Raw genomic sequence first — 52,928 nt, 5'->3', positions numbered from 1 at the left:
GTGAAAAAGAAAAAATGAGCCAACTGGTCGGCTCATTTACCAAAAACTATTTATTCTTTATTTTGTCTATAAAAAGAAGAGTTGAGGTAACAAGCGCACCAGATGCTACACCAAATACCCAAAAACCAAAATCATTTACGTTCTTATCAATATCCAACATCGCAACAAGCGGCAATACCACAAAACGAGTAGCAACTCCTGCAATCAAAGCATATATGTACTTCACTTTTCTTCCTTCCGAGCCACATTATCGCGCCCAAGGTTATGTACAATATCTCCCGATGTCTTTTCTAAGAGTGCCTCAAGGCTATCCCGGGAAAGATCTGAAAACCATTTATACTGAGTAGGCCTTGCACCTTCCAGAATTCCATAAGGGGGGGCGCCAAGTTTCACGGCTTCTATTCCTGTTTGCATTTTTTCTCCTTTATTCCAAATCTCCCACCCTTTGGTTCGGGATTGGCTGCAATCAACTGCGCCCGAAAATCTGAATCATCTACACTGGTGTCTTGCGCGGTTGAAGAAACTAGCTCTAATGCCGGTTCAAGCAAATTAGCCCTGTATATAGCTGAGCACACGCCACAACTGCCCACCATCAAATGGCCATCTATCAATTGTTTTGGATCTAAGCCAATAGAATACCCGATACGCAAAGCTTTGACCATATGCTCATTACAAGTTGGCGAGGTCGGACCTTGCCAGTGGGCAATCAAAAACCCGCCTTTTGGGAGTGGTGTCTTATCTTAAAATTCAAACTATAATAGATCTTTAAACTCTTGGTCTGTTAATCCTGCGTCGCGTATTATTGATTTTAAAGTATAAGGGTTTAAACAATTAGCGCGGGGGATAGTTATCTTGCGCATACCGTTGCTCATACCTACGTGTTTTGTGCTTCTTGTTTTTAAAATCCAAAAACCGGCCCTCTTAAAGGCCGATATCGCGCGTTTACCCGATACATCTGTAAAAAGCATATTTATGAAAGTTCAATATCTACCTCTTTCACTTTAGTATCCTTAAGTTCCCGCTTGGTTATTTCTAAATATGCCAAAATGGCATCTTTAATATTTTCTAATGCCTCTTTTTCGGTTTCACCCTGACTGTGGCAGCCCGGAAGTGCGGGCACATGCACATCATAGCCGTATTTTGATTTATGAACTAAGGTTAAATACTTCATATTGCTAATATACCATTTTATGCCCTGAAAATCAAATGTAGTGTAAATTAAAAACCCGCCTTTAAACAGAAGGGTAATATATGTGAGTTTGCTGAAATTTTGTGTCTCCCTGCGGGAGATCTACCGTAGGTACGACAATACAAGGCGTAGCCGAGCAGCAAAATAATACATGCAGAAATTTTCAGATTTCGTCGCGAAACAAGGCGTGCGCGAGCACCGGAATAAGGCGTACACCACCAACCGGTACGTCGTTGAGGAGCGCAGCGCACAACGCAGTAGCGCGGCGAAAGATAAATTTCTTTACCTTACATAGCTATGCCTAGGCACTGTGCCAATTGCGGCGTCAAAGTCCACCCGCATTCGCTACTCTCTTGTCTTTCGCATATAGCATCCTTATAGCACGCGTATTCTTCACGAAACTCACAAGTTGTTATAACTTCCTCATCAGCGCATATTTGTCCCGAGCATCCGGTGACAATGCAGTCGTTTTGAGCTATATTTTTATACTCAGCGCTTAAATCAAATTTAACGGGAATCATTAAAGCATCGTCATTTTCAGGCAAACCCGATGGGTTGTCTCTTTCCAAAACAAGAGTTCCTGTTGGAGTTGTGGGCTTTTCAAATTCAAGAGTAGTCTTAAACGGCACAAAATCCTCCGTCATCCACTCGCTCTGCGCCTGCGCTATACCAAGCGCTATTTCCACATTATTCGCGTCATAAAGGCGAACGGGAAAAGAGGCCTCAAAAAACCAGTAGCCCCTTGCCTGTCCCGAAACCATAATTGGGCTTGATATTATCTGGTTGGGCCGGGGGTTGTCTATGCGTATCAAATCTGTTTTTTCAAGCTCATTTCCTATGTCTTCAGTAAATGTCCTGCCGTCTTGGGCCCTGCACTGTCTGGGATAAGATTCCATTATAGCATTGCCCTGCTCAACACACTCTTCAAAGTTACTTACTATAACAACATCTTCTTCAGCGGGACCCATAAACATAAAAGCATAAACCCCAAGGCCCACAATAACTAACCCTAAAATTGTATAAAGTATAAATTTGTTCATGTTATTTAAAATTAAATCACTCTCCCAAATAGCTTACCCTATACACTACTCCCGCATGATCATCTGTAATATACATTACACCTCCGGGCTCTATGTGTATATCCACAGGCTTACCCAACGCGCTACCACCCTGTAGCCACCCTGAAACAAAATCCTCCCTTCCTTCAAAATTGCCTTCCGCGTCCAATTTTAGTCGCATTATTTTATAGCCTGTAGGCACGGTCCTGTTCCAGGAGCCGTGATAAGCCACAAGCAGGTCATACCACATACCCTCAGGCCAACCCTCTTCAGGAACAAAAGCTAGTCCCAGGGGCGCTGAGTGCGCCTGAAGGTCTATGTACGACGGGATAGTGTCTTCACATGGGTTGCGTACATACTGGTTTTTATCAAAGCTAGTATCGTGTATGCCCTTTCCATAACAAATTGGCCAGCCGTAGTTTGCACCCTCTTCAATTATGTTTATCTCATCAGGCGGAATATCATCTCCCAAGCGGTCGCGTCCCATTTCTGTAGCCCACATTCTGCCATCAACATAACTCCAATCAAAAAATACGGAATTGCGAAGACCGTCTGCGTGTTTTTTAAAATCACTTCCGTCTCTGTTCATAGAATATATGGCAGCGCGGCGCTCGTCATCCTCGTTGCAAACATTACAAGTTGAGCCAATGGAAACATACAAACGACCGTCAGGTCCAAAAGCTATTGTGCGGGTAAAATGTCCACCCCCCGCGGGCAGGTCAACGAGTTTCTCGGGAGAAGCTTCAGTGTAAAGCGGTACTCTATAGACCCCTCCTGTTTCCGCGTAATAGAGGGTTGTTCCGTTTTGCGGATCTATAGCAAGTCCGTGTGGACGGTCTAAATTACGGAATACAGCGTTTGAACCGGTTACTTTTCCGTCTTCAACTGTTAAAAGCGAGATTATCCCCTGCTTTGTCTGACTAACCCAAAAATTACCTTGTCCGTCACGAACAATGACACGCGCTCCGGGAAGGTTTTCTGCGAATACCTCAATTTTAAAATTATCGGGCAGGGTAAGTGGAAAATCTGTTGCGTTTTCCCCGGGTACGTTCTTATTGTTGTTTTCTATTATTTCAACAATATCACCTGAAGGCGACTTAATTGCCGGACCTACACCGCGTAAATTGTTCCACCAAAAAATACCGGCCCATACCAGTCCCGCAAGTACTAACAAGGAAACAATGCTTAGAATAATTTTTTTAGTTGTCATAATATACAAAGGTATTATATTTTATATTTTTATATAAACATATCAAAATTACGTGTACAAAATATTCTTAAAACATCGGCCAAAACTTAAGTATCAAAGGAACAGATATTACAAGAACTATTATATTAAGTGCCAATCCCATTCTCCAGTAATCCCCAAATTTATAACCCCCGGGGCGCATAATAAGAGCGTTGACCTGATGTCCTACCGGTGTCATAAAGGAACACGAAGTACCTACCGCAACTGCCATTAAAAACGGGTCGGGAGATGCCCCCAGTTCCTGTGCCAGCAGTATAGCTATCGGAGCCATCAGTACTGCCACACCCACATTATTTACAAGACTAGAAAGTGTTATACTTGCAACTACTAAAGTAATTAACATCACAACAGGCGTTATAAAACTAAGCTCCATAAAGCCAACTATTGAATCACTTATTACCTGTGCCGCGCCACTGCTTTCTGAAGCAAGGCCAAGCGGTATAACCGCGCCCAACAAAACAACTATCGGCCACTCAATACTCCCATATGCCTGTCTCAAAGAAATCAAACCTGTCATAATCATTGCCATAGCTGCCAATGCAAAAGCTATATCCACAGGAACTATTCCCGCGGTTGAAAGACCTATAGCTGCCATAAATATAGAGACTGCCGCAAAAACACGACGTGGCTGCCCAACAGGAAGTTCGCGTTCAGCAAGAGGTAAAAGTCCCAAACCGCTCAAAGCATTTTGTAAATGTTCGTTATGTCCTCTCAAAAGCAGTACATCACCCGCCTGAAACCTAACATCTTCTATTTCCTCAGAAATCTGTTCTCCCTTTCTGGAAACAGCAAGTAAATTAACATTGTATCCGCTTCTAAGCAACGTGTCCTTTGCTGTTTGTCCCAAAAGAGATGATTCGGGCACAACCACCCCCTCTACATCCTTCATTTCTTTATCCTCTTCCTCCACTGTCTGCTCTTGCGCTTTTTCGTCCAGTTCTTTACTCTCGTTAAATTCAAGTTTTGTAACAGCAACCAATTCCTGCAATATCTCGGGGCTGGCCTCTACTAAAAGCCGATCATTCTCGCGTATAATCTCGGTTATTTGAGGAGCCAGGCTTTTTTCATCGTCTCTGATTAAAGCCACAACGGTAAACGACTCTTTTGTCATTTTATAAAGATCATCAAGTGGTTTATCCACTAATTTTGACTTAGGTGTAACAAGTAATTCTGTTGTATAATTTTGCACCTCGGCCGGCTCTTCCTTTTTAAGGGCAGGCTCTTTGGTGTTGGGAATAAACCTCCAACCCAAAAAGGAAATAAATATTAACCCACCAAGAACAATCCAAAACCCCGCATAGGCAAAATCGAACATGCCGAAGGGTTCAAGACCCGCCTCTGTTCTGAAGGTAGAAACAATAATATTGGGGGCATTTCCTATCAGAGTAAGAAACCCTCCCAGGTGGGCACCAAAAGCCATCGGCATTAAAAACAGCCCTGGAGAGATGTTGCTTTTCCTTGCCAGGCGTATGGCTATAGGCATAAGTAGCGCGAGAGCGCCGATATTATAAATAAATGCGGACAAAAGCGCTGTTAAAGTTGTAAGGGAAAATACTTGAAATACCTTTCCCTTGCCATCCAGAGGCAGTTTAGTTGTTATAATGTCTACGGCCCCCGAATTTAAAAGACCTCTGCTTATTACCAAAACAGCTACAACTATAATAACCGCAGGGTGGCTAAAACCAACGAATGTCTCTTCAAATGGTATGACACCGGTTATTGAAATAATCAACAGGGCCAAAACCGCTACAACATCGTAGCGCCACTTGCCCCAAACCCAAAAAACAAGGGCAAAAACAACAGCGCCCAAAAGCACTAACTGCTGATAAACAGGTTCCAGTTCCAACATTATTATTATTGTAGCATAAAAACAATTATATGCTTTATATATTTACTTTTTTAGTATTTTATGTTATAATTTTACAAGTTCTAAACAAGTCGCTTACTAGAAAGGAAATAACTATGAAGCGCGCTACAAAGTGGATATTCACCGTACTAGCTTTTGGAATTCTCATATACAACATGAGTGTTCCCTGGATACGGGACTACTCCATAAGCATCTACAGGGCATTGCCGAACTCCGGCGCACTACTGATTGAAGCACTGCTAATTCAGATAGCCGCGATTGGAGTAGTTGCTTTTCTCCACAAACGACGTCCGCAACCTTATGCATGGAGTGCAAAGACGTGGATAAATACACGGCGAAAGAAAAAGGAGCTTAACTGCAGCCGGAAGGAAGCTTACAGGGCACTCAAGCCCGAAGAAAAATTCCCTGAGGTCAATGTGAATTTTGCAGCACTGGATATTCCGTATCTACGCATGCTGTTTATTCCATTACTCTTTATGAGCTTGCCCTTCTTGGCAACGATTGAAGAGCTGATTTTCAGGAATGGAAAGAATACTATTCTTTCTGTGTTGATCTTCAGTATGCTGTTTGCTCTCGCACATGTTCCGTCCGGATTCAGTGTTATTGATGCACTGCTCTCCTTCGGGGTTGGTATGCTGTTCGCAGCACACTACCTGATTGGAGGGATTGGGGAAGCCATACTTCTTCACACAGCAATCAACGTTTCAGGCGTTGCAATTCTTGTGTGGATGAAAGTTGTATGGCCGGATGTAAAGCCCTTCTTTGAACGTCTTTCGCTATACAAAACAGCAAACAACTCCCTGGAAAATGAACTCCGGGGAGCGCACCAATAAACAAATACCCCCGACTCAATTGAGTTGGGGGTATTTTAAAAATATTTATCTTTTTAACTATTATTAATACAGGGGGTACTCGTTTATCGGGTCAAAATATATATCTTTTACTTCAAAATCTTTTTTTAGTTCATCGTTAGTACCCTCATCTCCGCTAAGCAACATTACAAGTTCAGGCTTGGTAACAGGTGTTGGAAGCCCCAACGAACCCAGCATTGTGGCTATGCGCGCTATAAAAATAGGAATACGCACAATTGGCTTTACAGAGCCCATTTTTTCCCGAAGTCTTTCTGTCAACTCGCGCGCAGTTAAAAACTCGGGACCTACAACATTGTAAGTCTTATTGTTTCCCGCTCCGTTTGCGGCCTGCACTATAACATCTGCTACTGTATCTGCGGCTACCGGCTCCAGTTTAAATGTATTTTTTGAAATAACAGGAATAAAAGGTAAAATTCTCGCGTAAAACCTCAGTCTATTGGTAAAGTGGGCCCTCCATCCAAATATTATAGCGGGACGAAATATTGCATAGACAAGGCCTGAGTTTTTTATTATCTCCTCAGCCTGCGCTTTTGTCCTGTAGTATTCCGTAGAGCCGTTTAAATCGGCGCCTAACGCGCTTACATAAATAATTTTTTCATCAGGAATACCCGCTTTTTTTACAGCTTCTACTATGTTTTGAGTCCCCTCAACATGCAGCTTTTTATACGTCTTTTGCGGAGGCTTCTCACGCATAATCCCTACAAGATGAATAATTATATCGGGCCTAAACTCATTTATCACCCTCTCTATTGAAGCCGGCTTTGCTATATCCCCCGTAAAGGTTTTATAGCCGTCATAAGGAATAGATAAGTCATCCGTTTTATTATGCAACATTACCCCAAGTTCAAAACCACTCTCGCTAAAAGCGCGAATAACATGATATCCCAAAAAACCTGTACCGCCCAAAATTAAAACTTTTTTCTTATTTTCTTCCATATCTATATTGTATCACCAATTTAATACAATTTTAAATAATCAACTCCTAATTGACTCGCACTATGAGCCAATTATCAAAAAACGGCTCATTCAATGAGCCGTTTTAAAAATTAAGTAAGATCTACATAAAGAGCGTACTCATGCACCATGCCCGGAGAGTTCCACTGGCCATCTTCCATAAAAGTTCTAATCCCTTGTTCCCTGCAATATTCCCTTACTAACTCCAAGGTTCTTTCACTTATAGCTGTTCCAGTATAATCGCCACTACCGTATATAATATCGTACTTAAAAACGCATATTTGTTTCTTGCCTTCATCTACTGCGTCTTCCAGCGTCTGTGGCATTCTATCAATCCACCATTGAGCCAACTCCTGGGCCTTTTGCTCAATCTTTAACGCTTTTTCTTTTTCAGCTTTCTCTTTATCTTTTTCTATCTTCTTTTGCGCTTTGTCGGCTTTTTTCTTTAAATCATCCACATCTATATTCTTAGCCATTAAAATCCTTCCTCCTTCACTAAAGTTTAGGCAGACATGCCCTTTAAAGAGCTGACTATATACTAATACAAAAATTATTAAACTTCAACACAGTGAAATACTACTCAACAAGTTTATCAAAAGTGACAATCAATGTGCTCCATCCAAAATCTTCTATGCGCATCCCCTTGCCGGTAAAGGGGTTGTAAAACTCCCAATATCCCTCCTTTTGCGCCAACTCTAAAGAGCTATCCGCGATAACTTTTGCCACACTCGCCTGCCCGTGTCGCATAAGCGCGCGTATCATAAACCAATTAGTATTTATCCATGTCGGACCGCGCCATATGGGAAAAGGTTTATCCGGACAAAATTCAGAATCCGAAACAGATACTGAGGGTAGCGGATACGGCGTCCAAAAATGTTTAGGGTTTTTTACATCCTTTATTATGCTGTCGCGCATTTCTTCAGGAAGATCTTTTACCAACAAAGGAAGCAAGCTCCCGATAGAAAAGTGTTCTTTTAACATTCCGTGTCTCACACGCACAGAATAAAATCTCTTAGTTTCGCTGTCCCAGCAATTTTTTAAAAGGGCTTCAGTAGATATTTTTATTGCATCGTTAATATCAGGGAAAAGATATTCCATCTCCACGCTTTTTAAAAGTTTGCGCAAAGAATAAAGCCCGTCTATAAATATGCTGTGCCCGCCCGCGTCTTTAACATGAAAGGGTCCTTTTTTAGCCATACGCTCCTCATCCCATCCTAAAAGCATATTCCTAAAATCCACGACAAGAGTAAATACAGTATCTAAAAACCCGTTTACCTTACTAAAACGCTTCGGCGCCACAGGACGAAAAAAATCAAATATAGGGTCGGCGTCTCTTCCGCTTTCCCGGTGTGAAAAAATGGAAACCACATTATAAGCATCCCGGTGTTCTATAAAATACTTATAGAACCTTACCAAAGGCTCGGCAACCTCTCTTGTAAAAGCGTTGTCATCTATTGCCTCTACCGCCTGTGCTATAACCGGCTGTCCGACAAGAGAACTGCTCTCGGGCCTAAAGCCCTTGCCGTAAAGAGGTGTTTCAAAGTCACGCCATCTATAAAACCCGTGATATGTAAAATGGGGAATAAAGCCACGAAAATCCTGCGACTTAAAAAGCTGTCTTATCTCGTTTTTTGCCATATCCTCCAGCCCGAGTTCCGCGCACGTTATCGCGTGAAAAGAACTGTCCCAAACCCACTGATACCTGTAATGAGGCCATGCCGGAGTAATATACTTGCCTCCGGTAGCTTTAAAATTATTTATCATCACCTCACGGGCTTTTTCCCTGTAATCCATAGAATTTATTCTTACTTTACCTCTTCCCGCCTTTTTCTATATTCAATATCAACGGGATTATGTATTTCAAAAAATGATATCGCGGCGGCAGTAAAAGCAAGTATCGCGTTTATAGCCATAACCCACTTAAAGCCCTCCGCAAAAGATTCTTCTATGGCTGAGCGAATGTGTTTTTGTGAAAAAGAGTTAAACGACTCAGGTATGCTAATTCCGCCAAGTTTATCCCGCTGGTTTAAAATTATTTCCTTCTGCTCCGAAACAATAGGAAGACCCTCTACCCTGTCAGAAATATTACTGCCAAAAAAAGCAAGCATAACAGCTCCCAATACAGCTACGGCCATTAAAGACGCCACTCTTGAAACCGCATTATTTACGCCGGAAGCAACTCCGGAAAAATTCTCCTCAACCTCAAGCGCGCTTTTGGTAAGCGGGGCAATGGTAAATGCCATTCCGGCTCCAAACAGAACAAGACCCGGAAAAAAGTTGGTAAAATATGAAGCGTTCGTTCCTGAAAACGCAAGATACGTCATACCCATAGCTACGACAAGGGGACCCACTATCATCTGCATGCGCGGACCTATTCTATCAGCTAAAGACCCTGCCCATCCGGAAAAAAGCGCAATAATAGTAACAGGGGGTAAAAGTGCCAATCCTGTTTCAAAAGGAGAATAACCCTGTATTTGTTGCAAATTCAAAGCTAAAAATATAATGGTGCCGCTTAAAGCAAAATACAGCATAAATGTTGCGGCATTAGCTCCTAAAACCAGAGGGTTTTTAAATATACCAAGAGGCACAAGAGGTTCCGCTACTGTTTTTTCTACAAATATAAAAAATATAAGGGCAAGCAGAGCAGCTGTAAAACTAAGCACTATTCTCTGGTCTCCCCAGCCATGAACCGAGCCCTGTATAAGCGCGTATGAGAGAGACAAAAGCGAAACCGCAACCAATAAAGCCCCAAACCAGTCTATGTTGCGGGCTTCTGTATTATAGCTTTCAGGGGCATGGCGCTTGGCAATAAAAAATACCAAAAAACCAATGGGAACATTAAGCCAAAAAACACTTGGCCAACTAAAAACATCCAGAAGCCAGCCTGCAGCAAGAGGACCAATAGCAGCCATAGCACCCGAAACTCCCGCCCAAAGACCTATTGCTTTTCCGCGCTCCTTTTCTACAAAACAAACGTTGATTATCGCAAGAGAACCCGGAACCATCATTGCCGCCCCCACCCCTTGCAACGCCTGAAATGCAATCAACTGCTGCACGCTTTGGGCTAATGCCGAAAAAAGAGATCCCACAGTAAATACTGCGATACCATACAAAAATATCTTTTTTCTGCCAAAATGGTCGCCGAGAGAACCGCTTACAAGAATTAACACAGCTAAAGCCAAAACATACGAATTCAATATCCACTGTATATTATTGATAGACGCGTTAAAAGCGCTCTGTATTGCAGGCAGGGCTATGCTTACCGTGGTAGAGGCAAGAAAGCTCATACCACTTGCCAAAATCGTTGCCAAAAGTATCATTCTGCCCCTTTTTTCTTTTGTTTCTATATTAGACATAGTTTTGTGGCTAAGCCCCTTGGGCCGCCACCTCCCTAGGCTGTGCCGGGATGGCGACTTTACGTCTAGCCACCGGCCTTCGGCCTAGGGATTCGGCTCCGCCTCACAAAAAGTAAACAGTGAACAGTATTTTCTTTTTTGTTTTTTACTGCTTACTGTTGCTTGTTTTCTGTTCACTAAGCGAAGCGTAGCACGAGCTTATCCACTGGCACACTCATTAAATTCCCGAACTTGTAAGTTGTACTGGTCCGACAACTCTTTTGTTTCGTTCACCAAACCATTATACTCCTCCACCAGTTCGTTATACTCACGGACTTTCGCGTTATACAAAGGGCCTCGTTTGGGATTCATGGCATCAAGCTCCTGCCTCTTTTTTTCAATTTCGGATTCCAACTCCTTCATTCTTTCTTTGTTGGCATTAATTTTGGATAATATGTTTTCATCCGGTTCGGGACATTCGCTTCGGGGCCTTCCAAAGTGTTGCACCGCAACCCAAACCTCGTTGCCTTCAAATTCACCGCGACTCAATCCTACCCCTATCTGAGTATAGGAGCTTTTAACTATGTTCTCGCGATGTCCGGGACTATCCATCCATGCCTGTACAAGCGCCTCATCATTTATAAAATTACCGAGAGCCAAGTTTTCCCCAATAACTATATATTCATATCCCACAACCTTTGCCAGATCTCCCACACCCTCACCCGTCGGCGCTTCATGGGCAAAATATTGCCTGTCTAACATGTCCTGGGCTTTTAAGGCCGCGGCGGCACTCAATTTTTCACTTTCAGCAAAAGGGGGAAGACCCTCTCCAATTCTTTGCCTGTTTGTCCACTCAATTATACCGGAACGGGTAAGGGATGATGAGTTCTGTCCCAAGGGTCCGCGCAAGGGCTCAGGGGTTATAATTTTTTCATTCAAACTGTTTATAAAAAAGTCGCCAATGCGTCTTTCAAAATCTTTTATCTGCTCAGACGCGGGAGAAAACTGCTGCAACAAAAAAAGTATCACGGCAGCCGCGCCTATTACACTCCATAAAATTTTATGTTTCTTTTCCATATTTTTATTCCTAAACAGACGCGGGAGACTGTTCAGGTATTTTAACTTCCGGTGAAACGGGCTTTATTTTATCCAGACGGTTTTTAGACATTCTAACAATTATCGGACCTATAAGGGTGGTGATAAGACTAAGTATAATCATCGCGGTTACAAGCTCTTCTTTTAAAATACCTATGGCATACGCTGCAGTTACAACCGCCAAGGTGGTAGACAACTGGGGAATAGTTGCGCCTCCCACCAACATTCCCTCTGTGGGGCCGAATCCGTTTACACGAGCGCCTATCCATCCTGTCAAAAACTTAATGCCTATAGAGCTCAAAACAATAATAACGGTAAACATAAGCGCCTTATCTACTTCAGCGAAAACACCTATATTAGTAGATGCTCCGGTCACAACAAAAAATACAGGTATAAAGAATCCGTAACTTATAGCACGCAACTTTCCTTTAAGAGCATCGCTTTTAATAGATTCGGAAAGTACCAGTCCCGCAAAGAACCCGGCAATTATGGGGTGCAGTCCCAAAAATTGAAAAATTATAACAGTACCCAGTAAAATAACGAATATCTCCTGAAACTCCCACTCAAATATTCCCTTTTTCTGAGAGCTAAGAGAGTAAAAAAACCAGCGTATTTTAGGCAAAGCCCAACGCATAAAGACAAGGGTGCTAAAAAGCAACACATAAAGCACGGGTAAGGACAGAGATGTTACCGGATTTGTTGCCTGTAAAAATATAGAAAGAAGTATAAGGCTTAAAATATCTTCCACCATGGTTGAAGCAACAATGGTCTGTCCCAGTCTGGTCTCCATAAGACCCGCGGACTCCAAAGAAGGCACAACAACGGCGATAGAAGAGGAGATAAAAATAGTACCCAAAAGAAGAGACGGTAACATAGAAAAATCAAGAAGCAGTCCTATGCCAAAACCCACAAAGAAAGGGATTACCCCGTTAAAAAAAGACATCTTTGCAACATCCCACTTAATATCTTTAAGGGTAGAGAGGCGTATCTCCATCCCGGCCATGAACATCAAAAAAACAAGGCCCACCTCAGCAATAAAGCTCATGGTCACGTCAGGAGTAAATATATCCAAAACATACGGACCTATAATAATTCCTCCCACAACCAAAGCCACCACCCAAGGAAGGTGTAACCTGTAAAATATCTCTGAAAAAAACAGAGCAGCTAAAAGTATAACAAAAAATGGTAAAAATTGAGGCACATTCTTTCGCTTCGCTCAATCAAATTAAAAACTAAAAATTTAAAACGCAAAGCTATTAAGTAGTATTACTCTCTTTTATTTTAGCATAAATACATATTGAGTACGCATTTTATAAGTGTTATATATAAGATTTACTAACATTACACGTCTAAAACTATGAACAGGCATGGAAAAATACAACAAGACATACAGAAAGAAAAAATCTGCATATATACGAGAGGCAGATATTGAGTTCGCGTCCGAAAACACGACAAGTGAAATAAAAAGAAATGTAGATGTGGTAACGATGATAATGAAGATGATGAGGATGATGAAAATGAAACAGAGCTTGAAGCGGACGTACAACTAAATGTTTTTAATTCAAAAATAAGAACAAGGACAAACGTGTGGAGCCACTTCTAACTTAATTGAACCTAAACTAAAACCCCGTCTTCAGGCGGGGTTTTAGTTTATTAAATGTGCCGATTTCTTTATTCAAGGCCGTACTCTTTCATAAGCTCTTTTGCAAGATCAAACGCCTCCTGCGGAGTATCTACAAGATGGTAAAGAGATGTATTTTCACTATTAACAGTCGCGTATTTATCACGCAGTGTTTTGTCTATAAAATCCAAAAACGGCTCCCAGAAATCTCTATGCACTAAAATAATAGGTACAGGACTCATCTTACCTGTTTGCACAAGAGTTAGTATTTCAAAAAATTCATCCAACGTGCCAAAACCTCCGGGCAAATAAAAGTAAACCTCAGATGCGAATGCAAGCATAACCTTGCGAGAGAAAAAATAATGGAAAGACTCCCCCTCTTTAACATGTTTATTTCTGCGCTCTGTTGGGTGTTGCCCATCAAGCTCTATGTTTATACCAACAGACCTGCCGCCCGCTTCAACCGCGCCAAGATTTGCCGCCTCCATTATTCCCGGGCCCCCTCCTGTGATTACAGCAAAACCATCTTTCGCGAGAAGCTGTGCAAGCTTTCTTGCTTTTTGGTAATACTCCTCTTTTGATTCGCTCCGCGCCGAGCCAAAAATAGTTGCCGCCTTTTCGTAATTTCTTAAAAATTCAAAGCCTCTTTCAAATTCTTCTGTTATGCGTCCCACGCGCTCAGCTTCTTCGGTAAGAAGCTCGTTTATTCTGGGTCTTTTCATATTTTTTGTATTTTCTTCCATCATCCTTTTTTAAGATTAATATTATTTAGTATACACTCAGTATAACAAAAACCCCACGCTTTGTGATGTTTCTTGTTAAAAATTGTGCAGGGCGATGAATTGTTCTATCTTTTCAAAAATATCATCTCTTGCCTGGCGGTATTCCTCCGGTGTTTTGGAATCGGCGACAACCCATTCTTCAAACTTGTCTTTGGGAAACATTGAAGGCACTAAACATCCAAAAGATACAATGTAGTCCGCGCTCTCAAGCATTTCATCGGTAATCTTTTTTGGAGCATGCGGCTCAAAAGATATTCCGCGCTCGGCGAGAATCTCGCCAACCATTGGGTCAACAGAATTGGCCGGCGCCGTGCCCGCACTCTCGGCTTTTGAGTTCTTGGCAAGATGATTAAAAATCGCCTCAGCCATCTGGCTTCGCTTTTTGTTTTCTGTACAGGCAAAGAGAATTTTTTTCATATCCCCATTCTAACACAAAACCGCCTTCGGGCGGTTTTGTGGTCTATTTTTATGAGTTGGCGAGGTCGGACCTTGCCACTTTATTGTACTTCAATCAATTTTTTGCAATTCATACAATTCCTTATACACACCGTCTGGAATTTTTATAAGTTCCTCATGAGAACCGGTTTCTACTACTTCCCCCTCTTTAAGAACAATGATTTTATTTGCTCGGCGTACAGTGCTTAATCGATGAGCTATAATTATAGTTGTTCTGCCTTGCATTAATTTTTCAAGAGACTGTGTTAGCTGATATTCAGTTTTTGCATCTAACGCGCTGGTTGGCTCATCTAAAATTAAAATCTTGGGATCACGCAAAATAGCCCTAGCAATTGCTATTCTTTGTTTCTGCCCTACAGAAAGCTTGACCCCGCGTTCCCCAACCTTGCTTTGGTATTTTTTTGGAAACTTTTCTATAAATTCATGGGCTTTTGCTTCCTCTGCTGCATTTATAATTTCTTTCTTTGAAGCTATTGGATTTGCAAATTTAAGATTTTGCATGATTGTATCATTGAACAACAAGACCTCTTGAGGAACATAGGCTATCTGGCTGCGCAAAAACTCTAAATCTAACTTTTTAGTACTATTTCCATCTATTAATACCTCTCCCTTTACCGGGAAATAAAAACCACCCACAAGATCTACAAGTGTACTTTTACCCACGCCCGATTGCCCAACCAAGGCCACGACTTCACCTTTACTAATTTTGAAATTTATATTTTTAAGTAAAGTTTTTTCACCATTTTTATATGAAAAATTAACATTATCAAACTTTATATTTCCATCTATGGAACTTGCTTTTATACCATCCTTAGGTTTATATTGTTCCTGTGGCAAATGTAATATTTTTTCAGCATCCTGCAGGCCGACAATTCCATTTTGCATACTTTGCCAATTATATCCAAGCGTGGCAAAAGGCCCAAAAAACATAGACGCATAACCATTTAACGCAATTAAGTCTCCCAGAGTCATGTCCCCTTTTTGTATATAAATGATAGATATTATAAAAACTGAAAGTTGCGCGCCTATCACTATTAGGCTCTGAGAAAAACTTATCTTACTCCACAATTTATCTCTGCGAAACATTATACCGGAAACTTTGTCTAAAAATTGTTTTGATAAGCGCCACATACTAAACTTTTCAGCTGTAAATTTTTTAACAGCATCAATGTTTGTAAATATTTCATGCTGAATGCCATATCCTTTGCTGTTTTCCTTCCAGACCTGTTTTTGTAGTGCACCGGCAGAACTGTTTACGCGCGCGATAAAATAGATATAAAGCAATATCCCAAAAGCTAAAGGCAGTGTAGCTATTGGTTGGATATACAATATAAAGCCGAAACCTACAACAATACCTAAGAACTGTGGACCAAGATTAATTATTACACTATCTATTATTTGAGATAGCCATATACCTGCCTCTCGAATTTTAGAAGTAGATTCTCCGGTCTTTGTATCTTTGTGAAAAGATAGGGGCATGCGTATTAAACGTGCCGAGCTCTCTACCAGGTATGAATAAAAAATTTTGTTGGCAAATATATGTCGCCCTAAGCCAAGTCGCCAGTCTGCATAACTTGCAATAAATTGTACTAAAAACCAAATTGCTAATAAAAATAGCCAAAGAGGTACCATATAGCTAAAAAAGGATAGATCATTGTCGCTTAAAATTGAATCTAAAAAACGCCCTACCAAAAAAGGAACGGTACCATTTGCCAAAGCAGAGATTAACCCTAAAACAGAAAGAGCTATTATCTCACGCCTATAATTAAGTAAATATTTAAAAATGATTTTCCACCCGCCAATTTTTTTCATACCCTCATTATACCCCCCTCACTCTTATTAATAAAATGAGTCACAAGCAAAAAACCAGCCGTTGGGCTGGCTTAGACATTAGTTATTTACTGTTCACTGTTCACTGTTTACTGCTTCTCAAACTTTCCATCAATCCACTCTTCCGCATATTTCCTGGCCTTGTCGCTTGCTTCCCTAAGTGTTTTTCCCGAAGCATCCGGAGATTGGGCGCTGTCCCAATCTTTCCACAACACTTCACCCATAGGGTTTTTCATTACAACCGCTCTTGCGACATATGGCGCGAGTTCAGGGTCGTCTTTCACCTTTTGCCTCCTTCCTTGGATTGTAAATTGGTATCTGTTGTAAGCGTAGGTCATGTTTTAAATTATGTTATTTATAAATTTATATTTTGGCTAAATGGGAAAACCGGTTTTCCCATTTATTTTAAGTTTTATTTCAGGCTGCTCTTTGGGCTTTCGTTCAATTTTTCTGTGGCTTCCTCCACTGGGGGCATGCCCATTTCTTTTCTGCGCTCGTTTACTTTTTCTATGTCAGCGGTTTGCATGGGAGTCCACTTACCGTCTTTTAGCTCCTGTTGAGTACCATAAAGCTGATGCTTGTCCTGGCTAATTAATATCCTGTCTTCCAAATACGCAATATTTGATTTATCTACATCGCCCTCCTGCGCTTCTTTCATCAATTCCAGTGCCTGCTTCTGAAACCCTATATCTATATTTAAATTTTCATCTCTTGCATGTTGCACCAAAAGCCATGCGGCGTGCGATGCCTCCTCACCCACTTTAGAAATTACAGGCCAGCCTATCTCTCCTATAATCTCTTTCAAGCGCTTTGTATTGGTCGCATCCAGATTTCTGTATTCCTGGCGCCACTCAGCATCTTCGTTATCTTTTTCATTTCCTGAAAGACGCAGTTCCTGGTCTTTTTTCGCCATATCCAAAATCTCGATAGCAAGAGCATCAAATCGTTCTTTTTCTATTTTGCTGTATTCAAATCTTTTCATACCCCCATTCTAACACAAAACCGCCCGAAGGCGGTTTTGTTATCTTATAAAAAATTTTTAACTCTTCAGTTTTTGCTTTTTTCTTTTTTCAAAATCAACCACCAACTCTCTACCAAAAATATTAGCTATTCTTTCTAAATAATCCACTGTGATATTCTGGCTACCATGCTCTATTCTACTGACTACGCTCTGGGTTGTATTTATTTTTTCTGCGAACTCTTTTTGTGAGAGTTTTTCTTCTTTTCTTAACTGCATCACCTTGTGCGCAAACCTAAGGCGCCTGAGCTCTTCTTCATACGCTTTGCGAAACTCAGAGTCCCGCATTTGTTTTTCCAGATATTTATCGTAATTAGTTTTGGTTGTATTGTTCATCTTTTTTTATTTATAACTTTCAAGAGTAAATTTGGGATGAGTTTTATAGTCCTGAAAGTACTCCTCTGCCTTTTCTATTTCTCCAGAAGGAGTTTTTTGTGTAGTTTTCCTAAAAGCATGCAATAAAATAATCTTTTTTCCTTTTACAAGTACATATAGAACTCTATCATTCTTGGGTCTCAACTCCCTGATTCCATCTTTCAAATGTCTTGAATAGGGTTCTTCTAAGTATCCTTCGTTCTCTCGCAGTAACTGTATGTAAGAAGCTATTTTCGCCTGTTCACCTTTAGATAACTTTTCTAAATATTCTTTAACTGGAACTTTCTTGTTATTACTTTTTCTGTAAAAATATACTTTATATTCTGACATAAACAAATTATCGACCTTTTAAATTAATTATATACTTATAATATAGCATATATGCTATATTAATGTCAACACTGCTTTTAAAAACTACTTGTGAACTTTTTAGGTATCACTTGGAAAACTTTCATCCACAAACACACAGGAAAAGAGCCTTAAAATTAATTTAGTATACTATTTTTTATATATCCCCTTCAATAATCTTTAAAGTTTCTACAACAGATTTATTATCGCTTGGCAGATATTTTATTTTCTCAGCGCCATACATTTCTTTTAGCGCGCCGAAAAACTCATCCGCCCAAGAAGGACCAATTGAAATAATGTCGTCAAAATCTATTTCTACAATATCCGCGTCCGCATCAAGTAAGGGGCGTATTGCGGCAAAGGCCTCTTTGCCGGCCGGACGTGAAGTTAATATTTTTCCGAATTTTTTAAGCTCTATTTTCATATATTTAATATATACCATCAATACTCTATCTTTGTTAGCGTTCCTACAAGATTTCTCTGTGCAAGGTTAATTTTTAACTGTCCATTATTTTTAGCTATCTCAGCCACCGCTGTGCCTGATTGTAGCGCCACACCCATAGGATTTTCTGTTGCCACTTCGCGAACAAATTTAAGACCGTTTCCTCTTTGTTCAGGAGACCTGCCTGAAACACGCTCTGTAAACGCTATCGTCAGCGCTTCTATATCATTTTTTATTTCAGGGCGCACTCTTAAAAGGGTGGCACGAATTCCTTGCCCCCTGTCTGCAAGCACTATTATGCGCTTATCCATATTATAATCAAAGAAAATTCCCGGAACATCGGGCCAGTTGCCAAAATTGTGGTCAAAAGAATTATTTCCTATCTCACCAACCACAGCAATAATTAGCGGTATAATATCTTCTATGTCGCTATTCTGCTCAAGAGCCGACGCCATTCTACCAAGCCTGCCTGTAAATATATCATATGTTTGACAGTACTGTTCGTCTGGAATTTCAGAAGACGTGGAGCTTTCAGCCCATATGCGCGCAACCGCAAAAATATCCGCAACAAAACGCTCCAACTGTTCTTTTGGATAATAGCGATGCCCACCAACGCTTTTTTGGGCTTTTAGTTTGCCTGACTTATCCCAACGCCTTAAGGTATCAATAGAAACACCCAAAAAATCAGCTGCTTCTCCTATAGTTAAGTTGTTATTATTTTTCTTTATCATGCATAGATATTATAGCAAATCTATGCATATTTGTCTATATCTATGTAAAAAATAACAAATATACGCATTATTTTATAAAAAACCTTCTTCTCCAACAAAAAACGGCTTGTTGAACTGACCCCCAAAAAGTGGACACGAAAACGTCCACTTTTTTGAATTTGTGTAATCTTTTTGTCGTATTACTTAGAAAACTTTCCATCAATCCACTCTTCCGCATATTTCCTGGCCTTGTCGCTTGCTTCCCTAAGTGTTTTTCCCGAAGCATCCGGAGATTGGGCGCTGTCCCAATCTTTCCACAACACTTCACCCATAGGGTTTTTCATTACAACCGCTCTTGCGACATATGGCGCGAGTTCAGGGTCGTCTTTCACCTTTTGCCTCCTTCCTTGGATTGTAAATTGGTATCTGTTGTAAGCGTAGGTCATGTTTTAAATTATGTTATTTATAAATTTATATTTTGGCTAAATGGGAAAACCGGTTTTCCCATTTATTTTAAGTAAACAATTTACACCTTAAAAAACCACCTCTCGGGCGGTTTTTTAATTTAGTAAGAATGACTCTTCTGTATTCTGCCGTTTTTATCGTGAATATATAGGTCTGTACGATTTTTTTTGGAAACATTCTTTGCATAATTAACAGCATTAGTTTTTTTATCAAAAACCTTAGACGGTCTGGTAGCTCCGGCTCTTTTTACTGCCCAACCACTATCTGCGTGAATCACATGCTGGCTTTTTCTACCACGACGAAGAGCCGCTTCGTAAGAGCGAATCTGTAGTGTATCTTTTTTTGGTAATTTTTTCCACTTAACACTCATATTTTTGTTATTATCTCTATAATTTCATTCTTATTGTACTTGATATCTTCTAAATAATCAATTAACCCCTTTCTGCTCTTATAGGATAGTTCTTCAAACTCCATTTGATTTTTTTTGTTGGCACGACTTTGAATTATAGTAATTGGTATATTTTTATAATTTTTCACTATCTGCAACAAAGCAGTCCTGGAATTGCTGTGAGTTTCAAAAAAATACTTTTCATCATACTTACGCTCTCTTGCTAAAAAGGCGATAAAAGCCCTTTTTAGGTCGTCGGGTATAACAGAATGGATATAAACCTTTTTCTTCTTTTGTATAGCTTTTTTGTACTTTACCTTAAATCCTTCAAGAGTTGAAAGAGTTCCGTCAACAATTATTGCGTTTTCATCTGACAAATAAGCTGATAAATACTCAGTTTTACCGGAAGCCGAGCCACCTGATAATAAAATAACCTTTTTAATGTTCTCATTTTCTTTTAGCGCCTCTTCATATCTAATGTCTGCAATTTTTGCGGATTTTGTATGAAAATCACCACTCTTTTTGGGGTTATATCTAGGCAAGGTCTTCTTTATTTCATCGGCAGATATTATTATAGGTTTCATATTTTAACAACTTACCGTTAAAAATAAAGAGCAGCAAACGAAAATTTGTACTTTGGCTAAATGGGAAAACCGGTTTTCCCATTTATTTTACGCGGTATTTTACACTTCTTCCGGCGTCTCCAACTTGTTCCACCTTCCCTTCTTTTTCAAGTTCGTTGATGTAGTTTACAATAGATCTGCGCGAAATGCCTGTTGCTTCACGAATGTCGGAATTAGTCATCTCCCCCCTTTCAGAAAGCAGTTCCAATATCTTATTTTTCCTCTCTTCCTTTTTCCTGCTTTGCCCGAGCGCCGCCTTACATATGCCAATGGCCTTTTCCCTGCTTTTTGGAACAAGCAAAACAACCGCGAGGAGTATTATTATTGAGATGTAAATGTAGTTCATATGGTTTTATTATAACAAAAAAACCGCCATTGGCGGTTTTTTATTTTCTTGCCACTAAAAAACCGGTGCTTCTAAAACTGCTTAACTCTTCTTCCGTTAGAGCAAAGTCATCCTGCCACTTTTGTTTTAAAAAAGGTATCAGGTAAGAATCCTGCACCTGTAAATCCATCCCCAAAAAATCAAAGGCCTGTGCATACTGTTCAAAAGTTACCGGAACGTAATGCTCTTTAACTTCTCGCTCCCAGTTCTCTGTGTAAAAATATTTCAAAAGAAAATGGTTCAGGGAATAAATACTATCCAAAGGTCCGTGGTATTTTTCAAAATCTCCTATTCGCCCTGCTGTGTCTTTTTTATCCCTTACCTTTTTGACGACATCGCCCACCCGGAATTTTGTACTTTTTGTATATTCATTCAATATCATATCCCGGATTATTATCCTGCCTTCAGGTTTTAAAAGTTCATGCGCGTCTGCCAATGCTTTGAGAATAGATGATACTCCCTCCCCATAGCTGTAGAATTCATGCAGTACAGAAATAAACACCACAGAGTCAAAACGTTGACTGCGCGCCAAGAGATCGCGCAGATATACCTTTTCAAAATCCACATTTTTAAAACCCTCTTCCTTTGCCCTCTGTTTGGCTTTTTTTATAAAATCCTCTTCCAGATCTATGCCACAAAATTGAATCTTCGGAAACATCTGTGCCAAGGCAATGGTCACTGTACCGTCCGCACAGCCGACATCTAAAACAGCCTGAGCACTGTTGGGTATGTAGTGGGCTACGCGAAGCTTTTCCTGCAGGGGTTTACTCATGCGTTCCAGATATACTCCGGTGTCTGATATAGATGTTTGCATGTTCATTTGTTTAAGTATATCCCAACCACCTTTTCCCTGCTTTTTGGAACAAGCAAAACAACCGCGAGGAGTATTATTATTGAGATGTAAATGTAGTTCATGTTTTATGTTAAATTAGTTTATTTTTTCTTTTAGCGCCTCTTCATATCTAATGTCTGCAATTTTTGCGGATTTTGTATGAAAATCACCACTCTTTTTGGGGTTATATCTAGGCAAGGTCTTCTTTATTTCATCGGCAGATATTATTATAGGTTTCATATTTTAACAACTTACCGTTAAAAATAAAGAGCAGCAAACGAAAATTTGTACTTTGGCTAAATGGGAAAACCGGTTTTCCCATTTATTTTAAGTTTTATTTCAGGCTACTCTTTGCGCTTTCGTTCAATTTTTCTGTAGCTTCCTCCACTGGGGGCATGCCCATTTCTTTTCTGCGCTCGTTTACTTTCTCTATGTCAGCGGTTTGCATGGGAGTCCACTCGCCGTCTTTTAGCTCATGCTGAGTGCCGTAAAGCTGAGGCTTGTCCTGGCTAATTAATATCCTGTCTTCCAAATACGCAATATTTGCTTTATTTACATCGCCCTCCTGTACCTCTTTCATCAATTCCAGTGCCTGCTTCTGGAACTCTATATCTATATTTAAATTTTCATCCCTTGCATGCTGCACCAAAAGCCATGCCGCGTGTGATGCCTCCTCACCCACTTTAGAAATTACCGGCCAGCCAATCTCTCCTATAATTTCTTTTAAGCGCTTTGTATTGGCCATATCCAGATTTCTGTATTCCTGGCGCCACTCAGCATCTTCGTTATCTTTTTCATTTCCTGAAAGACGCAACTCCTGATCCTTTTTCGCCATATCCAAAATCTCGATAGCAAGAGCGTCAAATCGTTCTTTTTCTATTTTACTGTATTCAAATCTTTCCATACCCCCATTCTAACACAAAACCGCCCGAGAGGCGGTTTTGTTAAACATATTTTTTGTGGGTCTAAGTCTGGCGAGGTCCGACCTCGCCAGTGACTCAAATTCTCACTTTTACTATTTTCCACCTGCGCGCACCTCCTCGCGTACTTCCATCCACAACTTACCAAGATGGTTGGCGCCGCCTCTGTTTGGTCCCCAGCCCCAGTAATCGTCTCGCCATGAATTTTCAATAAGTTCTCTGTCGCCGGATTCAAGCAGTTTCTTTTTTACATACGGATGCTGTTCAACTTTAGCATGCAGTATTTCTTTCATAACACCTAATTTTATATCATCCCAATCTTTTCTATATTTATCTCTGTTTGCGTATGCCAACTTCATTGAATCATGAGCAGAACGAGCACTCTTTAATCCTTCCACGAGCTCGGGGTCATCAAATTTTTCTGAATGATAAGCATGCTCAGATGTCATCCAGTCATAACCTTTCCAGCTTAGCTTAAACGAAGAAAAATTTGAGAATACATAAAATTCTTGCTCGTAAAAAAGTATTTGTTTTTCGTTGTCTAATCCGTGCATAATTATTTTTTATACTCCCCACTAATGCTAATATTATAACAAAAATCGTCAAGTTCCGATATTGTCGTCTCTTACAAACATTCCAACATTCTCAAGAATGTTGGAATGTTTTTTGTGTGTTTATGTGTTTGTGTGAGAGGGGGATAGAGGGTGATGGCTCCACGCACCTGGGTCATTAGTTTACATAACAAAAAACCGCCTTTTTGGGGCGGTTTTTAAAAGAACTTTGTTAAACGCCTGTTAAAACAACGTCTGTTGTTTTGTCGTTTAACAAAGCAACGTTTAGTGCGATTAGAGAGTTGGGGTCAAAGACCCAATACATTATGTAATTCCTCTCAAAACCGCTACCAATCTTGTACTTAACACCTCTTTTTGCTTTTACACTTTCTACGGCTTCAACAGCCGTTGTAGAAATAGTCTGGAAGCGAAGCAATCCAGGCAGAAGGCCTTTTGCAGACACATATGCTACTCCGTCATCCGAAGTATTCTGCTCATCCTTTGGCCTGGCACTCAAATCTACATACGCTGCCTTTTTGAAAAGCTCTGGCGTCAGTTGCTCAAAAGAATCAAGGCGCAACATAACGGCGCTCTCCAAATTTTCCTCATAATCCTTTTCGTCTTCGGGCGAAAGAATTTTTGTCGTAAAAGAAGGAACTTTGTTATACAGAACTATTTCAAGTTCTGTGCCTGATTCCCATCTGCTACCTGTGATGTTGACAAAATCGCTTGCAAGTTCAACAAATTCTTTATGAGAAATTTTGCCAAACAGCCTTCTTTTGATAATACTTATTGGCTCATTCATCCTTATCTCCTCTCTATGGTTGGAACTGGTGTAAAAATAACATAAAACTACTATTTTGTCAAACTTAAAAGCCCCTTTTGGGGTACGGGGCAAACCGCCCATAAGGCGGTTTTTGGTTAGAGTAAGGGTATAACCAAAAAAGGTAACCAATGATAATACAGCAAAAGATGTTGTATACCACGAATACCCCGGCGACGACCACGACATAAGCGCCAACACGGGAACCGCTTGGCAAAGAAGCATAAACTTTTTTAAAGAACATTTGTAAAACTAAAAACCCCGCCTGAGGCGGGGTTTTTAGTTAAAATTGTTCTCAAGATATTTCTGTGTTTTTTTAAGTATCTTTTTAGAGTTTGGGTAAGTTAAAAGATTTATTGCCTCATTGAAGTCCGCCCACCTATAATCCTGCACCTCGTCGACCTCTAATTTGGGCTCTTGAGGATGCTTTAAAAAACCGGGGAAGAGCTTAACTGTTTTAAAAACCCACCCCCTCTTCTTTTTATTAAAATAGCGCATCTTTTTGTTAAAATAGCGCACTTTAAACTGAATGCCGTCTATTAACTCCACATTATTTAATCCTGTTTCTTCTCTAAACTCGCGCTTTGCGGTTTCTATTTCTGTTTCACCCACTTGCGGGTGGCCTTTTGGAAACGACCAATGTCCGGTATTTTGATGTACCAAAAGAAAGCGATATTCATCGCCTTCTTTTGTAAAAGGAATTATACCGAAAGATTTATCAAAAAACATTATCTTTTATTTAACACTTCCATGTGATACTGAGATATCATATCGCGAACCTTATGGGGGTGTTCTATCCGGGTTATCACTACCTCACGTTCTGCTCCCGCGGTTTGCACATGAATGTCGCCAAAGTCCATTAAAGAAGCAAGAAGTCCTACCACCTCCACTTTTACATCCTGTATCCGGCTTAGGTGCACCTCTGCCATATCACGGGCAAAAAGTCCTTTTTGTTCTATATCTATAAGGCGGTAATTTGTAACTACTAAAACATCCAGATAGTAGTTGGTCCAAACTACAAAAAATATCATCCAGACCATAAGCAGCCATACGGATGCCATAAACAGTATCAAGTTCCAATTTGCTGTCATTATCTCGCGCACAGCGGGTGAAGACATTCCCAGGAGTATCAAAAGAACAGGTACTAAAGCCATAAGGAATAAACCGGAACTTTCGGTTGCAAGCGCGTACCAGTGCCTCCTTTTTTGTAAAACTATTTTTTCGCCCTCAAGTAAATCAATCATAAGTTTAGGTGTTAGAACATAAACGAGATTAAGCTAATAAGCATTATACCGAACAATACTCCCGCGCCTGTAAAATATATCCTGCGCAACCTCTGTATCTGCTCTTTTGTAACACCGTGCTCTTTCCAGTGATGGTTTAAAACTACGCTCAATATAATAAATGCCGCAAACACAAGACCCGCGACAAACAACGCCATAGAACTTAACCCGCTTATTATGGTTTCGGGGTTAAAATCTAACCTGCTAATTTGCGCGTAATATTCTTTTGTCATAAAATTATTCAACCCCTTCGTGTTCTACAATTATAATTTCCAGATTACCGAACTGATATTCGGACCCGACTTTCACAAGAACTTCTTTTACTTTAGCGGGGTCTAAGCCACAATCTGAGCCAAGAAGCGGAGTGGCGATGCTGTCAAACTGGTTTGCCTTGCACCATGTTAGAGCGCGCCTCCACACTGCCTCCAGGTCTTCGTAGGAAATAGTTGTCCCCTCTTCCACATCTATTGTAGGAATATGATATACATTTTTTGCTTTAAGATTTCCGGCGCGCGTCATGCCGATTTCACCTAAAGGTATCTGTTTAAGTGCCTTGCTCTCTGCAACAAGCAAATACCCCGCCGCTTCGGCAATTACCTTAGAAATTCCGCCGTTAGAGTGGTTAAGTTTTGTATCTGCTGAGTTTACTATTATATCAGCATCTATTTTTGATATATCTCCGCGTATGTGTTTTATCATAGATTAGGAGTTAGCCGAGCTATGCGTACAGAGCAAAAACTATGCGCGCTATACTGAAGTAAATTAAAAGGTTTGTAATATCCCGCAACACTGTAGCAAAAGGACCACTGGCTATTGCGGGGTCAAAATTTCTCTTTTGCAAAGCAAGGGGCAGAGCTAAAGCTACCACCATCGCCACAATTACCGTCATAAACACGGAGGTTCCCACGATAATTGCAACCTGAGAAGAAAATGCCCAAAGGAACCCTGCCAGGGCAAAGCCAAAACCAAGAAAGACAGCTAAGATAGATACAACTTTAAGTTCTTTTAGGGCATAACGCTTAAAATCCAAATTGCGCTCAAGAGCTATGGTGCGTATAAAAAGCACCTGAGTTTGGTTTCCTGCCGCGTCCGCTATATAAACTATAGCGGGAATAAATGCGACCAGCGCTAATTCTGCCCTTATTGCCTCTTCAAAAAAACTTATTATCAAAGCTGCAACTATTCCGCCAAATAAACCAACGACCAGCCAGGGCAGCCTTTTTTTAACATGCATTTTAACAGATGCTCCTTTTGAATCAAAAATACTCAGGTCAGGAGGAGATATACCCGCGGAATGCAAAAGATCTTCTATGTTCTCGTCATTTAATATCTGTAAAATAGTATCAGATGCTACAACCCCCAAAAGCCTATCTTCTACATCCACGACCGGTATGGCTTTTATGTTGTGTTTAAGTGCTGTTAGTGCGACGTGTTCGCTGTTAGCATAAATACTTACCGATACAGGGTCCGAGTTCATTACCTTAGACACAACAGTATCAACGCTTTTTAAAAAAACCTCCTTTACCGGAAAAACTCCTATCAAATACCTCTTCTTGTTAATTACATATATATAATTAACCGTATCAAATTTGTTTCCGGATAAAAGATTTCTAACGTCACCCATTGTTGCATCAGGTAAAACCGCGGGAATTTTTATTTCCATAATGTGTCCTGCCGCATCGGGGGGGAGGTGTTTTTCCTTTCTCGTCTTGGATTTTAGTTTTATTTTATCCATAAAATAAGCGTATATACGCTTATTTTATTATAGCAGGCAAGCGCATAATAAAACACCCTGCATATTCGCAGAGTATTTTGTTGCTTTTGTTATTTTAAAAAGGGGAATCTATCAATAAGTACTATGGGGGGGCTCGGGAAACGGATTCCAAGAGGGATTCCACGCTCGTACATATAAAAGAGCTGCAAACCAAAATATCGCAAGAAGAATTACCAGAGGTAATACTCTTGTGGATTTTCTGTACTTCTTACTCGCTTCTTTTTTTATATCGTCGGGTGCGTTTAAATCGTACCAAAGCACGCTAAGTATTTCACGCTCAGGCCAGTCCTGTCCCAACAAAACTTTTTTTATATCATCATCAGAAAGACCCTGCCCGCGCATATGCTTTACATATTTTATCAATTCTTCGTTTATCATATCTTTTCTTTATATTACTACAAAAAATAAAAGCGACCAAAAATCGCTTTTCAAACAAAGTGTATTGTCAAAAATAAAAACTTATAGCAGTTCTACTATTTTATTTTTTGAAGTTTGTCCTGAAATTATGCGGATGGAAGAAGGTGGTATATTAAAATATTCTCCAAGAGCTGCAGCAAGCGCCTTGTTTGCTTTTCCTTTTTCGGGTCGCGCTTTAATATAGGCTAAAAAACTACCTTCCTCAATTTTTTCTATTTTAGTGACTGATGATCCAACCCTTACTCTTACAGATATTTTCACAGTTTTAAAAATCTTTAATTCCCGCCGCGAGGGCGATTTATTAAACAGACAACGCGCTAAGTAAAAACCCTAACAAGAAAACTCTTGGTATTGCAAACTTAACACCTTCAGGATGTTTTACACCCGTAATAGCAGATACCATTATTAACCCAACCATAAACACACGGAGCCCATTTCGCACCAGTACGGAAGACTTTTCAAAAGAAACAAATTCACTCACATTAGTACTTTCTGCGGCATTAACAAATGCTGATCCATTGACCTCTTTTTCTTTTATGCGTTCACTTTCCTTTTCCACGTCACTTTTGTTAACACGGGATACTAATGCAATTTTTTCAGGAGAAGGGTTTTCCACTGTATCACCGGAGGCAAAAACTGATTCCGGAGCAGGTTCCGGAGCAGGGGCTGGAGGAGTGGGTGACGGAGTGGGAGTGGGTGCGGGTGCTGGTGCCGGAGCAGGGGGAGTGGGAGGAGCTGGAGCAGGTTCCGGTTCTGTTATAGCTACAGCTTGTAGTGTTGGAGATACCTCCCTTCCTAAAAACATCACAACAACAGTTGTTTGCCTTCCGTTAAATTCCCCTTCCGCTACGCCTATTCCGATATCAGTAAAGTAATCATTTAAAATATTTCTTGCGTGCGATGGAGAGTTCATCCAGGCATTTACAACAGTTTGGGGGTCAAAAAAATCTATTGCCAAATTCTCTCCGGCAAGCGCGTAATCATAATTGGCACGCTGAAGCCACACCCACGGACGCTCGCCATCAGGACCATTGTGAGAAAAATAATCTCTATCTATCATATCCTGTGCTTTCATGGTTGCGGCCTGTACAAGTTTATCATTCACCTTTAAGGACACCTGGCTTTGCGCTTGGCGTTGTATGTTTGTCTGGTCCACTACAATACTTTGGCTGATTCGCGCAAACATACCCGGCGTATGCAGGCCTTCTGTGTAATAAAAAAGTGTCGAGGCAAGCATGGTTAAAACTGCATAGCTTGCAAGCGCCTGATTAGACAAAAGCAATGGTTTGTAGCCATTCTTTTTAGAAGGAATTACAGCATTCAAAAATTTTTGTACAAATTTTTTCATAAATGCAAGGCAACTAACCTTATAGGGATATTATACCATAATTTACTAAAAAAATAAACCCCCTACATGCAAGCATGTGAGGGGTTTATTTTTCATCTGTGTATGTTTAATTATTTGCCATTTGTGCTATATCGCGCTCTTTTAACTGAACAAGCAGTTCTCCATATGCCCCTTTAGCCAAAACTCTGCCGAGAGACTGTCCCGCTGTAAGATGTGGGAGAATTACATAGTCTGCGCCTCGTTCGTATAGATATTCAGCGTCCATTTGTGTTTCAGCGCGCAATACAACAAAAGGGTGTACGTCCGAGCTTTTTTTAGCGCTTTGTAATATAGTCTCATTTGCTTCAAGGTCCGGGCTTGTAGATATAACTATTTTTGCCTCCCAAAGACCGGCTTCTTCCTGTATATCTTCGTCTGAAATATCACCGAACAGAACATTAAAACCGTCTTTTTGAAGACGTTTTATTATTTCGGGATCAAAATCTACAACAAGCAGTTCATCTTTAGACAACTGATACGCTATGTTTTGCCCAATCCTGTGTCCCCCTACAAGGAGTATTGGTTTTTGATTTCCCGGCGGCAAAGGCTTTTCGCTGGCCGTTTTTTTCTCAAAAACACTCAAAAGCGGTTTTATCTTTTCAAATATCTCATCGCTATACGTGATTGCATAAGTTGAGATAACTATTGTGATAATTCCAACAGCGGTAACAAGGGACATCACCCCCTCTGTTACATGGCCCAATCCCAGCCCAAGCGCTACCACTATTAAACTAAACTCCGAAATTTGCGCAACGGTTGTTCCGGTCATAAAACCCGTCTTTTTCTTGTAACCCATAGAGCGCATTATCAGCATAACTATAAGCGGGTTTCCTATGAGAACAAAAATTGAAAATACTGCAACAGGAACCGCGATGCTTGAAAATCCCGAAAAAGTAAAGTTGAGGCCCAACATCACAAAAAATATCAAAATAAAAAAATCTCTAAGCGAGCGGACGCGCGCAGATATCTGATAGTGCTCCGAGGAATTTGCCAGTGCTAAGCCTGCAAGAAAACCTCCTATTTCAATGGAAAACCCGAGATAAGAAACAGCTGCAGCAACACCAAGCGCCCATGCGAGGCTTGTAAGAAAAAGAATCTCAAGAGATTGTGCTACCTTATTTAATATAGGGGGTACAATCTTGCGACCCAAAAAGAGCATTAAAGCAAAGAGCGCGACACCTTTAACAACAGCAAAGGCAACACTCATGCCGGTAACATCCCCGCCATTTGTCATTCCCGCAAGCACCATAAGAATAAGCATTGCTACAAAGTCCTGTACCAGCAAAAAGCCTATGCTTATTTTCCCATGCAAGCTGTGTACCTGCCTTCTTTCAGAAAGCAATTTGATTATTATAATAGTGCTGGAAAAAGTAAGAGCTACGGCTATATAAACTGAGGCCATAACCGAAAAGCCAAAGAGTATGGCAATAATGTACCCAATAGAAGATGTAAAAATTATCTGAGATAAACCGAGTATTAAAGAGACTTTACCCACAAGCCGCAGAGAATCGTAATTTATTTCCATCCCTATTAAAAACAAGAGGAACATTATTCCTAAACTACTAAAAGTCTCAAAAAGCTCCATGTTGTGGGCGTTTATAACGCCAAAAACACTAAGCGCGACCCCCGCAAAAATATATGCCAAAAATGCCGGCTGTTTTAAAAGGTGTACAATAACACCCAGTACAGCGGCTACCATTACAACTATAGCTATTTCAAATACGCCTCCTGTCATAAATTATTCTCTTCTTATCTGGGCTTTAATAGTCATTAATTTTCCGTTTTGCTTTCATTTTAGTTATTTTTTTTAGTTATTAATTCCCTATTCCACAATCTGTGGTTTATGCCGTACCAAAGAAGAAGCCAAAAAACACCAAAAACGAAGCCACCAAAAATGTCGGAAAGCCAATGCGCAGAAAGTACAACGCGGCTTAACGCGATAAGTAAAACAACCGCGACAGACACCGACCACACATAAACTTTTTTATAGTTTACCTGACTCAATATAAATGCCACAGAAAAAAATAGTACTGTCCCCATAAACACATGGCCACTGGGGAAACTGTAATCGCTAACACTGTTAAATCCGGCCGCGACCGGACGCTGTCTTTCAAAGACCCATTTTAAAAAATATAGAAAAATTGCCCCGATGCCTGTTGCTCCCACAAGAAACGAAAGAAGCTCATGTCTTTTTTTGTGTGCAAGAAATACCGATAAAACAGCGGCTATTCCAACTATAGATTGCCAATCACCTAATATAGATACAATCCCGGCGATGTTTACCCATATATCTGTACGAAAACTCTCTAAGCTTGTGTGAAAAAATTTATCAAAATTAATCATCGGCCGGGTAAGAATAAACAGGCCGACAATAACAGAGCTTATGGATGCTAACAAAACAACCCCCGCCATTGTGTCTTTTATTTTTTTTACTTCTTCAGAAAAATCAGGGTGGATTATATCAAGCACTCTTTCAAAAATAGAATTTACTATTTCAAGAGCAAGAACAAGAGCTATTACCAAGACTAAAACCGCGCGCTCAGTATTAGAAAGCGGCAATACAAGCATGGCGCCAAAAACGAGAAGAGCGACAAACGCTTCTATTCTAAAATTTGGTTCCTTGCGCCAAGCATTTTTTATACCCCGGGTCGCATGAATAAAACGGTCAATGAGCGGGGTATGGGAATATTCCTTATAATATGAAGGGTCTTCTTTCACAATTCTCGTATGTTTAATATATATGTACAGTATATCATTTACTTAACAAAAATAGACTGTATACGGCGCATATTTTCGCTATCAGGACCGCCACCTTCAATGCCTGGAACTTCTAACACCCAGGGCACTTTTATGGCACTCTTATCTTGTGCAAGAATTTTAAAACCCTCAATACCTATTAAACCGTCGCCGATATTTTCATGCCTGTCTTTAAATGAACCGAACTCAGCCTTAGAATCATTTATATGCATAAGGGCTATTTTGTCCTTTCCGGCTTCTTTTTCATAAGTTTCAAAAAAATGCCTTACACCGGCAGTGCTAAATTCCAACTCACCGGAGCCAAACGCATGCGCTGTATCAATGCAGATACGCACACGATCTGAAGCAACCCTTTTTACAACCTCTCCAATTTCCGCAGCCGTGGCACCGAACTTTCCTCCGCCACCTGAAGAATTTTCAAGAATTATATAAGCCGCGCCGGGGTTTTTTACAAGAACATCTTTTATGACACCCGCAGCACGCTCGGCGGCACCTTCTTTTCCATTACCCATTCCAACAGAACCCATATGGACCACAACACCGTGCGCGTTCAAATCTTCAGCAAGACGAATTTGTCCGTCAAGCGCGTCTGTGGATTTTTTAATCATAACGCTGTCTTTACTTGCTATATTAATTAAATAAGGCGCGTGCAAAAACACGGCTTCTACTTTTCCCTCGCGCAACAGTTCTTTGTATTTATCTATGTTCTCTTTTTTTTGCGCTTTCGCTGTCCATTGCCTCGGAGAGGAGGCGTGTATCTGAATTACTTGAGCGCCTATATTCTCAGCTCGCAATATTCCATTTTGAACTCCCCCCGCAACAGAAACATGAGCGCCGAGAAGTGGTTTTTTATTTTTCATAGCTACTGTGGATAATAACACCAATTGACATTATTCGTAAATTTGGTAATATGTTCAATAGGAACAGGAGCTAATGATTCTCGCTCAGGTTCCTACACCTTATCGCGACTAGCGCGACACCCCATTTCTTGGCTTGGGAGCCACCCTTCACCTCAACCGTCCCAAAGAGTGCACTGCGGGACAAACCTCAAACCAGTTCTTTCTATTATAATCGCAGCCAGACGTGGTTGCATATCCTAACACCAATAGTTCCTTGCTTAAGCCTCTTTCTATGCTTCTATTGAAAGAGGCTTTTCGTTTGCCTAAAAATAAAACCGCCTATGCTGGGGCGGTTTTTTATTTAACAAACATTAAACCCTTTCGGGGTAATTAGAAAATATCCCGTCCACGCCTATTGTTTTTAAGTACTCTATGTCTTCGGGGACATCAGCTGTAAAAGCAAATACTTTAAACCCCTCACGGTGGGACAAAGACACAAAGGACTCCGAAAGAGAGGCGTAGTCGGCGTTAATAGAGTAGGCCTTAAATTTTTTTGCGAGCCTTAATGTTTTACGTGTAGGCAAAAAGGTGAGTAACCCTATTTTTATATCAGGGCACGCTACGCGAAATATCTCCAGTGCTTGCGTCTTAAATGACGACACAATAAAATCTTCCGCCTCCCATCCCTTCTCTTCCACATATCTGCTTACAACAGAGGCGACAGGACCGGCCGCGTTAACATCTTTTATCTCTATGTTTACTTCCGCCCTCTTGTCCACAACATCAAGTACTTCTTCCAAGGTGGGAATGCTCTCGGTCTTACCTTTCTCTAAAAGGTATATATCCCCTTCTGATACTTCGAGTTCTTTAAGACGGCTGAGAGGCAAGTCGCGCACCCTGCCTTTGCCGTTAGTTGTCCTGTTAACGGTTTTATCGTGAATAACGACAACTTCCCCGCTGTGGCACAAATGCACGTCAAACTCAACCATGTCCACTTCAAGTTCCAAAGCTTTTTTTATTGAACTTATTGTATTAGCGGGAGCATGTCCCGCCGCACCTGCATGACCTATTCTATATACCATGTTTCTCCTTTAATAAAGTGCTATACTACCATACTATCACAATTATAAAAACAATATTATAAAGAGCCGATTTTATATTCTTTCTTGTGCTTTACTTTCTTTTTAGTAATAATGTAATTGGTGCGAGAAAAATTTTATACTATGGACAATCTAAAAACAAAACTTAATTTAAAAAACATCGCGCTGGGGGGCGTGGCGCTTCTGTTTACTGCCGCATTGTATTTTACAGCAACAGGCGCACAGCAAAATGAAAAACAACTATCTTACGTAGAAATAGACGGAAAAAAGATTGAGGTTGAATTAGCACAAACTCCGGAGGAAAAAATTAAAGGACTATCAGGAAGAAGTAGTCTCTCAGAAGGCACAGGAATGCTTTTTACTTTTGATGAAAAGGGCCGCCTGACATTCTGGATGAAGGATATGCAATTTGATTTGGATTTTATATGGATAGCCGATGATACTATTGTAGATACTCATAAAAATGTGCCCGCCCCAAAAAAAGGGCAGACACATCTTGATACATACTCACCGAGTGTACCCGCAGACAAAATACTTGAGGTAGGAGCCGGATGGATAACAGAAAACTTCGGCAATACAGACTTACGAGGGGGAAAAATAAATATATTTATTCAATAATAGTCCCCTTAAAATCTCCTCCTTTAAAGTAGCTTTGCAAGTTTCTTATGTTTGTTCCGCGCAAAAGCACGCATTTTATTCCATTCTCTATTGCAAAGCGGGTTGCCACAGGATCTACCGGACTCTTCATTCCGGGCACCCATTCATTTTCGGGCAAAAGATTCTGATACTCTTTCCATGTCATATTTTCAAAGTGGCTGGCATCCGTATGTAGCGAAATATCTTTATCATAAACGTAAGGTATTTTAGTGGCTATCACAACCTTGTCCGCGTTAAAGCGGTGCGCCATTCTAAATGCTATATAATCAGTGGACCAGCCGGGGCGCCATCCCGAGGCAATAAAAAGCGCGTACTTTTGAAAGTCGCGTTCTTTTATTGGTTTTTCAGGATTGTCTAATACAAAGGGGTAAGCGTGATCGTAAAAAATAGTTCGTAATAAATGAGCATTGAGCCGTGTTGAGTGAATACCCAACCAGTCTTTATCTTCGTCCTCTATATCCACAACAGCTTCAGCGGCCTTTTGATAGTTGCGAGCTGTACTCCCTCCGCCTGCTACAATTATAAATTTTTTCCCCTCAGACACCTCCTCTACTATAAACCTTCTGAGACGCTTCAAGTAGTCTGTTTGTATTTTGCGGGAAACTATTATTGAACCTCCCAGCGCTATAACTGTTATGTTTTCTTTGTTGCTCATAATCCCTCCAACAAACCCGACCTCTTTAGCACCGGGTACATTGGAGGAATGCAGTGCGAGTAAATTCGGAGAATTTACAGGTGGGTCTCCGCAACTTTACTCCGCAGAGCAAAGCAATTAGGAATCCCTTTAAAATACGACTTGTGCCGAATTTTGGTTCGCACTGTATCCTCACTTACATTATAGCAACCATGCCGGGCAATGTATATCCCAAATATGCGTGCCATAATACGCGCAATATAGTGAAAACGAAATGAAGCTCACTTTTGACACACCGGGCAAAAATATGTCCCGCGCCCCGCAATTTTTATTTTTTTAACCCGCGAACCACATCGGGAACAGGTGGTCTTTTTATATATTTTAAAATTATCCTGGTAACTTCCCTTTTTGCCGTCAGGATGGTACCAGTCACTCATACTTGTACCGCCGTGTCTCAAAACATCGGCGAGAACTTTGTGCATCGCGGAATATATTTTTGAAGCTTCAGTCTTAGTCAAGCTTTCCACTTTTCTTTCAGGATTTATTTTTGCCTTCCATAATATTTCATCACAGGCTATATTGCCGAGCCCTGCGAGTTTGTCCTGCTTCAGTAAAAAAGATTTTACGGAGGCGGAGGAACTGGCAAGTATTTCTACAAAATCAATTTTATCAATCCTTAAAACATCGTGCCCTAAATTTTTTATATAATTTTGCCTGTCAAACCACGCCTCGGAACCAAACCAGACAGTGCCGAATTTTCTTGGGTCAATTAAAGCCATGCAATTGCCATCCGACAGTTCAAATTTAAAATGCGCGTGCTTATACTTAGCAATGTCCGACCTCGCCATAAGGCGAATGTGCCCGCTCATTCTCTGGTGCAGGGCGAGGACATTCCCGCCCTCAAGTTTTATTACAACAGCTTTGCCCATGCGCTCTATATGTTTTATTTTTGAACCCTCAATAGCAGCTTTTGTTTTTTTAACACCGCCCGCTTCTGAATACAGACCTTTTGGCCAATCTGTCCAAAAATTCAAAATACGCTTGCCTTTTAAAGCAAGCGTAAGTTTTTGTTTTGTTATCTCAGCCTCAATAATCTCCGGCATAATTAATCTAATATTCCGCCTAGGTCTACGTCATAAAGAATCTTCTCCTGCATGTGGTTGTAGCTTAATACTTCTTCTTCGCTAAACCAATGCTTTATCTCATTCTCCGCCTCTTCAGGAGAACCCGAAGCATGCACAATATTGCGTACCGCCCTTCCGTCAGAATCAGACATTTGGTAAGAGTCCAAAACAAAGTCCCCGCGTATCGTTCCAACGTCGCTTGTCAAAGGTTCAGTACCACCTACAAGTTTGCGCACAATTTGTACAACATGCGCGCCTTCAAGCACCATGGCCACAATAGGGCCTTTTGTCATGTAGTTCACAAGTCCTTTTAATATAGTATCTGTAATTTCCAAAGGATCTTCGGAAGGAGGTTCAATTCCTTTTTTCTTATAGCCTTCTATTGTCTTCTCTCCTGTTATCCTTCTCCAGTCGGGATCCAGGGTGTAATGCTTCTCCACATGCTCCGCATTTGTTACGAGCATTTTTAAAGCAACAAGCTTTAAGCCCATTCTTTCAAACCGGCCCATTACCTCGCCCACCAATGAGCGCTGCACGCCGTCGGGCTTAATTAAAACCAATGTTCTTTCTTTTTTGAAGTGTTGTTTATCTGCCATAAATTTAAGCGAGCTTAACTTATATTGAGTCCCCATAACTATAAATAGTTATATCACCATTTAAGTCATTTCGCAAAACCTGCAGGTCTTTCAGGCGCCTCAAAACCGCGGGGTGAGGATGCCCGTAATTATTCTCACCTACCTGTATTACAGCCAGTTTAGCGCCTACCTTATCCAAAAAATATTTAACGCTTGAAGTATTTGACCCGTGGTGCCCCACTTTTAAAACATCAGCTGAAATATCAATACCGCTTTGAGCAAGTGTGTACTCAGCTACTTTTCCTATATCAGCGGTAAACAAGAACGAATCATTTTTATATACCAACTTAAAGACGAGAGATGCTTCGTTCTCGTCTTTATTCAAAAACCCCGAAGAAGGATGCAAGGTATACATAAACACCTCCTCATCAAGCGTGAATTTATCCCCCACACCTGCCTGTATTATAGGGATATTCTTTTCCTTAGCTATTTTAAATAATTTTTCACTCAGGGGTTTAGTAAAATCACCGGAATTAACCAGCATCATATCCACCTCAAAATTTTCAAGCACATGCACTAACCCACCTATGTGATCCGCGTCCATGTGAGTGGCCACGACGATATCTATATCTCTGTCATAAAACGGCATGTAGTTAGAGAGGCGTTCCAGAATTGGCGAATCAGGGCGCCCGCTATCTATTAGTATTTGCCGACCCGAGGGTGTTTCTATGAAAACAGCATCCCCCTGCCCTACATCCAAAAAATGTACCTCAAGCGCCCCGCTCGGTATTGAAATATATGCCAAACTTAAAGACAGGACAGCTACACCCAAAAACCCCCAGAGAATATATTTTTGTTTTTTAGAAAAAATTTTCACTTTAAAATTATCCACTTAACTAAAGGTTGAAATAATAAACCAAATATATTCCGAAAATATCCATGCGGGGGCGGCTAATACCGAAGCTGTAACTCCCCCGACCATACCCCCAAAGGCAGATATAAATCCTGAAACCAAAACTGCGGGCAATAACGGCACGACCAGCAAATTTGTCGCGGGTGATGCCAAAGAAAAACTGCCGAAATTGTAAATTATCAAGGGAAATGTAAGAGCTTGCGCGGAAAGTGTCACGGCCAAAATAGAGATGAACCCAAATTTATTTTCCGCGGCATATGTTGCGGCAATATTATCTTTTGTGGCAGGCGCGCGCAAAACAAACTCAGCAACTCTCTTTTGCACGCTTCTGAGAAATACCTCAATACGCCTAAAAAATAGTATTATTCCCAGGACTGCAAGAAACGAAAGCTGAAAACCAATATCGTAACGCACGATATACGGATTAAATAAAACCATCAAGGCGCCTGCAAACAAAAGCGCGCGCCATGAGAAACTGGGGCGTCCTATAAGCTGCCCTAAAATTAAAACGCCCGCCATAATACCCGCACGCACAGCTGAAGCGGGCGCACCTATCATAACTATATAACCGGTTATAAACAAAAGCGCCAAAACATTTGCCTGCTGTCGCCACATGCCCGCCACCAAAAAGGCTCCTAAAGCCATAAACAAAATAAAAGCAATATGCATTCCGCTTATTGCAACAATATGGCTTAAGCCCGCAGAGGCTAAACTGTCTTTTTGTTCTTGCGAAAGACCGCTTTTGTTTGCAAGCAACATTGCAGAATAAAGAGAGTTATGCGGAGGCAAAAGCGTGTTATCTAAACCTGTCTGCAGTTTTGAACGCAAATCTGCCGCGTAATGTAGGTGTCCTTTTTCAACCTTGCCTGTCTTTTGAATCTCGGGGTAATACATTACATACTGCACACTCTCTTTTGCCAAATACCCGCGCCAGTTAAAGTCCGCGAAATTTTCGGGTTCTTTTATTGTGCCCCGCGCAATTATATATTCGCCATATGAAAACTCACGCAAATTATCCGCAGAAACCCGCACCCGCCCCAAAGGAAGGTCAGACCCTCCTTTTGTGGGCTGGATTACTAAAATTGTTTTATCCGCGCGAACATCGGGGTATTCCACAATCTTTCCTTCAACCTCAACATTATATTCTCCAATTGATGGGGCTTGAGGAACTTTATAAAAAATACCCGCACCCAAAATAACGCACGCACAAACAAACACAAGCGCATTCGCGGGAGTAAGCAGTTTGTCCAACCCCTTCAACATCCCCGACATACTACCAGAATAACAAAAACCCATCAACATGATGAGTTAATTTTTTAAAATCGACTCACGAGCATGAGTTAATTAAAAAAATCGACTCATGGGCGTGAGTCGATTTTTTTAAACGTTTACTTTGCGGTCCACCCGCCATCTACATATATTATCTCTCCTGTTACGTATTTTGCCTCATCGGAAGCTAAATAAATTGCTGCGTTCGCTATATCTTGAGGTTCCCCCACATGTCCAAGTGGTGTTGAAGTGACGACCAGGTTGTTAAAATCTTCATTAGTCAACATAGGATCTGTCATCTTTGTTTTAATAAACCCTGGTGCTATAGCGTTTACCCTTACTTTATACGGAGCCAAATCCAATGCTCCCGCATGGGTCAACTGTACAACACCTCCTTTAGAAGCACAGTATGAAACAGCCCCCTGAAAACCAACTTTACCTAAAATAGAACTCATATTCACAATACTGCCCTCGATACCATTGTCTTTCATGTACTGTGCCGCTAATTTCATCCCATAAAAAACTCCTGACATGTTTATATCTACCGTCTTTTGCCAGTCTTCTTTAGTGGCATCAAGTATACCTCCAACGGTCCCTATACCTGCGTTATTTACCATAATGTGCAGACCGGAAAATTCTTCTATCGCGGTTTTTACAAGTTCTTCAACCTGCGAGTAATCAGAGACATCGCATTTGAAAAAAACTGCCTTTTCACCAAACTTTTCTTTCACATCGTAGTCTGGTTCATTTATATCCGAAAACACAACACTAGCCCCGTTTGCAACAAAACTCTCGGCTATGGCGCGACCTATTCCCGATGAAGCACCGGTTACAATTGCTACTTTGTTTTTAAGACGCATAATTAGTATTTTTTATTTTTTAAATTTTCCTGCTTTTCGACCTTTTTAAAATTATATCCAAAAACCCACGAGCCTTAGCTATCTGGTATAGACTAAATACAACACTGGAATTTACAACCAAAGCTCCCCATAATAACGACCAATCTTCATAATATATGCCTTTTATAAACAAAATGCACTATATTGTAAAAACCGCGACAGGTAAAACAATGGAAACATTTTCAGCGCTTTTTCCTTTGCGTACAAGCCAGCCCTGATTATAATATCCAGATTAAACCACAACCCAGCCAATAGCCAAAGCAACGCTCCAAAAAAACTGTGCATCCCAAAATTCAGGTATACCTACAAGAAAACTGTAAACTATTGCAGTAGATACAACCACAAAAGTCAATGAAATAATGAGTTCTAAAATTCTTTTTTTCATAATATATACTTACATTATATCAAACAACAACATTCAACCCTAATGCTAACCACATTAGGTTCACCTATTGCAACCTTAAACAAAAATACACCGCTAACGGTGTATTTTTGTTGAGATTTTTTAATTTATTAAGCAGTTTCGCGGGATTCTTCGTGGTCGTGTGCCACCGTGTCCGCCGGACCTGTCATCTCCTCTATCTCGCAAACCCCACCAACACATGCAAGCTCCTTTGCACCTTCGGTGTTGTCATCACGCTCATATCCCACAATTTGGGCAAAGTCCACATCGGGCATTGAGGCCGCCATCTCTTCGTACTGCTCTTTTGTAATTTCTTCATATGGTGCTAAGGCATAGTGGTGGTCATTCCTCGGAAGGAAGCTTAATCCCCCAAGTATGTCCCAATTTTCATAAAGCCAGTGGGCTGTGTGTATCCACTCCTCGTCATTAAGAGAAACTGTTACCGATGGGTTATGTTCTGTAAAGTTTTCCTTTATACTCTTCCAGTGCTTAAGCTGATCTAATGCTGTAAGCTGTCCGCTTGTTATCGCGTTGTCAGGAGCTTTAACCGGAAACTCAAGAACAAAAGTAGTTGCGGTTTCGGGATCCTGTCCAATCTCGGGCTTATGAGGAAACTTCTGGTCGCGAAGCATATGAAAAAGCGGGTCAGTTGCAGATATTCTAACGCGGCGAATATAGTATTCTGAATGCCTGGCATGCATACCACTGGCTGAATCTACAAGCTGAGAAACGGTTCCAGACGGCTTAACACATGTTATCGCACTAGACGGATTTATTTTCATTTTTTTAGCATACTCTTCATTAACCCTTATGGCTTCGGCTTTAAGTTTGGGAAGAATTTTGGGATCGCGCGCGGCTTCTGAATCCCACTGTCCTGTGAGAGATACTCCGAGCAAACGCTCTTCTTCACAGTTTTTCTTCCACTCTTTAGACAGATAAGGAAAGTTGGTAAGAGAAGACTGATAAGTCCCTAAAATTGTTGCGAGACGCACTTTTCGCATAAGAGTCTCTTCTGTGTCTTCGCTTCTGCATACTACCTCTGAAAGGTTGCAGAACTGCTTGCTTCGCAGGTTTATCTCACCGCATGGATTAGTTCCCATGTCGGCCCAGTGCGGGGCTGTTATCTTCCATCGGCGTTCAGGCATCTGATGTTTTAAGCCGGCTCTGTTAAATATACCCCTCTCACCTGTGCCACTTTTAGCAAGCGCCAGCCACTCTTCCATAAATTCCGTGGTTGTGGGTTTTTTATTATACGCGGCTGAATTATTCGCCATTTGCCGCTGTGGCTCAAACATGTAAAACTTGCCCTCTTTTGCGTGGCGCATCTCTTTATCGTCTAAATCAGATATAGATATAAGAGCGCTCCGCCTTACACCTCCGGCAACTACAACCTCTCCTATTTTACAAATAATATCGTGGACATCCAGATTAGTAAGGCGCTTCCCTTGTTTTTCAAGTATCTTTTCGCGCGAAAACTCCATAAGATTTTTAAGAGGTTCAGGTCCGGAACTTCTGCCACCCATCGTTAAGAGTCGCGCTCCGGCAGGGCGTAATTGCGAGTAGTCAAAATCTATATCTTTACCGTCATACCAAGTCTTAAGAGCGAGAGTTAAGGCATCGCCCCACCCTTCTTTTGAGTCTTTTATAACATGAGTTTTTAACTTATCTCCGGTTTGCGGTTTTATTATAGGCAGTTGTTGGACATTCTTGCTTTCCGCGGAAAAACCTACTCCTGTTCCACACATGGAAAGATACATAATCTCTGCAAAATCCTCCAGGCGGTTTGGGGCTATATAGGAACAGTTGTAACCGGTAACGTTGGTTTTTCGCGCCGCATCTCCAGCACCCCACATAAGGCGCATGGAAGGCATAACTTCTTGTTTTAAAATTGCTTCGCGAACTTCCGCATACTCCTCTTCACTTAACGCGTTTGAGATATTCTCGCGCATAAAATCTACATAACGATCTACTGTCTCGCTCCATGTCTCTCGCCTTCCCTCGTCCTCTATCCATCGGGAATAAGTCCTGTAGTAGATAAACTCGCCTAATTTGTTTTTAAAATATTTTTTACTCTCTGCCGCTTTTTTCTGCACATGTTCGGGAACATGTCTTTGACTCTCACGCACCTTGGCACGTTCTCTTCTGTAAACGATGTATTCCTTCGCTGTCTTTGGAAACTCCATCAGAATAAGCGCGTCTTCAACAACATCCTGAATTTCTTCAATGGTTAAAACCTGTTTTGAGGGATATTTTTTAACAAGCAACTGGACAACTTTATCCGATATTCTTTCAGAGTCCTTTTGAGGATTGCCCTCTTCCATCTTAGTCATTGCTTTTCGGATTGCGCTGGTGATACGGGACTGTTCCCATTCAACAACACGCCCGTCTCTTTTTCTTACTCTTTTAAATGGAGTTGTGAAAGGAATACGTGCCATAGTTAGTGTTCTTTTTTATCCCTTGTGCCAAGAGGTAAAAAATAAAATAAATTTATTAGGGGTATGGAATTAGTTCCCGATGAGAATTTCTCTAAGTGGTGTTTTATTTTAACACGAGTCAAGCGAAGTGCCCTGTGGAAAAATAATAAGTGTTATCTTTATTATACCAAAAATGGCACGCCGTGTGGCGTGCCATTTTAAAAATTTAAAAAATAGATTATTTCATCTTCTTTCTAATAAATGTCGGGATATCCCAATCCTCTTCTTTGTCATCATCGCCGTCAACAGCGCTCTTTTCTTCTTTGTTATTTTTAGTAGCCAGCTTAGGAAAGTCATCTTCGCGATTTACCTTTACTTTTTCTGCCACAGCTTCATCTTCTATCTCATCTTTTTTAAAACTTGCGGTGCGTGCTGTAACCGCAGAGAAATCCAATTCCTCTGTATTGCTTACAGGCATGTCTGAAAACCCTGTGGCTATTACTGTAACTTTCAAAGTTCCCTTTTTGAGTTTGTCGTCTATTACAGCCCCAAAAATAACTCTGGCATCGGGATTAATTGAATCTGTTATTATTTTAGCCGCATCATTTATCTCGCTCATTGCCAAGTCTTCACCTCCCGCAACACTGAACAATACTCCACGTGCTCCATCAATTGCGATATCAAGCAAAGGAGAGCTAATAGCAGCGCGAGCAGCTTCCATTGCCCTCTCTTCACCACTTGCTAGACCAATTCCCATAAGCGCGCTTCCCGCCTCGCTCATTATTGCGCGTATGTCAGCAAAATCCACATTGACCAAACCGGGCTGTATAACAAGGTCGCTTATACCCTGCACTCCCTGGCGCAAAACATCATCTACTGTCCCAAAAGCATTTATCAAAGAGGTCTTTCGGTCTATCACCTGAAGAAGGCGATCATTGTTTATAACAATTAAAGTATCCACGTGCTCTTTAAGTTTGCTCAAACCCTCTTCTGCAATACGCGCGCGCTGAGCTCCTTCAAAACTGAAGGGGCGTGTAACGGTAGCTACTGTTAGTGCCCCTGAGTCACGGGCGGCTTCCGCAATAACCGCTGAAGCGCCTGTACCGGTTCCTCCTCCCATACCGCAGGTAACAAAAACCATATCGGCACCTTTAACAGCATCTTGTATCTCGTCCCGATTTTCTTCAGCTGCCTGCCTTCCTATTTCCGGATTCATACCGGCTCCGAGACCGCGTGTTAAGTTCTTTCCAATATTTATTTTAAGAGGAGCGTTTGAGTGATGCAGAGCCTGAGCGTCCGTATTAATAGCGACGAATTCCACGCCTTCTATTTTAGAGTCAATCATCCGGCTGATAGCGTTGCAACCCGAACCACCAACTCCCACAACTTTTATTTTTGCAAATGTTTCTATGTCAGGTTTAATTTGAGCCATAATAATAAATTTAATTTTAGGGTTAAATCCCGGGGCTTCTTTTTACTTTTAAAAATATTGAAGCCAAACTTTGTTCAATAGTGTAGGTTACAGAAAATAAACCAAAAAGTCAAGGCAAAAATAAAAAGCCTGTGAGGATTTTGTCTGTATTGGGTTTATAAAACTTTTAAACCTATGGCAGAAGAGAGCGCATCCACTTTTTCACCTTGCTTCCTGCTCTTGCAAATGAGGCAGTTCCCGGTCCTGAGAACGAACGCGCGGTATATTCACCCTCCTCATATCCGTGAAATATAAGCCCGAGAACAGCGGCATATGAAGGGTCGTCCATAGAAGTTGTGACACCCTCAACATCCCGTGGAAATCCTATCTGTACAGGCAGGCGTAATTTCATTTTACATGACTCTACTATATGAGGAATCTTGGCACTGCCTCCCGTAAGTACAACTCCTCCCGGAAGAAATGCCTCCTTTCCTATGGAGCTAAGCTCCTTGTTTACCATATCAAATATCTCAAAAAGACGTGCCTCTATTATCTCTACGACAGCTTTGCGATTTACAGCCTCTGTTTCATTCGGGTCATACTGAGATAAATCTATTGTATCTCTCTTTGGTATCTCCGATGCCAAAGCCATGCCATATTCCCGCTTAAGACGCTCGGCCACATCAACATTAATACGGAGACCTATTGCCAGGTCGTTTGTTATATTGTCCCCCCCCAAGGGAAGTATGTTCGCGTAAATAAGATTACCTTCTTCAAAAACTGCCAACTCGGTTGTGCCGGCTCCTATGTTAAGACAGAGAACACCTAGATCCTTTTGTCGTTTTGAGAGCACGGCTTCCGCGGCAGCAATAGGTGCTAAAACAAAGCCGTCAACATCAACCCCGGCGTCATTTACACACTTTGTAATATTTTTAATGTGAGCCGTTGAACCCGCTATTATTAAAGTATCCGCCTCAAGTCTTAACCCTTTCATTCCATTAACATCGCGTAGTCCGGACTCATTATCTAAAATAAACTCTCTCGGTATGTTGTGTAAAATCTCCCGATTCTGGGGAAGTGTAACTGTTGCGGCAGCTGTTTTTACGCGTTCTACATCTTCGCCTGATATTTCCCCATCAGCACGTGAAACAGCAACAACACCTCTTGAAGGCATGCTTGTAATATGATTACCGCCTATACTGACATAGGCGCTGCCTATTGATACCCCCGCCATCTTTTCAGCTTCTTTGACTGATTTGCTTATAGAAACTATGGCATCCTCGGAATCGCTTATCATTCCTTTGCGTATTCCCGCGGAGCGAGCTCTGCCCATCCCCATTATCTGTGGTAAGGGAACATCATTTGAAAACGAAGCAATAACCGTATATATATAACGAGATCCTATATCTATTCCACAAATTATATGTTCCCTAGCCATTAAAAAGATTAAAATGAAAAGTTGACTGAAAAATTAATTATTATTCTTTAATACCTTGTTTATAATCTCTACCTCTTTTTCATGTTGCTTGGTATGTCCATTCTTTTCATCTTCTTCGTGGTGTATTCCGAGAAGGTGTATGGTGCCATGAACCACAACGTGGCAAAACTCCCATTCAAAACCTTCTTCCCCTGTGCTTTCCTTTATGTACGAAGGACACACAACTACATCCCCCGCATAATCCTCTTCTTCCGAAGAAAATGTTAAAACATCCGTCGCGCCCTTTTTGTTATAGTACTTTTCATTTAACTCCCTTATCTTGTCCAAACCTGCTATTACTATACTGCAGGAAATGTCTTCGTTTTTACCGAATGCCCGCACAGTCTCCCGAACGCACTTTTTGAGCATCTCCTCGTTCACATCAAAAGAGGTCTCATTAACAACACGACAGATCATTGCAGTTTTTTCCTAACTAATAAGCTTACTAAAGAACCATCTGCATTGTTGCCCACCTGTGCCATCACCTCTTTCATCACCTTGCCAATATCCTGCATTCCTGCTGCCTCTGTTTTCTCTATTATATCATCAATTATCTTCTCAAGCTTGTCTTCAGACATTTGTTCAGGAGCGTACTTTTCTAAAATTTTTTCTTCCGCCATCTCTTCTTCCACCAAATCGCTTCGGCCACCTTTTTCATACTGCTGGCGAGCCTCTTTTCTCTTTTTTATCTCGCTTAATATTATTGCTTCCACCTCAACGTCACTCAAACCCTCTTCTCTTTTACCTAATTCTATTTCCTTGTTTTTAAAAGCCGCACTAAGCGAACGTAAAACAAGGGATGCCTTCTCATCCTTTTCTTTTAAAGCTGTTTTTATATCAGACTGTATCTGGTCAACTAAACTCATAGTTTTATGGCTAAGCCCTTTGGGCCGCCATCTCCCTAGGCTATGCCGGGATGGCGACTTTACGTCTAGCCACCGGCCGTTAGGCCTAGGGAGATGGCGAGTTACCCCGCCCTAATTTTGCTTGCTGTGAATGGCGGCGCACTCGCTACGCCTGCCTGCCGGCAGGCAGGCTCGGGGTTATTCACCCTCTGCGCCGCTGCGTTAAACAATTATCTCTAATTACAAGACTGTTTGATAGTTAGAAGGCAAAATTACGGTGGGGTAAGTTCTTTCTAAACTCAAATTTCGCTGTGCTCGTTTTCGTTAATAAATCACTTATTTTACCTTTCCCCACTTGCGCAACTTTGCGTACTCTTTCCTGCGCTCCGCACGAACCAAGGCACTCTTTCTTCTTGCCTTTTTATTCTGCTTTGGCTTGTAGAAAGACCTTCCACGCACTTCCATCAAAACTCCGCTTCCGCGAACCTTTTGTGTAAAGCGCCTGCTCAGGCTACCAACAGACTCTCCCCCTTTTTTACGGACTTCCATTCCGGTTCTTGTGTTTTTGTTTGTTGTATTTACCATGTTTCTTTCTACCTGCGCCGCATTCTCTAACACGGCAGGCAGGCCTGCCTGCCGGCAGGCAGGCGCTTCGCTCAATCAAATTCAAAATTTAAAATTTTGGAATTCGCTTCGCGAAATAATTTAGTTTTTTAATTTTATATTGTAATTTACATTTACTGTTCTTTCCAGCCCCCCAACACATGCAAGTGGATGTGTAGCACTTCCTGACCACCTCTTTCCCCGACATTATAAACAAGCTTGTAACCTTCTTCTATTCCTTTTTCCTTTGCGGTTCTCTTAGCGGCCAGTACCATTTTTCCTAAAAGTTCGGAATCTTCTTCTGCTACATCGTTTATCGTTGAAATATGTTTTTTAGGTATAACCAGGTAATGTACCGGGGCTTTTGGGGCTATATCTTTCAATACCACCAAATCGTCATCTTCAAACAGAAATTCACCCGCTACCTCTCCTTGTATTATCCTGCAAAAAATATCTGCCATGAATAGTTAGTGAGTGTAAGCAAGCTTGCTTGCGCAATACGAACTTACATTCATGAGCACCGAGCACTCAATCTTAATTTTTTAAAAAATTAAGATTGAGTGCTCGGTGAGTACTACTAAGCTCACGCTTCTCGTTCGCTAAGAATTACTTTACCTTTTCTTGCTTAACCTCTTTTTAATCTCTTTAATCAGCTTTTCTTCAGGTATTGTCTCCTGGGTTCCTGTGTCCATTTCCCTTATTATTGCAACTTTATCTAAAACCTCTTTTTGTCCTATTATTATTGCCAAATCAGCCTTATATTTGTTTGCCAGTTTTAACTGCGCGCTAATAGAATCCCTACCCAAAGCCTCTCTTGCCGCGATACCTTCTTTGCGGAACTCTTCAAACAGAAGAAACGCCCTCTTTTTTGCCCTGTCTCCAAGTTGTACAACAAAAACTCTTGGTCCCTGAGGCTTCTTAGGCAATTTATCATTAGCCTTCATCGCCTCAATTATTCTTTCAACACCCATTGCAACACCTACGGCGGGAGCATCATTTCCTCCCAAAAATTTAACGAGATTATCATACCTGCCTCCTGATGCAATTGCAAGTCTTTTAGGGGTGTCGCCACCTTCAGAAATTGACGGAGTTTCTGTAACATCCCCCAAAAATATCTCAAAAACTGTTCTTGTGTAATAATCCAATCCGCGCACAAGATGAGGATTCAGTATGTAGGGTATATTTACAAAATCAAGAATTTCTAAGACCTCTTTAAAGTGCTCATTACAGTCATTACAAAGATCATCCACTATCTGGGGAGCCTCGGTCTTAACTCTTTGGCACTTTTCCTGGTCACAGTCCAAAAGGCGCAAAGGACTGCTCTTGTACCTTTCGCGGCAGTCCGCGCAAACTTGTTTTAACCTATACCTGTAATAATTCTTTAAAGCTTTTATATATCTGGGGCGACAAGCTTTGCACCCTATGGAGTTTATCTCCATACACACCTGCGTCAGGCGTAAACGTTCTAATATTTTGAATGTTGTATTTATTATTTCAGCATCTCTTGCAGCATCTTCTTCCCCTATTGTCTCCAGTCCAAACTGGTAAAACTGGCGAAACCTGCCACGCTGTGGTTTTTCGTGTCTAAACATAGGACCTCCGTAATACACCTTAACAGGAGATGTCCATTTTCTCATTCCATTTTGTATAAATGCTCTTGCTACTGATGGTGTCCCTTCAGGGCGAAGAGTTAAACTGTCTCCTCCTTTGGTTTTGAAAGAAAACATCTCCTTTTGCACAATGTCAGTCCCCTGTCCTGTTCCTTTTTCAAAAAGCTCGGTCTGCTCTATCATTGGCGTATCTATCCTCTCATAATTATAAAAGCCTGCTGTGTCTTCGGCCATCCTCCAAAAATACTGCCAGATGTATTGCTCATTAGGCAAAATATCGTGCATTCCTGTGGGTGTTCTAAATTGTTTCTTTTTTTCTTTTGACATATAGTTTAGTAAGCTGGTGCTTCTATTACACCAAATTGTTCAAAGGGCCATGCGCGTACAAACACCTTGCCTATTATAAAGTTTTCGGCCAACGGCCCCCATCTTCTTGAGTCGTAGCTTGCGAGGCGGTTATCTCCCATAACAAAGTACTCATTTCCATTAAGCTCTACCTCCAGTGTTCCGTCTGTATTTATGTTGCGTATGTAATCTTCTTCCAGAGTCAGGCCATCGGGATTGTCGTCACTTACTACTGTAACCCCCCCGTCATTTACAATAACTGTTTCACCGGGAAGGCCGATTATTCTTTTTATGTAAAACTGCGAAGGATTTCCCGGGAAGCGAAAAATTATAACCTCGCCTCTTTTTGGTTCTGAAAAACGATATGATATTTCATCAACTAAAAGGTAATCTCCCTGCTGATATGTAGGCTCCATACTGGCGCCCCTCACAAAAAATGGCTGCACCACAAAGTACCTTATCGGTATAATAATGACAAGCGAAATAAGGATTATCTTAGAGATATCCCATATAAAATCTAATGTTCCGCGAAGTTTTTCGTTCATGTCTGTAATTGTGCAAAATCGAACTGATTTCCCGACAGTGCAACCTTATATTATCACAATAAATATGGCTTGGCAATTACCCTAAAATCCTTATTTTAAAGCATAATCCCCACTTTACTAAATGTATTTAGGGGGCTATGCTGAAGCTGAGGATTAAAAACAAAAATAACAATAATGAAGTTTATAAAAAGCAAAACAGTGCTTGCCGCCATAGGTTCTCTGGCTCTGTTCGGAGTAGTATTGGGTGTTGCCTGGGGGCTTTCACATCTTGCCGGCAGTATACGCCAAACCGCGCAGATGGAAACACCTGCGGACATAAAGAGCCCGGAAAAAATAACTGTACCCTCTTTTAAAACCTTGGCTGAAAAAACACAATTACACTCGGAAAACGGCAAAACAAATATACTGCTTCTGGGAATAAGCGGCGAAGATTATATATCCGGAGATGTCGCGGACACAATAATACTACTGAGCTTAGAACACGAAACTCAAAAGGCGTATTTATTTTCTCTTCCCAGAGACCTTTGGATATCTCATGATGGGGCGTTCCAAAAAATAAATGAACTATACAGATTGGCAGGAGGCACTGAAATTCCGGACGCGCAAAAAACAGAAATAATGAAAAGTAAGGTTAGGGAAATAACCGGGCAAAATATACACTACTCTATTGTTATAAACCTTGCGGGTACAGAAAAGGTTGTTGATTTAATAGGCGGCGTAGAAACCGAAGAGGGTCACAAGAACGGAGAGGAGGCATTGTTCTACATACGAGACAGAGGCAGGGCCGGGGGGGATTTTGACAGAATGGCAAGGCAACAAAAACTTATTATCGCGATACTGGAAAAAATAAGCAGTGGAGATGGCCTACTAAATGAGGATAAAGGGGACATAATTGAAACATATCAGGAATATTTTTCAACAGATATATCTATATTGCAATTCCTGCAAATAGAACCGGTGCTCAACAAAATGGGCGCGGACAGTGTAGAGATGTACACAATTACACCTACTCTTAATAATCTGTTATACTCAGATATGACAGACTCTAACGGACAAATGCTTTACACACTGCACCCGACAGCGGGATATGAAGACTATTCACAAATTCAAAGTTTTATAGATAAAACTTTGAATTAATTTTAAATTTCTAATTTTTAATTTTAATTAAATGTATTAATGTCTTAATTTTTAAAACATTCGGTCATTAGAATTTTATTCAAAATTCAAAATTCAGAATTCTTTTTTCATCATGAAATTAAAAAAAACCATTACAATTGTGGGCCTGGGCAATCCGGGACAAGAATACAACAATACTCCCCATAACGCGGGGTACGAGGTTGTTGATTTAATAATGAATGCTCTTGAAAAAGAAGGGGTGGAGTTTAAAGAAACCGAAACCAAAAAAACGCTGTACTACACAGGAAAAACAAAAGACAGAAAAGTAGTTCTGGCAAAACCACTAACTTTTATGAACAAGTCAGGTCTTGCCATAAAGGAGCTTGTAGATGCTAAAAAGTTAAATCCAAACTCTTTTATCCTTGTACACGACGATGCGGATATTCCCTCAGGATCAATACGAATAAGTTACAACGCAAGCTCGGGAGGGCATAAAGGCGTGGAAGATATAATAAGAAAACTAAAAACAAAAGACTTCTTAAGGTTTCGCATAGGAGTAGGAGGTCAAAAGCGTCCTCGTAAAAGAACGAAAACGCAGATGAATAAGCTTGTCGTAGGCAAAGTGGGAGGCAAAAACAAGCTCTTGCTTTCCAAAAGCGAAAAGCTCGCGACACAGCTAGTACTGGATGCTGTAATTACAGGAGAACTTTCAGAGCAGAAAAATTATAAATTATAATAATGTTAAATAAATGTATCATCCTTTTTGATACATTTTACAAAAAATGTATCACGAGCTGTGATACATTCTTTTATGCCATGGTATCTATCTCTTTTGATACATTCTTTTATGCCATAGAAAACACAATAATCTATTAAAATAACCCCTCACTTGCGAGCAAGTGAGGGGTTATTTTAATAGGTATTTTAAACAAAAACTGCTGAGGTTAGACTTCAGCAGTTTTTTGTTATTGAGTAACTATGCTTACAGATCCCCCAATAATTCTTCCTCCTGTTGCTCTAAAAGCTTACGCTTAGATACAACAATATCTTTATACTTATCCCAAAGTTCTTTTGCAGATTCCTCATCAAGCTCTACAATTATATCGTCTACGCGCCACGTTTGTTTCTGATGAATAAAAACTCTTTAGCACCCTCTGAGGGTGCTAAAGAGTTTTCTTTTTTGGAGAATGTTTAATATTGTATTTTCTATTTGCTGGCCGAGCACAAAGGTCACATGCCTGGCGAGGTCCGACCTCGCCAGGCATGGTTTTTGGAATGGGTGGAAACTATATCGGCTTGGATGCAAGCATCCAAGCCGATACCAAAATTCAAAATCTACGGACTACCGGGCACAGCGGAACCCAATGCTCGCGTTCGTGCTGGAAGGCGCACTGTTGAAGTGCGCCGTGAACGCGCCGGCAACCGCGCCATTGCTCCAGTCGCCGCCGCGTAGCGGGGCGCGAATTAGTGTTCCGTCTGGCTGGCTGTACAGCTTTCCTACGCCGTAGGTTGAGTCCCATGCGTCGTCCTGGGGCCTTATGTTTGGAAAGCTTTTAAATGTTGTTAGTGCTGTGTATTCAATGTATTCGCCTGCGGGGGTGGCGTCTTTGGGCACGTCGTTTTGTATTGCAAGCTGGTTTGTCCATTCCCACACGTTTGCGGAGAAGTCCCATATTTCGTTGTTGTTTGAGAGGGTGTGGCGGGCTTTAGTGTTGCGGCCTGTGCCGAACTCAGGGTCGGCGCCGTCATAGCTTACCGAGTCTGTGATGCCGACATTGCCGCGGAAGAGACCTCCTGCGCTGGCTACGGTTGAACCGATGATGCCGTCTGCCCAGTTGGCAGAGTTGTTTGCTATGTTTTCTGCAATTGTCATCCATTCGTTCTCTGATATCAGGTGGGAGCCCGCGTCCCTACACTCTGCTATGGCGCTCTCCTGGGATATTGATACCCATGGGGTTGAAGCTGCCTGGCTTATTGCGTTTCCAGCTCCGTCGTCTTTTGCTTCGTACTTCATTACGCAGAAGCCCGGGAGGGTTCCGTGTTTTGCAGAGCCGGGTACCCATATATATCCTGTTGGGCAAGATCTTTGGTAAGAGTCTGCCTGAACAGCACCCGTTGTGGTTATGCTTGTTGTGTTGTTTATGGTTAGGTTGTCTGCTGTGTTAGCATCGGGAAGTATTCCTGTTATTTCTGATGCCAGGTCTATTAGTTGGCCGAGGAGAGATACATTTGCGCTTAAGGCTCCGTCTGCTACTGTTGAGCTTGCTCCTATGGTCAGAGTATCTGAGATTTCAGAATCTCCCCATGTAAAGCCGAGAGTTCCTGTTCCTACGAGTTCTCCCT

65 protein-coding genes are annotated in these 52,928 nt (G+C 41.1%); 5 read left to right on the top strand and 60 right to left on the bottom strand.

Annotated features, from left to right (window positions below; genetic code table 11):
* Positions 1-46 precede the first annotated feature (46 nt).
* The 7 genes from WDZ40_00325 to WDZ40_00295 form a co-directional block, all read right to left on the bottom strand.
* Positions 47-226 (bottom strand): hypothetical protein, encoded by a 180-nt coding sequence (locus WDZ40_00325; GenBank protein ID MEX0877293.1) that lies wholly within the window; start codon positions 224-226, stop codon positions 47-49.
* Entirely contained in the window at positions 223-414 is a 192-nt protein-coding gene (locus tag WDZ40_00320; protein MEX0877292.1) for a hypothetical protein, read from the bottom strand. Before WDZ40_00320 ends, WDZ40_00325 begins: the two co-directional genes overlap by 4 nt.
* Positions 399-662 (bottom strand): hypothetical protein, encoded by a 264-nt coding sequence (locus WDZ40_00315; GenBank protein MEX0877291.1) that lies wholly within the window; start codon positions 660-662, stop codon positions 399-401. The genes WDZ40_00320 and WDZ40_00315 overlap by 16 nt, the downstream gene beginning before the upstream one ends.
* A gap of 308 nt (positions 663-970) precedes the next feature.
* A complete protein-coding gene (locus WDZ40_00310) occupies positions 971-1,171 on the bottom strand; it encodes a type II toxin-antitoxin system HicB family antitoxin (protein ID MEX0877290.1) in 201 nt (66 codons plus the stop codon).
* A 305-nt stretch (positions 1,172-1,476) separates the two neighbouring features.
* Positions 1,477-2,229, bottom strand: coding sequence for a Gmad2 immunoglobulin-like domain-containing protein (locus tag WDZ40_00305; GenBank protein MEX0877289.1), 753 nt, complete (start codon positions 2,227-2,229; stop codon positions 1,477-1,479).
* A 16-nt stretch (positions 2,230-2,245) separates the two neighbouring features.
* Complete coding sequence (locus WDZ40_00300) at positions 2,246-3,457, bottom strand: PQQ-dependent sugar dehydrogenase (GenBank protein MEX0877288.1); 1,212 nt, start codon at positions 3,455-3,457, stop codon at positions 2,246-2,248.
* 67 nt (positions 3,458-3,524) lie between these two features.
* Positions 3,525-5,345, bottom strand: coding sequence for an SLC13 family permease (locus WDZ40_00295; GenBank protein MEX0877287.1), 1,821 nt, complete (start codon positions 5,343-5,345; stop codon positions 3,525-3,527).
* A gap of 113 nt (positions 5,346-5,458) precedes the next feature.
* On the opposite strand from WDZ40_00295, the gene WDZ40_00290 reads away from it, so the two are divergent.
* Entirely contained in the window at positions 5,459-6,196 is a 738-nt protein-coding gene (locus tag WDZ40_00290) for a CPBP family intramembrane glutamic endopeptidase (protein ID MEX0877286.1), read from the top strand.
* 63 nt (positions 6,197-6,259) lie between these two features.
* Here WDZ40_00290 and WDZ40_00285 read toward each other — a convergent pair whose 3' ends face one another.
* The 6 genes from WDZ40_00285 to WDZ40_00260 all read right to left on the bottom strand — a co-directional run bounded on the left by WDZ40_00285 (position 6,260) and on the right by WDZ40_00260 (position 12,820).
* Positions 6,260-7,171 carry an NAD-dependent epimerase/dehydratase family protein gene (locus WDZ40_00285; protein ID MEX0877285.1) on the bottom strand — a complete coding sequence of 304 codons (912 nt, stop codon included), beginning with the start codon at positions 7,169-7,171 and terminating at the stop codon, positions 6,260-6,262.
* 110 nt (positions 7,172-7,281) lie between these two features.
* A complete protein-coding gene (locus tag WDZ40_00280) occupies positions 7,282-7,665 on the bottom strand; it encodes a hypothetical protein (protein MEX0877284.1) in 384 nt (127 codons plus the stop codon).
* A 100-nt stretch (positions 7,666-7,765) separates the two neighbouring features.
* Complete coding sequence (locus WDZ40_00275) at positions 7,766-8,983, bottom strand: hypothetical protein (GenBank protein MEX0877283.1); 1,218 nt, start codon at positions 8,981-8,983, stop codon at positions 7,766-7,768.
* 11 nt (positions 8,984-8,994) lie between these two features.
* The gene (locus tag WDZ40_00270; protein MEX0877282.1) at positions 8,995-10,545 is read right to left on the bottom strand and encodes an MFS transporter; all 1,551 of its coding nucleotides are present in this window, start codon (positions 10,543-10,545) and stop codon (positions 8,995-8,997) included.
* Positions 10,546-10,743: 198 nt separating this feature from the next.
* Positions 10,744-11,601 carry a CAP domain-containing protein gene (locus WDZ40_00265; protein MEX0877281.1) on the bottom strand — a complete coding sequence of 286 codons (858 nt, stop codon included), beginning with the start codon at positions 11,599-11,601 and terminating at the stop codon, positions 10,744-10,746.
* A gap of 10 nt (positions 11,602-11,611) precedes the next feature.
* Positions 11,612-12,820, bottom strand: a complete 1,209-nt coding sequence (locus WDZ40_00260) for a cation:proton antiporter (protein MEX0877280.1) — start codon at positions 12,818-12,820, stop codon at positions 11,612-11,614.
* Between the two features lie 166 nt (positions 12,821-12,986).
* Here WDZ40_00260 and WDZ40_00255 point away from each other — a divergent pair, with 166 nt between their 5' ends.
* Positions 12,987-13,169 (top strand): hypothetical protein, encoded by a 183-nt coding sequence (locus tag WDZ40_00255; protein MEX0877279.1) that lies wholly within the window; start codon positions 12,987-12,989, stop codon positions 13,167-13,169.
* A 121-nt stretch (positions 13,170-13,290) separates the two neighbouring features.
* Here the strand turns inward: WDZ40_00255 and WDZ40_00250 are convergent, their stop codons facing one another.
* From WDZ40_00250 to WDZ40_00105, 30 genes are all read right to left on the bottom strand, one after another.
* Positions 13,291-13,986, bottom strand: a complete 696-nt coding sequence (locus WDZ40_00250; GenBank protein ID MEX0877278.1) for a TIGR00730 family Rossman fold protein — start codon at positions 13,984-13,986, stop codon at positions 13,291-13,293.
* A 72-nt stretch (positions 13,987-14,058) separates the two neighbouring features.
* Positions 14,059-14,439, bottom strand: a complete 381-nt coding sequence (locus tag WDZ40_00245) for a low molecular weight phosphatase family protein (GenBank protein ID MEX0877277.1) — start codon at positions 14,437-14,439, stop codon at positions 14,059-14,061.
* 90 nt (positions 14,440-14,529) lie between these two features.
* A complete protein-coding gene (locus WDZ40_00240; GenBank protein MEX0877276.1) occupies positions 14,530-16,290 on the bottom strand; it encodes an ABC transporter ATP-binding protein in 1,761 nt (586 codons plus the stop codon).
* A 107-nt stretch (positions 16,291-16,397) separates the two neighbouring features.
* Positions 16,398-16,646 (bottom strand): hypothetical protein, encoded by a 249-nt coding sequence (locus WDZ40_00235; protein ID MEX0877275.1) that lies wholly within the window; start codon positions 16,644-16,646, stop codon positions 16,398-16,400.
* A gap of 74 nt (positions 16,647-16,720) precedes the next feature.
* The gene (locus WDZ40_00230) at positions 16,721-17,290 is read right to left on the bottom strand and encodes a DUF6624 domain-containing protein (protein MEX0877274.1); all 570 of its coding nucleotides are present in this window, start codon (positions 17,288-17,290) and stop codon (positions 16,721-16,723) included.
* 57 nt (positions 17,291-17,347) lie between these two features.
* Complete coding sequence (locus WDZ40_00225) at positions 17,348-17,662, bottom strand: helix-turn-helix transcriptional regulator (protein MEX0877273.1); 315 nt, start codon at positions 17,660-17,662, stop codon at positions 17,348-17,350.
* Between the two features lie 6 nt (positions 17,663-17,668).
* Complete coding sequence (locus tag WDZ40_00220) at positions 17,669-18,031, bottom strand: type II toxin-antitoxin system RelE/ParE family toxin (GenBank protein MEX0877272.1); 363 nt, start codon at positions 18,029-18,031, stop codon at positions 17,669-17,671.
* A 175-nt stretch (positions 18,032-18,206) separates the two neighbouring features.
* On the bottom strand, positions 18,207-18,473 hold the full coding sequence (locus WDZ40_00215) for an STAS-like domain-containing protein (GenBank protein MEX0877271.1): 267 nt from the start codon (positions 18,471-18,473) through the stop codon (positions 18,207-18,209).
* 17 nt (positions 18,474-18,490) lie between these two features.
* Positions 18,491-19,222, bottom strand: a complete 732-nt coding sequence (locus WDZ40_00210) for a helix-turn-helix domain-containing protein (GenBank protein MEX0877270.1) — start codon at positions 19,220-19,222, stop codon at positions 18,491-18,493.
* A gap of 179 nt (positions 19,223-19,401) precedes the next feature.
* Positions 19,402-19,647: a hypothetical protein gene (locus tag WDZ40_00205; protein MEX0877269.1), complete on the bottom strand. Its 246-nt coding sequence runs from the start codon at positions 19,645-19,647 to the stop codon at positions 19,402-19,404.
* A 119-nt stretch (positions 19,648-19,766) separates the two neighbouring features.
* The gene (locus WDZ40_00200) at positions 19,767-20,036 is read right to left on the bottom strand and encodes a DUF2188 domain-containing protein (protein MEX0877268.1); all 270 of its coding nucleotides are present in this window, start codon (positions 20,034-20,036) and stop codon (positions 19,767-19,769) included.
* Positions 20,033-20,638, bottom strand: coding sequence for a hypothetical protein (locus WDZ40_00195; GenBank protein MEX0877267.1), 606 nt, complete (start codon positions 20,636-20,638; stop codon positions 20,033-20,035). The genes WDZ40_00200 and WDZ40_00195 overlap by 4 nt, the downstream gene beginning before the upstream one ends.
* Positions 20,639-20,720: 82 nt before the next feature.
* The gene (locus tag WDZ40_00190; protein ID MEX0877266.1) at positions 20,721-21,023 is read right to left on the bottom strand and encodes a SelB C-terminal domain-containing protein; all 303 of its coding nucleotides are present in this window, start codon (positions 21,021-21,023) and stop codon (positions 20,721-20,723) included.
* A 40-nt stretch (positions 21,024-21,063) separates the two neighbouring features.
* The gene (locus tag WDZ40_00185) at positions 21,064-21,882 is read right to left on the bottom strand and encodes a methyltransferase domain-containing protein (protein ID MEX0877265.1); all 819 of its coding nucleotides are present in this window, start codon (positions 21,880-21,882) and stop codon (positions 21,064-21,066) included.
* Between the two features lie 108 nt (positions 21,883-21,990).
* On the bottom strand, positions 21,991-22,134 hold the full coding sequence (locus WDZ40_00180; GenBank protein ID MEX0877264.1) for a hypothetical protein: 144 nt from the start codon (positions 22,132-22,134) through the stop codon (positions 21,991-21,993).
* A gap of 94 nt (positions 22,135-22,228) precedes the next feature.
* Positions 22,229-22,798, bottom strand: a complete 570-nt coding sequence (locus WDZ40_00175) for a DUF6624 domain-containing protein (protein MEX0877263.1) — start codon at positions 22,796-22,798, stop codon at positions 22,229-22,231.
* A 111-nt stretch (positions 22,799-22,909) separates the two neighbouring features.
* The gene (locus WDZ40_00170; protein MEX0877262.1) at positions 22,910-23,368 is read right to left on the bottom strand and encodes an NADAR family protein; all 459 of its coding nucleotides are present in this window, start codon (positions 23,366-23,368) and stop codon (positions 22,910-22,912) included.
* A 229-nt stretch (positions 23,369-23,597) separates the two neighbouring features.
* Positions 23,598-24,170, bottom strand: a complete 573-nt coding sequence (locus WDZ40_00165) for a hypothetical protein (protein MEX0877261.1) — start codon at positions 24,168-24,170, stop codon at positions 23,598-23,600.
* Positions 24,171-24,467: 297 nt separating this feature from the next.
* Complete coding sequence (locus WDZ40_00160; GenBank protein MEX0877260.1) at positions 24,468-24,917, bottom strand: NUDIX domain-containing protein; 450 nt, start codon at positions 24,915-24,917, stop codon at positions 24,468-24,470.
* Positions 24,917-25,432 carry a PH domain-containing protein gene (locus WDZ40_00155; protein MEX0877259.1) on the bottom strand — a complete coding sequence of 172 codons (516 nt, stop codon included), beginning with the start codon at positions 25,430-25,432 and terminating at the stop codon, positions 24,917-24,919. Before WDZ40_00155 ends, WDZ40_00160 begins: the two co-directional genes overlap by 1 nt.
* A gap of 11 nt (positions 25,433-25,443) precedes the next feature.
* The gene (locus WDZ40_00150) at positions 25,444-25,704 is read right to left on the bottom strand and encodes a hypothetical protein (protein ID MEX0877258.1); all 261 of its coding nucleotides are present in this window, start codon (positions 25,702-25,704) and stop codon (positions 25,444-25,446) included.
* A 4-nt stretch (positions 25,705-25,708) separates the two neighbouring features.
* Entirely contained in the window at positions 25,709-26,170 is a 462-nt protein-coding gene (locus WDZ40_00145; protein ID MEX0877257.1) for a macro domain-containing protein, read from the bottom strand.
* 19 nt (positions 26,171-26,189) lie between these two features.
* A complete protein-coding gene (locus tag WDZ40_00140) occupies positions 26,190-27,206 on the bottom strand; it encodes a magnesium transporter (GenBank protein ID MEX0877256.1) in 1,017 nt (338 codons plus the stop codon).
* Between the two features lie 111 nt (positions 27,207-27,317).
* The gene (locus WDZ40_00135) at positions 27,318-27,623 is read right to left on the bottom strand and encodes a hypothetical protein (protein ID MEX0877255.1); all 306 of its coding nucleotides are present in this window, start codon (positions 27,621-27,623) and stop codon (positions 27,318-27,320) included.
* A gap of 81 nt (positions 27,624-27,704) precedes the next feature.
* Positions 27,705-27,923 (bottom strand): DUF167 family protein, encoded by a 219-nt coding sequence (locus WDZ40_00130; GenBank protein MEX0877254.1) that lies wholly within the window; start codon positions 27,921-27,923, stop codon positions 27,705-27,707.
* Between the two features lie 40 nt (positions 27,924-27,963).
* Positions 27,964-29,010, bottom strand: a complete 1,047-nt coding sequence (locus tag WDZ40_00125; protein ID MEX0877253.1) for a CAP domain-containing protein — start codon at positions 29,008-29,010, stop codon at positions 27,964-27,966.
* Between the two features lie 106 nt (positions 29,011-29,116).
* Complete coding sequence (locus tag WDZ40_00120) at positions 29,117-30,784, bottom strand: cation:proton antiporter (GenBank protein ID MEX0877252.1); 1,668 nt, start codon at positions 30,782-30,784, stop codon at positions 29,117-29,119.
* 59 nt (positions 30,785-30,843) lie between these two features.
* Positions 30,844-31,767, bottom strand: a complete 924-nt coding sequence (locus tag WDZ40_00115) for a diacylglycerol kinase (GenBank protein MEX0877251.1) — start codon at positions 31,765-31,767, stop codon at positions 30,844-30,846.
* 38 nt (positions 31,768-31,805) lie between these two features.
* Entirely contained in the window at positions 31,806-32,666 is an 861-nt protein-coding gene (locus WDZ40_00110) for a deoxyribonuclease IV (GenBank protein ID MEX0877250.1), read from the bottom strand.
* A gap of 350 nt (positions 32,667-33,016) precedes the next feature.
* Entirely contained in the window at positions 33,017-33,727 is a 711-nt protein-coding gene (locus WDZ40_00105) for a glycerophosphodiester phosphodiesterase family protein (GenBank protein MEX0877249.1), read from the bottom strand.
* 141 nt (positions 33,728-33,868) lie between these two features.
* Between WDZ40_00105 and WDZ40_00100 the strand changes: the two genes are divergently transcribed.
* The gene (locus tag WDZ40_00100; protein MEX0877248.1) at positions 33,869-34,363 is read left to right on the top strand and encodes a DUF192 domain-containing protein; all 495 of its coding nucleotides are present in this window, start codon (positions 33,869-33,871) and stop codon (positions 34,361-34,363) included.
* Here WDZ40_00100 and pyrH read toward each other — a convergent pair.
* The 16 genes from pyrH to lepB form a co-directional block, all read right to left on the bottom strand.
* Entirely contained in the window at positions 34,353-35,057 is a 705-nt protein-coding gene (gene pyrH, locus WDZ40_00095; protein MEX0877247.1) for a UMP kinase, read from the bottom strand. The genes WDZ40_00100 and pyrH overlap by 11 nt on opposite strands.
* A gap of 260 nt (positions 35,058-35,317) precedes the next feature.
* The gene (gene mutM, locus WDZ40_00090; GenBank protein MEX0877246.1) at positions 35,318-36,139 is read right to left on the bottom strand and encodes a bifunctional DNA-formamidopyrimidine glycosylase/DNA-(apurinic or apyrimidinic site) lyase; all 822 of its coding nucleotides are present in this window, start codon (positions 36,137-36,139) and stop codon (positions 35,318-35,320) included.
* 2 nt (positions 36,140-36,141) lie between these two features.
* Positions 36,142-36,756 (bottom strand): nucleoside-diphosphate kinase, encoded by a 615-nt coding sequence (locus tag WDZ40_00085; protein MEX0877245.1) that lies wholly within the window; start codon positions 36,754-36,756, stop codon positions 36,142-36,144.
* A gap of 19 nt (positions 36,757-36,775) precedes the next feature.
* Entirely contained in the window at positions 36,776-37,612 is an 837-nt protein-coding gene (locus tag WDZ40_00080) for a ComEC/Rec2 family competence protein (GenBank protein MEX0877244.1), read from the bottom strand.
* A 15-nt stretch (positions 37,613-37,627) separates the two neighbouring features.
* Positions 37,628-38,920, bottom strand: a complete 1,293-nt coding sequence (locus WDZ40_00075) for a ComEC/Rec2 family competence protein (protein MEX0877243.1) — start codon at positions 38,918-38,920, stop codon at positions 37,628-37,630.
* 116 nt (positions 38,921-39,036) lie between these two features.
* Complete coding sequence (locus tag WDZ40_00070; protein ID MEX0877242.1) at positions 39,037-39,777, bottom strand: SDR family NAD(P)-dependent oxidoreductase; 741 nt, start codon at positions 39,775-39,777, stop codon at positions 39,037-39,039.
* A 271-nt stretch (positions 39,778-40,048) separates the two neighbouring features.
* Positions 40,049-40,201 carry a hypothetical protein gene (locus WDZ40_00065; protein MEX0877241.1) on the bottom strand — a complete coding sequence of 51 codons (153 nt, stop codon included), beginning with the start codon at positions 40,199-40,201 and terminating at the stop codon, positions 40,049-40,051.
* Positions 40,202-40,329: 128 nt separating this feature from the next.
* Positions 40,330-42,654 (bottom strand): ATP cone domain-containing protein, encoded by a 2,325-nt coding sequence (locus WDZ40_00060; protein MEX0877240.1) that lies wholly within the window; start codon positions 42,652-42,654, stop codon positions 40,330-40,332.
* Positions 42,655-42,871: 217 nt separating this feature from the next.
* Positions 42,872-44,065: a cell division protein FtsZ gene (gene ftsZ, locus WDZ40_00055; protein ID MEX0877239.1), complete on the bottom strand. Its 1,194-nt coding sequence runs from the start codon at positions 44,063-44,065 to the stop codon at positions 42,872-42,874.
* 172 nt (positions 44,066-44,237) lie between these two features.
* Entirely contained in the window at positions 44,238-45,482 is a 1,245-nt protein-coding gene (gene ftsA / locus WDZ40_00050; GenBank protein ID MEX0877238.1) for a cell division protein FtsA, read from the bottom strand.
* Positions 45,483-45,515: 33 nt separating this feature from the next.
* Complete coding sequence (gene ybeY / locus WDZ40_00045; protein MEX0877237.1) at positions 45,516-45,938, bottom strand: rRNA maturation RNase YbeY; 423 nt, start codon at positions 45,936-45,938, stop codon at positions 45,516-45,518.
* Positions 45,935-46,387, bottom strand: a complete 453-nt coding sequence (locus WDZ40_00040) for a GatB/YqeY domain-containing protein (protein MEX0877236.1) — start codon at positions 46,385-46,387, stop codon at positions 45,935-45,937. Before WDZ40_00040 ends, ybeY begins: the two co-directional genes overlap by 4 nt.
* A 315-nt stretch (positions 46,388-46,702) precedes the next feature.
* Entirely contained in the window at positions 46,703-47,026 is a 324-nt protein-coding gene (locus WDZ40_00035; protein ID MEX0877235.1) for a 30S ribosomal protein S21, read from the bottom strand.
* Positions 47,027-47,103: 77 nt separating this feature from the next.
* On the bottom strand, positions 47,104-47,430 hold the full coding sequence (locus WDZ40_00030; GenBank protein ID MEX0877234.1) for a histidine triad nucleotide-binding protein: 327 nt from the start codon (positions 47,428-47,430) through the stop codon (positions 47,104-47,106).
* Between the two features lie 150 nt (positions 47,431-47,580).
* Positions 47,581-48,906 (bottom strand): histidine--tRNA ligase, encoded by a 1,326-nt coding sequence (hisS, locus tag WDZ40_00025; GenBank protein ID MEX0877233.1) that lies wholly within the window; start codon positions 48,904-48,906, stop codon positions 47,581-47,583.
* A gap of 5 nt (positions 48,907-48,911) precedes the next feature.
* Entirely contained in the window at positions 48,912-49,469 is a 558-nt protein-coding gene (lepB, locus tag WDZ40_00020) for a signal peptidase I (protein ID MEX0877232.1), read from the bottom strand.
* Positions 49,470-49,643: 174 nt separating this feature from the next.
* Between lepB and WDZ40_00015 the strand changes: the two genes are divergently transcribed.
* Both WDZ40_00015 and pth read left to right on the top strand, forming a co-directional pair.
* Positions 49,644-50,606 carry an LCP family protein gene (locus WDZ40_00015; protein MEX0877231.1) on the top strand — a complete coding sequence of 321 codons (963 nt, stop codon included), beginning with the start codon at positions 49,644-49,646 and terminating at the stop codon, positions 50,604-50,606.
* Between the two features lie 112 nt (positions 50,607-50,718).
* Positions 50,719-51,321, top strand: coding sequence for an aminoacyl-tRNA hydrolase (pth, locus tag WDZ40_00010; GenBank protein ID MEX0877230.1), 603 nt, complete (start codon positions 50,719-50,721; stop codon positions 51,319-51,321).
* 606 nt (positions 51,322-51,927) lie between these two features.
* Here the strand turns inward: pth and WDZ40_00005 are convergent.
* Positions 51,928-52,928: hypothetical protein (locus WDZ40_00005; GenBank protein MEX0877229.1), on the bottom strand; the 1,001-nt coding region annotated here is incomplete at its 5' end.

This window comes from Candidatus Spechtbacterales bacterium, assembly GCA_040879145.1.
In the GTDB taxonomy this organism is placed as follows: domain Bacteria; phylum Patescibacteriota; class Minisyncoccia; order Spechtbacterales; family 2-12-FULL-38-22; genus JAWVZY01.
The sequence above is the reverse complement of the archived record's forward strand: the minus strand, read 5'-3'. Positions and strand labels throughout refer to the sequence as shown.

What these genes read in the sequence shown, in the direction of transcription:
- WDZ40_00040 (MEX0877236.1), bottom strand. Translation starts at nt 46,387, where the DNA reads ATGAGTTTAGTTGACCAGATACAGTCTGATATAAAAACAGCTTTAAAA.
- WDZ40_00250 (MEX0877278.1), bottom strand. Translation starts at nt 13,986, where the DNA reads ATGATGGAAGAAAATACAAAAAATATGAAAAGACCCAGAATAAACGAG.
- ftsZ (MEX0877239.1), bottom strand. Translation starts at nt 44,065, where the DNA reads ATGGCTCAAATTAAACCTGACATAGAAACATTTGCAAAAATAAAAGTT.
- WDZ40_00210 (MEX0877270.1), bottom strand. Translation starts at nt 19,222, where the DNA reads ATGATAAAGAAAAATAATAACAACTTAACTATAGGAGAAGCAGCTGAT.
- WDZ40_00155 (MEX0877259.1), bottom strand. Translation starts at nt 25,432, where the DNA reads ATGATTGATTTACTTGAGGGCGAAAAAATAGTTTTACAAAAAAGGAGG.
- WDZ40_00015 (MEX0877231.1), top strand. Translation starts at nt 49,644, where the DNA reads ATGAAGTTTATAAAAAGCAAAACAGTGCTTGCCGCCATAGGTTCTCTG.
- WDZ40_00140 (MEX0877256.1), bottom strand. Translation starts at nt 27,206, where the DNA reads ATGGATAAAATAAAACTAAAATCCAAGACGAGAAAGGAAAAACACCTC.
- mutM (MEX0877246.1), bottom strand. Translation starts at nt 36,139, where the DNA reads ATGCCGGAGATTATTGAGGCTGAGATAACAAAACAAAAACTTACGCTT.
- WDZ40_00270 (MEX0877282.1), bottom strand. Translation starts at nt 10,545, where the DNA reads ATGTCTAATATAGAAACAAAAGAAAAAAGGGGCAGAATGATACTTTTG.
- WDZ40_00100 (MEX0877248.1), top strand. Translation starts at nt 33,869, where the DNA reads ATGGACAATCTAAAAACAAAACTTAATTTAAAAAACATCGCGCTGGGG.
- WDZ40_00195 (MEX0877267.1), bottom strand. Translation starts at nt 20,638, where the DNA reads ATGAAACCTATAATAATATCTGCCGATGAAATAAAGAAGACCTTGCCT.
- WDZ40_00065 (MEX0877241.1), bottom strand. Translation starts at nt 40,201, where the DNA reads ATGAAAAAAAGAATTTTAGAACTCATTATTTCATTGACTTTTGTGGTT.
- WDZ40_00305 (MEX0877289.1), bottom strand. Translation starts at nt 2,229, where the DNA reads ATGAACAAATTTATACTTTATACAATTTTAGGGTTAGTTATTGTGGGC.
- WDZ40_00190 (MEX0877266.1), bottom strand. Translation starts at nt 21,023, where the DNA reads ATGAACTACATTTACATCTCAATAATAATACTCCTCGCGGTTGTTTTG.
- WDZ40_00030 (MEX0877234.1), bottom strand. Translation starts at nt 47,430, where the DNA reads ATGGCAGATATTTTTTGCAGGATAATACAAGGAGAGGTAGCGGGTGAA.
- hisS (MEX0877233.1), bottom strand. Translation starts at nt 48,906, where the DNA reads ATGTCAAAAGAAAAAAAGAAACAATTTAGAACACCCACAGGAATGCAC.
- lepB (MEX0877232.1), bottom strand. Translation starts at nt 49,469, where the DNA reads ATGAACGAAAAACTTCGCGGAACATTAGATTTTATATGGGATATCTCT.
- WDZ40_00295 (MEX0877287.1), bottom strand. Translation starts at nt 5,345, where the DNA reads ATGTTGGAACTGGAACCTGTTTATCAGCAGTTAGTGCTTTTGGGCGCT.
- WDZ40_00200 (MEX0877268.1), bottom strand. Translation starts at nt 20,036, where the DNA reads ATGAGTGTTAAGTGGAAAAAATTACCAAAAAAAGATACACTACAGATT.
- WDZ40_00105 (MEX0877249.1), bottom strand. Translation starts at nt 33,727, where the DNA reads ATGGTATATAGAATAGGTCATGCAGGTGCGGCGGGACATGCTCCCGCT.
- WDZ40_00110 (MEX0877250.1), bottom strand. Translation starts at nt 32,666, where the DNA reads ATGAAAAATAAAAAACCACTTCTCGGCGCTCATGTTTCTGTTGCGGGG.
- WDZ40_00180 (MEX0877264.1), bottom strand. Translation starts at nt 22,134, where the DNA reads ATGAAACCTATAATAATATCTGCCGATGAAATAAAGAAGACCTTGCCT.
- WDZ40_00280 (MEX0877284.1), bottom strand. Translation starts at nt 7,665, where the DNA reads ATGGCTAAGAATATAGATGTGGATGATTTAAAGAAAAAAGCCGACAAA.
- WDZ40_00075 (MEX0877243.1), bottom strand. Translation starts at nt 38,920, where the DNA reads ATGTCGGGGATGTTGAAGGGGTTGGACAAACTGCTTACTCCCGCGAAT.
- WDZ40_00085 (MEX0877245.1), bottom strand. Translation starts at nt 36,756, where the DNA reads ATGGCAGATAAACAACACTTCAAAAAAGAAAGAACATTGGTTTTAATT.
- WDZ40_00300 (MEX0877288.1), bottom strand. Translation starts at nt 3,457, where the DNA reads ATGACAACTAAAAAAATTATTCTAAGCATTGTTTCCTTGTTAGTACTT.
- WDZ40_00320 (MEX0877292.1), bottom strand. Translation starts at nt 414, where the DNA reads ATGCAAACAGGAATAGAAGCCGTGAAACTTGGCGCCCCCCCTTATGGA.
- WDZ40_00070 (MEX0877242.1), bottom strand. Translation starts at nt 39,777, where the DNA reads ATGCGTCTTAAAAACAAAGTAGCAATTGTAACCGGTGCTTCATCGGGA.
- pyrH (MEX0877247.1), bottom strand. Translation starts at nt 35,057, where the DNA reads ATGAGCAACAAAGAAAACATAACAGTTATAGCGCTGGGAGGTTCAATA.
- WDZ40_00175 (MEX0877263.1), bottom strand. Translation starts at nt 22,798, where the DNA reads ATGGAAAGATTTGAATACAGTAAAATAGAAAAAGAACGATTTGACGCT.
- WDZ40_00165 (MEX0877261.1), bottom strand. Translation starts at nt 24,170, where the DNA reads ATGAATGAGCCAATAAGTATTATCAAAAGAAGGCTGTTTGGCAAAATT.
- pth (MEX0877230.1), top strand. Translation starts at nt 50,719, where the DNA reads ATGAAATTAAAAAAAACCATTACAATTGTGGGCCTGGGCAATCCGGGA.
- WDZ40_00240 (MEX0877276.1), bottom strand. Translation starts at nt 16,290, where the DNA reads ATGAAAAAAATTGGCGGGTGGAAAATCATTTTTAAATATTTACTTAAT.
- WDZ40_00285 (MEX0877285.1), bottom strand. Translation starts at nt 7,171, where the DNA reads ATGGAAGAAAATAAGAAAAAAGTTTTAATTTTGGGCGGTACAGGTTTT.
- WDZ40_00170 (MEX0877262.1), bottom strand. Translation starts at nt 23,368, where the DNA reads ATGCACGGATTAGACAACGAAAAACAAATACTTTTTTACGAGCAAGAA.
- WDZ40_00185 (MEX0877265.1), bottom strand. Translation starts at nt 21,882, where the DNA reads ATGAACATGCAAACATCTATATCAGACACCGGAGTATATCTGGAACGC.
- WDZ40_00160 (MEX0877260.1), bottom strand. Translation starts at nt 24,917, where the DNA reads ATGTTTTTTGATAAATCTTTCGGTATAATTCCTTTTACAAAAGAAGGC.
- ftsA (MEX0877238.1), bottom strand. Translation starts at nt 45,482, where the DNA reads ATGGCTAGGGAACATATAATTTGTGGAATAGATATAGGATCTCGTTAT.
- WDZ40_00145 (MEX0877257.1), bottom strand. Translation starts at nt 26,170, where the DNA reads ATGATAAAACACATACGCGGAGATATATCAAAAATAGATGCTGATATA.
- WDZ40_00230 (MEX0877274.1), bottom strand. Translation starts at nt 17,290, where the DNA reads ATGAAAAGATTTGAATACAGCAAAATAGAAAAAGAACGATTTGATGCT.
- WDZ40_00150 (MEX0877258.1), bottom strand. Translation starts at nt 25,704, where the DNA reads ATGACAAAAGAATATTACGCGCAAATTAGCAGGTTAGATTTTAACCCC.
- WDZ40_00135 (MEX0877255.1), bottom strand. Translation starts at nt 27,623, where the DNA reads ATGATAAACGAAGAATTGATAAAATATGTAAAGCATATGCGCGGGCAG.
- WDZ40_00290 (MEX0877286.1), top strand. Translation starts at nt 5,459, where the DNA reads ATGAAGCGCGCTACAAAGTGGATATTCACCGTACTAGCTTTTGGAATT.
- WDZ40_00235 (MEX0877275.1), bottom strand. Translation starts at nt 16,646, where the DNA reads ATGACCTACGCTTACAACAGATACCAATTTACAATCCAAGGAAGGAGG.
- WDZ40_00315 (MEX0877291.1), bottom strand. Translation starts at nt 662, where the DNA reads ATGGTCAAAGCTTTGCGTATCGGGTATTCTATTGGCTTAGATCCAAAA.
- WDZ40_00125 (MEX0877253.1), bottom strand. Translation starts at nt 29,010, where the DNA reads ATGAAAAAATTTGTACAAAAATTTTTGAATGCTGTAATTCCTTCTAAA.
- WDZ40_00120 (MEX0877252.1), bottom strand. Translation starts at nt 30,784, where the DNA reads ATGACAGGAGGCGTATTTGAAATAGCTATAGTTGTAATGGTAGCCGCT.
- WDZ40_00225 (MEX0877273.1), bottom strand. Translation starts at nt 17,662, where the DNA reads ATGAACAATACAACCAAAACTAATTACGATAAATATCTGGAAAAACAA.
- WDZ40_00255 (MEX0877279.1), top strand. Translation starts at nt 12,987, where the DNA reads ATGGAAAAATACAACAAGACATACAGAAAGAAAAAATCTGCATATATA.
- WDZ40_00245 (MEX0877277.1), bottom strand. Translation starts at nt 14,439, where the DNA reads ATGAAAAAAATTCTCTTTGCCTGTACAGAAAACAAAAAGCGAAGCCAG.
- WDZ40_00310 (MEX0877290.1), bottom strand. Translation starts at nt 1,171, where the DNA reads ATGAAGTATTTAACCTTAGTTCATAAATCAAAATACGGCTATGATGTG.
- WDZ40_00205 (MEX0877269.1), bottom strand. Translation starts at nt 19,647, where the DNA reads ATGACCTACGCTTACAACAGATACCAATTTACAATCCAAGGAAGGAGG.
- ybeY (MEX0877237.1), bottom strand. Translation starts at nt 45,938, where the DNA reads ATGATCTGTCGTGTTGTTAATGAGACCTCTTTTGATGTGAACGAGGAG.
- WDZ40_00275 (MEX0877283.1), bottom strand. Translation starts at nt 8,983, where the DNA reads ATGGATTACAGGGAAAAAGCCCGTGAGGTGATGATAAATAATTTTAAA.
- WDZ40_00220 (MEX0877272.1), bottom strand. Translation starts at nt 18,031, where the DNA reads ATGTCAGAATATAAAGTATATTTTTACAGAAAAAGTAATAACAAGAAA.
- WDZ40_00060 (MEX0877240.1), bottom strand. Translation starts at nt 42,654, where the DNA reads ATGGCACGTATTCCTTTCACAACTCCATTTAAAAGAGTAAGAAAAAGA.
- WDZ40_00215 (MEX0877271.1), bottom strand. Translation starts at nt 18,473, where the DNA reads ATGAAAATAGAGCTTAAAAAATTCGGAAAAATATTAACTTCACGTCCG.
- WDZ40_00265 (MEX0877281.1), bottom strand. Translation starts at nt 11,601, where the DNA reads ATGGAAAAGAAACATAAAATTTTATGGAGTGTAATAGGCGCGGCTGCC.